This is a genomic window from Pseudomonas sp. GW460-12-10-14-TSB1 (assembly GCF_017349775.1).
GTDB lineage: Bacteria > Pseudomonadota > Gammaproteobacteria > Pseudomonadales > Pseudomonadaceae > Aquipseudomonas > Aquipseudomonas piscium.
The window spans coordinates 1-53,658 of the sequence record NZ_JACNAC010000046.1 but is presented as its reverse complement, the minus strand read 5'-3'; the positions used below and the strand labels follow the sequence as shown (position 1 = coordinate 53,658).

The 53,658-nt window shown below is 60.6% G+C and carries 66 protein-coding genes (1 of these 66 only partly in view); 20 read left to right on the top strand and 46 right to left on the bottom strand.

The annotated features are described in order from the left end of the window. From J4D52_RS22810 to J4D52_RS22785, 6 genes are all read right to left on the bottom strand, one after another. Positions 1–1,874, bottom strand: partial view of an LTA synthase family protein gene (locus J4D52_RS22810; protein WP_371860317.1) — the 5' portion only. 334 nt of this gene lie to the left of the window's left edge; only the first 1,874 of its 2,208 coding nucleotides appear in the window; its start codon is at positions 1,872–1,874; its stop codon lies off the left edge, out of view. A 330-nt stretch (positions 1,875–2,204) separates the two neighbouring features. After that, entirely contained in the window at positions 2,205–2,642 is a 438-nt protein-coding gene (locus tag J4D52_RS22805) for a phage tail assembly chaperone (RefSeq protein ID WP_158246975.1), read from the bottom strand. Between the two features lie 8 nt (positions 2,643–2,650). Continuing rightward, complete coding sequence (locus J4D52_RS22800; RefSeq protein WP_158246974.1) at positions 2,651–3,955, bottom strand: hypothetical protein; 1,305 nt, start codon at positions 3,953–3,955, stop codon at positions 2,651–2,653. Then, positions 3,955–4,536: a phage tail protein gene (locus J4D52_RS22795; RefSeq protein WP_102677720.1), complete on the bottom strand. Its 582-nt coding sequence runs from the start codon at positions 4,534–4,536 to the stop codon at positions 3,955–3,957. Before J4D52_RS22795 ends, J4D52_RS22800 begins: the two co-directional genes overlap by 1 nt. Beyond that, complete coding sequence (locus J4D52_RS22790; RefSeq protein WP_102677719.1) at positions 4,529–5,650, bottom strand: baseplate J/gp47 family protein; 1,122 nt, start codon at positions 5,648–5,650, stop codon at positions 4,529–4,531. The genes J4D52_RS22795 and J4D52_RS22790 overlap by 8 nt, the downstream gene beginning before the upstream one ends. Further along, on the bottom strand, positions 5,634–6,011 hold the full coding sequence (locus J4D52_RS22785) for a GPW/gp25 family protein (protein WP_102677718.1): 378 nt from the start codon (positions 6,009–6,011) through the stop codon (positions 5,634–5,636). Before J4D52_RS22785 ends, J4D52_RS22790 begins: the two co-directional genes overlap by 17 nt. Before the next feature lie 116 nt (positions 6,012–6,127). On the opposite strand from J4D52_RS22785, the gene J4D52_RS22780 reads away from it, so the two are divergent. Then, a complete protein-coding gene (locus J4D52_RS22780; protein ID WP_102677717.1) occupies positions 6,128–6,760 on the top strand; it encodes a hypothetical protein in 633 nt (210 codons plus the stop codon). 11 nt (positions 6,761–6,771) lie between these two features. On the opposite strand, the gene J4D52_RS22775 is transcribed toward J4D52_RS22780, so the two are convergent. From J4D52_RS22775 to J4D52_RS22635, 29 genes are all read right to left on the bottom strand, one after another. After that, complete coding sequence (locus tag J4D52_RS22775) at positions 6,772–7,305, bottom strand: phage baseplate assembly protein V (protein WP_102677716.1); 534 nt, start codon at positions 7,303–7,305, stop codon at positions 6,772–6,774. After that, the gene (locus J4D52_RS22770; RefSeq protein ID WP_102677715.1) at positions 7,305–8,420 is read right to left on the bottom strand and encodes a phage late control D family protein; all 1,116 of its coding nucleotides are present in this window, start codon (positions 8,418–8,420) and stop codon (positions 7,305–7,307) included. The genes J4D52_RS22775 and J4D52_RS22770 overlap by 1 nt, the downstream gene beginning before the upstream one ends. Next, positions 8,408–8,614 (bottom strand): tail protein X, encoded by a 207-nt coding sequence (locus tag J4D52_RS22765; protein ID WP_102677714.1) that lies wholly within the window; start codon positions 8,612–8,614, stop codon positions 8,408–8,410. The genes J4D52_RS22770 and J4D52_RS22765 overlap by 13 nt, the downstream gene beginning before the upstream one ends. Continuing rightward, entirely contained in the window at positions 8,614–9,495 is an 882-nt protein-coding gene (locus tag J4D52_RS22760; RefSeq protein ID WP_102677713.1) for a phage tail protein, read from the bottom strand. Before J4D52_RS22760 ends, J4D52_RS22765 begins: the two co-directional genes overlap by 1 nt. Next, positions 9,495–12,032 carry a phage tail tape measure protein gene (locus tag J4D52_RS22755; RefSeq protein ID WP_256581572.1) on the bottom strand — a complete coding sequence of 846 codons (2,538 nt, stop codon included), beginning with the start codon at positions 12,030–12,032 and terminating at the stop codon, positions 9,495–9,497. Before J4D52_RS22755 ends, J4D52_RS22760 begins: the two co-directional genes overlap by 1 nt. A gap of 238 nt (positions 12,033–12,270) precedes the next feature. Then, positions 12,271–12,585 carry a phage tail assembly protein gene (locus J4D52_RS22750; protein WP_102677711.1) on the bottom strand — a complete coding sequence of 105 codons (315 nt, stop codon included), beginning with the start codon at positions 12,583–12,585 and terminating at the stop codon, positions 12,271–12,273. Positions 12,586–12,748: 163 nt separating this feature from the next. Then, a complete protein-coding gene (locus tag J4D52_RS22745) occupies positions 12,749–13,273 on the bottom strand; it encodes a phage major tail tube protein (protein WP_102677710.1) in 525 nt (174 codons plus the stop codon). Beyond that, entirely contained in the window at positions 13,274–14,698 is a 1,425-nt protein-coding gene (locus J4D52_RS22740; protein WP_102677709.1) for a phage tail sheath subtilisin-like domain-containing protein, read from the bottom strand. A 5-nt stretch (positions 14,699–14,703) separates the two neighbouring features. After that, positions 14,704–14,937 (bottom strand): hypothetical protein, encoded by a 234-nt coding sequence (locus tag J4D52_RS22735; RefSeq protein WP_102677708.1) that lies wholly within the window; start codon positions 14,935–14,937, stop codon positions 14,704–14,706. Next, entirely contained in the window at positions 14,934–15,416 is a 483-nt protein-coding gene (locus tag J4D52_RS22730) for a Gp37 family protein (protein WP_102677707.1), read from the bottom strand. The genes J4D52_RS22735 and J4D52_RS22730 overlap by 4 nt, the downstream gene beginning before the upstream one ends. After that, positions 15,413–15,847, bottom strand: a complete 435-nt coding sequence (locus J4D52_RS22725; RefSeq protein ID WP_102677706.1) for a gp436 family protein — start codon at positions 15,845–15,847, stop codon at positions 15,413–15,415. The genes J4D52_RS22730 and J4D52_RS22725 overlap by 4 nt, the downstream gene beginning before the upstream one ends. A gap of 8 nt (positions 15,848–15,855) precedes the next feature. Further along, a complete protein-coding gene (locus J4D52_RS22720; protein ID WP_102677705.1) occupies positions 15,856–16,188 on the bottom strand; it encodes a capsid cement protein in 333 nt (110 codons plus the stop codon). Further along, on the bottom strand, positions 16,185–16,649 hold the full coding sequence (locus tag J4D52_RS22715) for a hypothetical protein (protein ID WP_146018010.1): 465 nt from the start codon (positions 16,647–16,649) through the stop codon (positions 16,185–16,187). The genes J4D52_RS22720 and J4D52_RS22715 overlap by 4 nt, the downstream gene beginning before the upstream one ends. Positions 16,650–16,656: 7 nt before the next feature. Beyond that, entirely contained in the window at positions 16,657–17,580 is a 924-nt protein-coding gene (locus J4D52_RS22710; RefSeq protein WP_102677704.1) for a hypothetical protein, read from the bottom strand. Positions 17,581–17,592: 12 nt separating this feature from the next. Continuing rightward, complete coding sequence (locus J4D52_RS22705) at positions 17,593–18,705, bottom strand: peptidase (RefSeq protein ID WP_102677703.1); 1,113 nt, start codon at positions 18,703–18,705, stop codon at positions 17,593–17,595. 235 nt (positions 18,706–18,940) lie between these two features. Then, positions 18,941–19,417 (bottom strand): phage virion morphogenesis protein, encoded by a 477-nt coding sequence (locus tag J4D52_RS22700; RefSeq protein WP_102677702.1) that lies wholly within the window; start codon positions 19,415–19,417, stop codon positions 18,941–18,943. 1 nt (position 19,418) lies between these two features. Further along, complete coding sequence (locus tag J4D52_RS22695) at positions 19,419–20,258, bottom strand: phage minor head protein (RefSeq protein WP_102677701.1); 840 nt, start codon at positions 20,256–20,258, stop codon at positions 19,419–19,421. Beyond that, positions 20,258–21,751 carry a DUF935 family protein gene (locus tag J4D52_RS22690; RefSeq protein ID WP_102677700.1) on the bottom strand — a complete coding sequence of 498 codons (1,494 nt, stop codon included), beginning with the start codon at positions 21,749–21,751 and terminating at the stop codon, positions 20,258–20,260. Before J4D52_RS22690 ends, J4D52_RS22695 begins: the two co-directional genes overlap by 1 nt. Continuing rightward, entirely contained in the window at positions 21,748–23,367 is a 1,620-nt protein-coding gene (locus J4D52_RS22685; protein WP_102677699.1) for a hypothetical protein, read from the bottom strand. The genes J4D52_RS22690 and J4D52_RS22685 overlap by 4 nt, the downstream gene beginning before the upstream one ends. Further along, positions 23,364–23,912, bottom strand: coding sequence for a phage protein Gp27 family protein (locus tag J4D52_RS22680; RefSeq protein WP_102677698.1), 549 nt, complete (start codon positions 23,910–23,912; stop codon positions 23,364–23,366). Before J4D52_RS22680 ends, J4D52_RS22685 begins: the two co-directional genes overlap by 4 nt. 1 nt (position 23,913) lies before the next feature. Next, positions 23,914–24,207 (bottom strand): hypothetical protein, encoded by a 294-nt coding sequence (locus tag J4D52_RS22675; protein ID WP_028684132.1) that lies wholly within the window; start codon positions 24,205–24,207, stop codon positions 23,914–23,916. Further along, the gene (locus J4D52_RS22670) at positions 24,204–24,509 is read right to left on the bottom strand and encodes a DUF2730 family protein (RefSeq protein ID WP_044463286.1); all 306 of its coding nucleotides are present in this window, start codon (positions 24,507–24,509) and stop codon (positions 24,204–24,206) included. Before J4D52_RS22670 ends, J4D52_RS22675 begins: the two co-directional genes overlap by 4 nt. Then, positions 24,506–24,724 (bottom strand): TraR/DksA C4-type zinc finger protein, encoded by a 219-nt coding sequence (locus tag J4D52_RS22665; RefSeq protein ID WP_102677697.1) that lies wholly within the window; start codon positions 24,722–24,724, stop codon positions 24,506–24,508. The genes J4D52_RS22670 and J4D52_RS22665 overlap by 4 nt, the downstream gene beginning before the upstream one ends. Before the next feature lie 6 nt (positions 24,725–24,730). Next, a complete protein-coding gene (locus J4D52_RS22660; protein ID WP_102677696.1) occupies positions 24,731–25,330 on the bottom strand; it encodes a lysis protein in 600 nt (199 codons plus the stop codon). A 186-nt stretch (positions 25,331–25,516) separates the two neighbouring features. Then, complete coding sequence (locus tag J4D52_RS22655) at positions 25,517–25,756, bottom strand: hypothetical protein (protein WP_102677695.1); 240 nt, start codon at positions 25,754–25,756, stop codon at positions 25,517–25,519. Beyond that, on the bottom strand, positions 25,753–26,220 hold the full coding sequence (locus J4D52_RS22650) for a structural protein (RefSeq protein ID WP_102677694.1): 468 nt from the start codon (positions 26,218–26,220) through the stop codon (positions 25,753–25,755). The genes J4D52_RS22655 and J4D52_RS22650 overlap by 4 nt, the downstream gene beginning before the upstream one ends. A gap of 133 nt (positions 26,221–26,353) precedes the next feature. Further along, the gene (locus tag J4D52_RS22645; protein ID WP_146018009.1) at positions 26,354–26,770 is read right to left on the bottom strand and encodes a hypothetical protein; all 417 of its coding nucleotides are present in this window, start codon (positions 26,768–26,770) and stop codon (positions 26,354–26,356) included. A 59-nt stretch (positions 26,771–26,829) separates the two neighbouring features. Further along, complete coding sequence (locus tag J4D52_RS22640) at positions 26,830–27,420, bottom strand: hypothetical protein (RefSeq protein WP_102677692.1); 591 nt, start codon at positions 27,418–27,420, stop codon at positions 26,830–26,832. A 3-nt stretch (positions 27,421–27,423) separates the two neighbouring features. Further along, the gene (locus J4D52_RS22635; RefSeq protein WP_028684124.1) at positions 27,424–27,840 is read right to left on the bottom strand and encodes a transcriptional regulator; all 417 of its coding nucleotides are present in this window, start codon (positions 27,838–27,840) and stop codon (positions 27,424–27,426) included. Positions 27,841–27,925: 85 nt separating this feature from the next. Between J4D52_RS22635 and J4D52_RS22630 the strand changes: the two genes are divergently transcribed. The 13 genes from J4D52_RS22630 (at position 27,926) to J4D52_RS22570 (ending at position 36,092) form a co-directional block, all read left to right on the top strand. After that, positions 27,926–28,138: a DNA-binding protein gene (locus J4D52_RS22630; protein WP_028684123.1), complete on the top strand. Its 213-nt coding sequence runs from the start codon at positions 27,926–27,928 to the stop codon at positions 28,136–28,138. A 388-nt stretch (positions 28,139–28,526) separates the two neighbouring features. After that, entirely contained in the window at positions 28,527–29,006 is a 480-nt protein-coding gene (locus J4D52_RS22625) for a hypothetical protein (RefSeq protein ID WP_038632456.1), read from the top strand. Next, entirely contained in the window at positions 29,003–29,305 is a 303-nt protein-coding gene (locus J4D52_RS22620) for a helix-turn-helix domain-containing protein (protein WP_102677690.1), read from the top strand. The genes J4D52_RS22625 and J4D52_RS22620 overlap by 4 nt, the downstream gene beginning before the upstream one ends. A gap of 10 nt (positions 29,306–29,315) precedes the next feature. Further along, positions 29,316–30,251, top strand: coding sequence for a hypothetical protein (locus tag J4D52_RS22615; RefSeq protein ID WP_102677689.1), 936 nt, complete (start codon positions 29,316–29,318; stop codon positions 30,249–30,251). 3 nt (positions 30,252–30,254) lie between these two features. After that, positions 30,255–32,030 carry a DDE-type integrase/transposase/recombinase gene (locus J4D52_RS22610; protein ID WP_102677688.1) on the top strand — a complete coding sequence of 592 codons (1,776 nt, stop codon included), beginning with the start codon at positions 30,255–30,257 and terminating at the stop codon, positions 32,028–32,030. After that, complete coding sequence (locus tag J4D52_RS22605; RefSeq protein ID WP_102677687.1) at positions 32,030–33,211, top strand: ExeA family protein; 1,182 nt, start codon at positions 32,030–32,032, stop codon at positions 33,209–33,211. Before J4D52_RS22610 ends, J4D52_RS22605 begins: the two co-directional genes overlap by 1 nt. Position 33,212: 1 nt before the next feature. Next, a complete protein-coding gene (locus J4D52_RS22600; RefSeq protein ID WP_102677686.1) occupies positions 33,213–33,530 on the top strand; it encodes a hypothetical protein in 318 nt (105 codons plus the stop codon). Continuing rightward, positions 33,527–33,733, top strand: coding sequence for a hypothetical protein (locus tag J4D52_RS22595; protein WP_102677685.1), 207 nt, complete (start codon positions 33,527–33,529; stop codon positions 33,731–33,733). Before J4D52_RS22600 ends, J4D52_RS22595 begins: the two co-directional genes overlap by 4 nt. Next, positions 33,726–34,343, top strand: coding sequence for a DUF3164 family protein (locus J4D52_RS22590; protein ID WP_102677684.1), 618 nt, complete (start codon positions 33,726–33,728; stop codon positions 34,341–34,343). The genes J4D52_RS22595 and J4D52_RS22590 overlap by 8 nt, the downstream gene beginning before the upstream one ends. A gap of 1 nt (position 34,344) precedes the next feature. Then, positions 34,345–35,040: a DUF2786 domain-containing protein gene (locus tag J4D52_RS22585; RefSeq protein ID WP_102677683.1), complete on the top strand. Its 696-nt coding sequence runs from the start codon at positions 34,345–34,347 to the stop codon at positions 35,038–35,040. A 1-nt stretch (position 35,041) separates the two neighbouring features. Continuing rightward, the gene (locus J4D52_RS22580; RefSeq protein WP_102677682.1) at positions 35,042–35,260 is read left to right on the top strand and encodes a hypothetical protein; all 219 of its coding nucleotides are present in this window, start codon (positions 35,042–35,044) and stop codon (positions 35,258–35,260) included. Continuing rightward, complete coding sequence (locus tag J4D52_RS22575; RefSeq protein WP_256581571.1) at positions 35,251–35,721, top strand: gp16 family protein; 471 nt, start codon at positions 35,251–35,253, stop codon at positions 35,719–35,721. Before J4D52_RS22580 ends, J4D52_RS22575 begins: the two co-directional genes overlap by 10 nt. Continuing rightward, positions 35,718–36,092 carry a Mor transcription activator family protein gene (locus J4D52_RS22570; protein ID WP_102677681.1) on the top strand — a complete coding sequence of 125 codons (375 nt, stop codon included), beginning with the start codon at positions 35,718–35,720 and terminating at the stop codon, positions 36,090–36,092. The genes J4D52_RS22575 and J4D52_RS22570 overlap by 4 nt, the downstream gene beginning before the upstream one ends. Positions 36,093–36,293: 201 nt before the next feature. Here J4D52_RS22570 and J4D52_RS22565 read toward each other — a convergent pair whose 3' ends face one another. Next, positions 36,294–37,370, bottom strand: a complete 1,077-nt coding sequence (locus J4D52_RS22565; protein ID WP_063429611.1) for an AbrB family transcriptional regulator — start codon at positions 37,368–37,370, stop codon at positions 36,294–36,296. Between the two features lie 128 nt (positions 37,371–37,498). Here J4D52_RS22565 and J4D52_RS22560 point away from each other — a divergent pair, with 128 nt between their 5' ends. Then, the gene (locus J4D52_RS22560) at positions 37,499–38,401 is read left to right on the top strand and encodes a LysR family transcriptional regulator (RefSeq protein WP_102677680.1); all 903 of its coding nucleotides are present in this window, start codon (positions 37,499–37,501) and stop codon (positions 38,399–38,401) included. A gap of 113 nt (positions 38,402–38,514) precedes the next feature. Here the strand turns inward: J4D52_RS22560 and J4D52_RS22555 are convergent, their stop codons facing one another. The 10 genes from J4D52_RS22555 to J4D52_RS22510 all read right to left on the bottom strand — a co-directional run bounded on the left by J4D52_RS22555 (position 38,515) and on the right by J4D52_RS22510 (position 47,021). Continuing rightward, on the bottom strand, positions 38,515–38,844 hold the full coding sequence (locus tag J4D52_RS22555; RefSeq protein ID WP_063429614.1) for a type II toxin-antitoxin system RelE/ParE family toxin: 330 nt from the start codon (positions 38,842–38,844) through the stop codon (positions 38,515–38,517). Further along, the gene (locus J4D52_RS22550) at positions 38,841–39,071 is read right to left on the bottom strand and encodes a type II toxin-antitoxin system ParD family antitoxin (RefSeq protein ID WP_025805380.1); all 231 of its coding nucleotides are present in this window, start codon (positions 39,069–39,071) and stop codon (positions 38,841–38,843) included. The genes J4D52_RS22555 and J4D52_RS22550 overlap by 4 nt, the downstream gene beginning before the upstream one ends. 197 nt (positions 39,072–39,268) lie before the next feature. Beyond that, complete coding sequence (locus J4D52_RS22545; protein WP_007930897.1) at positions 39,269–39,709, bottom strand: CBS domain-containing protein; 441 nt, start codon at positions 39,707–39,709, stop codon at positions 39,269–39,271. A gap of 174 nt (positions 39,710–39,883) precedes the next feature. Further along, positions 39,884–41,068: an N-methyl-L-tryptophan oxidase gene (gene solA, locus J4D52_RS22540; protein ID WP_102677679.1), complete on the bottom strand. Its 1,185-nt coding sequence runs from the start codon at positions 41,066–41,068 to the stop codon at positions 39,884–39,886. A 24-nt stretch (positions 41,069–41,092) separates the two neighbouring features. Continuing rightward, positions 41,093–41,617, bottom strand: coding sequence for a DUF2867 domain-containing protein (locus tag J4D52_RS22535; protein ID WP_102677678.1), 525 nt, complete (start codon positions 41,615–41,617; stop codon positions 41,093–41,095). A 243-nt stretch (positions 41,618–41,860) separates the two neighbouring features. Continuing rightward, positions 41,861–42,973, bottom strand: coding sequence for a polyamine ABC transporter substrate-binding protein (locus tag J4D52_RS22530; protein WP_102677677.1), 1,113 nt, complete (start codon positions 42,971–42,973; stop codon positions 41,861–41,863). Positions 42,974–43,080: 107 nt separating this feature from the next. Beyond that, positions 43,081–43,962 carry an ABC transporter permease subunit gene (locus J4D52_RS22525; RefSeq protein WP_102677676.1) on the bottom strand — a complete coding sequence of 294 codons (882 nt, stop codon included), beginning with the start codon at positions 43,960–43,962 and terminating at the stop codon, positions 43,081–43,083. Continuing rightward, positions 43,959–44,840, bottom strand: a complete 882-nt coding sequence (locus J4D52_RS22520) for an ABC transporter permease subunit (RefSeq protein WP_169914430.1) — start codon at positions 44,838–44,840, stop codon at positions 43,959–43,961. The genes J4D52_RS22525 and J4D52_RS22520 overlap by 4 nt, the downstream gene beginning before the upstream one ends. A 41-nt stretch (positions 44,841–44,881) precedes the next feature. Then, positions 44,882–46,024 (bottom strand): ABC transporter ATP-binding protein, encoded by a 1,143-nt coding sequence (locus J4D52_RS22515; protein WP_009048285.1) that lies wholly within the window; start codon positions 46,022–46,024, stop codon positions 44,882–44,884. Positions 46,025–46,259: 235 nt separating this feature from the next. Further along, positions 46,260–47,021: a gamma-glutamyl-gamma-aminobutyrate hydrolase family protein gene (locus tag J4D52_RS22510; RefSeq protein WP_102677674.1), complete on the bottom strand. Its 762-nt coding sequence runs from the start codon at positions 47,019–47,021 to the stop codon at positions 46,260–46,262. A 265-nt stretch (positions 47,022–47,286) separates the two neighbouring features. On the opposite strand from J4D52_RS22510, the gene J4D52_RS22505 reads away from it, so the two are divergent. The 5 genes from J4D52_RS22505 to J4D52_RS30575 all read left to right on the top strand — a co-directional run. Next, a complete protein-coding gene (locus J4D52_RS22505; RefSeq protein WP_063429627.1) occupies positions 47,287–48,663 on the top strand; it encodes a glutamine synthetase family protein in 1,377 nt (458 codons plus the stop codon). Between the two features lie 33 nt (positions 48,664–48,696). After that, positions 48,697–50,187 (top strand): aldehyde dehydrogenase, encoded by a 1,491-nt coding sequence (locus J4D52_RS22500; protein WP_102677673.1) that lies wholly within the window; start codon positions 48,697–48,699, stop codon positions 50,185–50,187. A gap of 52 nt (positions 50,188–50,239) precedes the next feature. Further along, on the top strand, positions 50,240–51,523 hold the full coding sequence (locus tag J4D52_RS22495) for an FAD-binding oxidoreductase (protein WP_102677672.1): 1,284 nt from the start codon (positions 50,240–50,242) through the stop codon (positions 51,521–51,523). Between the two features lie 353 nt (positions 51,524–51,876). Next, a complete protein-coding gene (locus J4D52_RS22490; RefSeq protein ID WP_007922919.1) occupies positions 51,877–52,425 on the top strand; it encodes a cupin domain-containing protein in 549 nt (182 codons plus the stop codon). A gap of 150 nt (positions 52,426–52,575) precedes the next feature. Continuing rightward, positions 52,576–53,658 (top strand): PAAR domain-containing protein (locus tag J4D52_RS30575; protein ID WP_258537821.1); only part of this gene is annotated, 1,083 nt, incomplete at its 3' end.

Here is a 53,658-nt window from a genome sequence, read left to right as displayed (position 1 = left end):
TGCGCGCCGATCAGGTTGTCGGCCCAGTCGTCCTTGATCTGCGCTTGCAGCGGGATGATCGCCGGGCTGCCGAACTGGTAGTGCAGGTTCAGCGGCGATTGCAGCAGGGTGCGGTCCAGGCCTTCGGCGCGGGCGCTGATCTGGCGCGCCCGCAGGCCGCCGTACTGGCCCTTGAAGGTGGCGCTGTCGGCGATGAAGCCGGGGCTGGCGTAGTAGCGGCAGCGCTGCTGGAAATCGCATTCGGTCAGGGTGCCCTGGCCATCGTGATAACGCAGCTTGCCGTTGGTGTAGGACATGATTTCCCGGCCCAGGGCGTAGTCGCGCAATAGCGAGCGACCGCTGAGGCTGTCCGGCACCTGGAAGCCGAAATAGTCGAGCACCGAGGCGCTCAGGTCGACATGGCCGTAGGTCCCGGACTTGAGTTTAGGCAACTGCGCCTGCTCCGGGGCGAGCATCAGGTTGAAGCCCCAGGACGACGCCAGGCGCACGCCATCGATGCCGTGGGACTCGTCCGAGGTGATCACCACCAGGGTGTCCTTCAGCACGCCCTGGCGCTCCAGCTGGTCCATGAACTGGCCGATGGCATCGTCCAGGTAGGCCACCGCGGCCTGCTTGGGTGTGTCGAAGCGGTTGAGGTATTCCTCGGGGGCGGAGTAGGGCTGGTGGGTGCCGACGGTCAGCAGGGTGAGCATCCACGGCTGCTTCTGCTTTTTCAGCTGGCCGACATAGTCCAGCGCGCCTTCGAAGAAGGCCTTGTCGTCCTTGCCCCAGGGGAAGTCCAGGTAGTTGGCGTTGCTGAACCACTCCAGGCCGTGGGTCGAGTCGAAGCCGATGTGCGGCATGATCTTGTCTTTGGCCATGAAGCGCAGGCCGGCGCCTTGCAGGTAATGGGTATTGAAACCCTGCTTGCGCAGCTGGGCCGGCAGGCAGGCCTGGTTGCGCTGGCTTTGGGTCAGCAGCTCGATGCCCTTGGGCGTACCGTTGTCGAGCTTGTCGTAGTCGCCGCAGAGCATGGCGTACAGGCCGCGGATGGTCTGGTGGCTGTGCAGCACGTAGTCCGGGGTGTTCATGCCGCGTTCGGCCCAGGCGCTGAGCTTGGGCATCAGGTTGTCCTGGTAGCGGCTGTGCAGGGCGTCGCGGTTGGTCTTGATATAGGCGCCGGGAATGCCTTCCAGGGCGATCACCAGCACGTTGCGCGCCTGGCCCGGGGCGGCCAGCAGCGGCTCGCCGTCGAGGTCGAGCTGGGTCAGGCCGGCCATCTGCACCGGCAGTTCGGGCACATCGCCTTCCAGCCATTGTTCCAGCTGCACCTGGCCCTGGCCGGCCGCGGCCGCGAGCAACTGGTGCGGCAGGTTGAACAGGCGCCATTGATCGGCTTCGCTGGGGTTCAGGTATTGCACGCCGCCATGGGCCAGCCACAGCAGCGCCGGGGCGGTCCAGGCATGGCGTGGCAAGCGCGGGGCGCGGGTGCCGCGGGCCGCCCATTGCACGCCCAGCCACAGCACCAGGCCGGACAGCAGCGCCGCCGCCAGCCAGGGATGGGCCAGGCCGCCGCCGGTGGAGTTGCCGACGAACTGCGGGTCGAACAGGTAATGCAGGTCAGAGGCGTTGGGCAGGCGGCCCACGGCGCTGACCAGCTCGGCGCTGGCGATGCTCAGCAGGCTCCACACCAGCAGCACCGGCAAGGCCAGCCACCAGGGGCGGCGGTACAGCAGCAGGGTCAACAGGCCCGCGGTGCCCAGGTCCGAGAGATAGCCCAGGGGATCGGACCAGCCGAGCAGCGCACGCGCCACCAGGGGCACGAGCAGCACCAGGCTCAGCAGTGCGCCGAGGGGCGCCAGGGGATGATGGAAAACACGCCGGATGAAATTCACAAAAAACCTGCCAGTCATTAAATTGTCACGCAAATGTGCGCCATGGTAACAACAGCTGGCGGCAAGACGTTTCTTATTCGAGAAGGAAATAAGCTCCCGGGCCGCTGGCGAAACGGCCCGGGGGGCTACAGGACGGTGGCTTGAAGCCCGTATTCAGGCACTTGGCGGCGGGGCCAGGGAAGGAGGGGATGGCGCTTGGATTTACTATTTCAGAGTGATGCCGGGCGCGAAAAATCCGCGCCCTGAATTGAGATAAATGGCACTTGTATCTTTTGCATCCAGTGCAAAGGAATATCAAAACAGCCCGCCGCGTTGAAGGCCAGCACTTCGTTATTCGCTCTCTTGCTCTGCAATCCACCCTGGTTCCGTAGGTCGGTATTTCTGGCTAGGGAAATTGGGTGACTGTGGCCAGTCTCGTAGCAGTTGCACATATGCAAGCAACTCGCTGTATTGAGCAGCGGTCAGACTGGTTTGGATGGTCAGCTCAAGCTCGTCACGGTGCCGCTCCCGCAACCACTTCACGCTGTCGAGTTCCGCGTCTCGCCAGAAACGCTCTTGGTTCGCTATCGCCTCGGGATCAGGTGTTGGTTCGACCAGTACTGGCCGTCCCTGATCGTTGAGCACAATGGATTGGCCGCTCGCTTCCCCGGCCAAAAGCATTACCCGTTCCTCTTTGGTGATCTCAATGGCATCAGACGGGATGCTCTTGGCCGCATAGGTAGCAGTGTCCAAGAAGCTGCGAGACGCAAAGTGATAATAGATAGCCATGAAGCCTCCTAGCAGCCAACCGCGAACCAGGCGATATCGCCGGCCGATGCTGTGTAATTGTTCTGAACTCGAATCTGCGACGAAGAAAGGAAGATCGCACCTGGTGCAAACGCAGCGGGTGTGGTCATTGTTGAAAAATGCATCGAAGCCAGAATGCGAAGCGGGTTCGTCGGGAATGCGATAGGCAGCGAGATGTCTCGCGTCGGTCCCTGAGATCCGGCTGTTGCTGTCGCTTGGGGAACTCCCGTGGCAATTCCCCACTGGAAAATTAAGCCGCCCAGCCATACCGGAAGCGCGATGTACCCGGTCGAACCGAGTAACATCGAGACCCCCATGCGCAGCTTTTTGGGGGTTACGATAGTCGTGTCATCGGTACCAGCATTGACCAGCGTCTGTGTAGCGATACGCGCAATGCCCAGCACGCTCTCAGTCGCCTGAATGACTTTGGCGGCAATAGCCTGGAACACGCGTAACGCGTTCATGGGCTTGTTGGTATCGGCACCAGTTTCAGCCTCCGACTGACTGGCGAAGCTGACCCCATACCCACCAAGGCTGTTTGGCGTGCCGACCACACTGCCCCAAGGCACGTTGGTCAACCCGCCACCGTTGGCGGTCAGCGGACCAGAAATGTAGACACCATCAGCCTGGACACGCACGCCGTAGCCAAAATTCCAAGGGGCGCTGCTGAGCCCCATATAAAGGCAGTTCACGGAGTCATTGTTACCCCAGGCGCCAAACCCGCCGAGAATATCAGCGCCCGAAAGTGTACGGACGTGTAATCCGCCAGCCCATGATGTTGTGGCTGATGCCATCACGTCCACGCTTCTGGCACCGACCATTCTGACGTTTTCGGTAAAAGAACCACCTGTGATGCCATAGCCTTCCAGTGTGGTTGGCTTGCCGCTGGTGATCTTGGACCAATCGAGGTCCGGTATATCCAAGGCGTTGAGAGCCGCACCGCCCGTTACTAGGCCTTTTGCGTTGACCTGGACTTTCGGATACGTGCCGGCAGAGACGCCACTGTTGGCCAGCGTCACGACAATGTTGGCATTTGCGGTGCCGTCAAAAGCCGCGCTGCCAGTGACTGCTCCCGAGAGCGTGAATGTTCGCGCCGTTGCCAACTGTATGGCCTTGCCAATGGTGGTCGCGCCATTGATGACCTTCTCGATCTGATCCTTGAGCCACTGTGTACGGCTCGCCAGTTGCTTGGCCTGCAGGTTGTCGATGCCCTCGGGGCCACCGAGGACAGGATCAGAGGTTTCAAGCTGGTAAATTCCGGACGTCCATTCAATCGGTTCTGGTAGATCGGCCATTAGCTGCTCCCACGGTTGTATTGACCGTCACGACGTGCAACGCCGTTGTGCCGGATCGCGACTTCCTGATAGTCGAGAGACACCAGGCGGCAGCGTGCAGGGGCGACGGAAAGAAGAAGGCGGCGCACCAGCGCAGCCTGGTCATTGGTGATGACGCGTTTTAGAAAGACGCGGTAAAGCGCCCAGGCAGATGGGTCGCCGTGGACGTGGTTGCCGTTGCGAGTGATTGAGCCGTTGCGAATCTGGTTGTTCAGCCCCTCCTGGATCGTCACCTCACCAAAGCCCAGCAAGCGGATAACTTCGCGGATGGCCCAGGGTGTGCCCTTGTATCGATGCAGCTCGGCCGAACTCTTGATCAGGTTGCGCTTGGCATCCTCGGACTCGGCCAGCAGCCATGCTGCCTCGTCGATGAGCGAGAACTGATCGGCCAAGACAGGCAGCAGTTGCGGTTTCACCAGGTCGACCAGGTACACCAACATCGCGTTGATATCGAGACTGTCAAACGTCTCGTTGAGCAGCTCGCAGAGCAACTCGAAGCGCTCATCACCAGCCAGGGCTGGTGGTAGCTGTTGCTCAGCCATATGCCACCCCTGCATCCTCCAGCAGGATCGATGTGCAGTTCGCCCACTCATTACTCAGCAGCTCGCGCCAGGCGCTGGGTAACTCCAGTTCGGCGCGATAAACGCCATTCACCTGCAGCAGTGCGGTGATTTGTTCCTGGACAAGATCACGGCCGAGCCCCGCACGGCGCTCAATCGCATACGCATCGGCGGCAGCCCTGGCCGTCTTCATCGCTTCGGCTCGATCTGCTGTCGCGTAAAAGGTCAGGCGCGCCTTGATGGAGTAGGTCACCTCGGTAGGTGCAAGGGCGTGCACGGTGTCGCATAGCGGACGCAGCTTTTCACCCGTGACCTGGCTTTTGATCTGCTGCAGCAGATCGTCCGTAGGCAGGCCGGTGTTGGTAAGCGGGAACAGAGCTACATGGCCATCTAGCTGGCCGTCATCCGGCCCATGTACAGCGACATCGATTATCGACTGATGTACAGCCAAGGCATGGTAGCGATAGGCGCCACGACTGCCGGCGTTGCTGAAAGCTTCGGGGGCAAGAATGATCCGCTCGCGGTAGCGGTCATCATCTTCATCCTCGGCACCATCGGCGGTGACACTGGTATTAGTCGCGGTCAGACCTGCTGCAGGTGAGTTACCAATGCTGCTGATCTGACCAACGGCCCAACCGTTGCCAACCATCCCGGCCGCAAGACAGGTTGCTGTGGTGCCTACCTGTGTCTGGCCAGCGAGGATGGTTGCATCCTGGTCAGTCAAGAAAGTGATCTTTGCGTCTTGGGTGCTGACCCGAGTGCCGGCAGGAATCAGCAGCGACTGCTGAACGGCAGCCGGCATGGTGAAGCGGATTGGGCACCGCGCTGGGGCGGCCAACAGCCTGGGAGTTGCAACCAGTTCGCCCAGGTAATCAAGAATGGGGGCCTCTGCGAAACGCACCAGAGACTGCTCGCCGGCATTCTGAATGGCCATATCCGAGAGCGTTTTGGTGTAGGCAATCAAGTCGATAAAAAGCCGCTCGACCTGGGCGGGATACAGGGTTTTCCCCGACTTGGCCTCATAGCGGGCAATCAGGGCAGCTTCGGTCGCGGCCGGATCGATATCGACAAAGACGGGCTTAGGCAGCTCGCGCATAGGGCACCTCCGTCAACTGGGTGACACCATCCGCAACACGCCACTGTACCCGCACCCTGATCTGCGACTCTTCAATCTGCACCTCTACCTGCACGACCGAGATGCGGGTTTCCCAACGACGAAGAGCGTCGACCGTTTCCCGCACCAGGTGCGGCGTCACTCGGTTGACAGGCCAGTCGATATACAAATGCAGGTTGCTGCCGAAGTCCGGCCGATGAGCGTCTGCACCTTTGGGCGTGGTGAGGATGATGCGAATGGACTGGTCGATATCGCGCAGACCCTCGACAACCTCCCCGGATGTACCGAGGGCGGGCTGCCAGTGGGCGGCGGTGATGCTGGTATAAGGAGTGGGCGTCGTCATGCACCCATAATGCAAAAGCCTGCTGACGCAGGCTTTTAATCGAGTTTAAAGAGACTCGTGCGGACCCGTTGTATCATTGCCTACGCCGTCTTGGCATGTCGCAGCCTGGGAGTTATATGGAACTACTTAAGACTATCAAGGGTGAATGGGCAGTGATCTCTACAGCTCCATTCACCTTCCTGATCCTAGCGGCTCTTATGTCCGCCGCAGCCTATTTCGTTGCTCGCTGGCGTTATACGGCGATTATTGATGAAGCGAAAGCCAAGCAGGAAACGCTTACAGAACGCCTTCATTTGAGGTCAGAGCAGGTAGAGTCATATCGAGAGAAGGCATCTAAATATGATCAAATGCTAACTGAGGTTGTGGACTCTGGAACCACCGAGTTAAGGGATAAAGCATTAAGGTTGGTCGCTGATATCAGGGAGTTTGTTGGGCGCTTTAAGCGCCTGGAAAGGTCAGATCTTGAGGATAGATTTTTCGAAACAACACACATCGGCACAGATTTTAAAAGCGATCTGCAATGGGAGCGCCAGACTCAGGCACTGATCAACAATACACTCGAACGTAACGGTGAGTACGACCGACGTTTTAAAATCGAAGCAATCATATTGCGAGATGAGTTGCGTAGCCGATTGCCGGATTACAAACCAGATGGTGTCCGTCCGCTTTTGTATGAAAAACCGACTAACGCTATTGGTTTCAGCTCTGTTGCTGATGATCTTGAAAAGATGGCCAAACTGCTGAAATAGGTGGCTTCCATTCAATGGCTATGGTGGTTCGAGTTGCCACCGACATCCAAGATAGTCCCGGTCGCATTCACGTCGCCATTCACCTGCAGGTTGCCATTCAGGGTGACCTGCGGGATGTCCAGAGTCGCTGAGGGCGCCTTCACCACCACTGGCTCACCGGCTTCAACCGTGATGTTCCGGCCGCACTTCACCAGCAACGCCCCCACGCAATCCAACGTCATCACCCCGGCCGCACGGTCGTAAGTGGAGACTGTCCCGTCACTGAACCGCACATAGTCGGTGTCCTCGTCGACCACAGGCGGCGGCTCGGCTGTCGAATAGACCCCGCCCAGGTAAACACCACCTACACCGTCAGAGTCCAGCAGCACCGCACCCTGTTCCTTCAGCTCTGGCATCAGTGGCCGGCGCTGAGTGCCCTGGGTGTTGCGCTGGGGGACGTTGAGCCAATAGCTCTCAACGCCGTCACGGTCATCCAGTCGCACCCGGACACGACATGTCATGTAGTCCACGGCGCTGATTTCGCCGTACTCCAGTTGAACGCCCATCAGACGACCACCTCTTGTTGAAGGCCGTAGGTCGACAGCGCCAGGTCGGGCTTGGTGCTGTCCTGGGTCATCGAGATCGAGGGCGCCGAGACACGACAAGACTCAAGATCGACGGTGTATCCACCGCTACGGGTCATTTCATGTCGCGCTGACGTGATCAGGTAGTTGCCACCGAGCATGCCTGCGGCTGCCAGCGTGACGATGTTGCCACTGAGCAGGTTGGGTCGGCCCATGGCTGTCCAGGCGCCTGTTGTGCGCTCCCGGTTGGCCTTGGCCAGCTCGGCCTTGGCTTTCGCCTTGGCCTCTTCGGCCGAGGCACTGCGCTTGCGCTTCTTCTTGGTGTCGCCGCTTGTCGTGGCCTTACTTGAGCTGCTCGGCACCGCGACTGTTTCACGTTTATTGTTGATGGTGTACGAGATCAGCTTTTTGGTCGCCGGCTCCTTGTGCTTGACCTCAACGGCTTTCGGTACTTCCCGGATCTGATCGCGAAGATTGATGTTGCTCAGGTCTCCCAGTACCAGGGACGCCACCGGCACGCCCTTGACCAGTTCGCTGATGGCATGGAACACCATGCGCTTGCCGGTCACCTTGAACGCATAGTCGTACTCGCCCGCCAGGTTGCGCAGGAACACCAGGTCCGACTCCTGTTGTGTCAGCCGGTCGAGCTTGATCGGTTCGATACTGCCGATCAGCTCCAACCCCTGGCGGGTGGCGATCTGCTTGGCTACCGCGTCCAGGGTCGTGTTTTCGTAGGCCTTGTGTTCAGGCGTGCGCAACGGGCTGTTGATGCCTGTGCCCAGGGCGCGGATGGTGACCGTAAACGGCGGGCCTCGCAGTTCGACCCCATCGATCTCAAACCGGCCCACCGTGCGCAGTGGCTGCCCCTCCCAGCCAATAGACAGCGCCAGGCTATCGCCCTGTCCTGGATACCAGGGACCGCGCCATTTGCCTTCGGCGTCTTCCAGCTCGACATCCAGGCTGTCGGCCAAGCCTGACAAGAAGTCCTGGTAGGTCAGTGACAAGAGGTGTTCGCTGACGTTGTGGGTGATATTGCGCTGCTGGTAGGTCAGGACGAAGCGCGCCTCGGGCACCTGCCCGGGAATCATCGCATCCATGGCGGCAGATCCTCGGTTGTCGCTACGGGTTCAAGGACCGGAATGGCCAGAGTCAAACCGGCCGGCAAGGCTCCGGTGATCGGCACATGCATGTTGGCCTGAACGATCGGCAAATACCGATGAGCATCGCCGTAGTAGCGCCAGGCCAACTGGTCCCAGCGTTCACCCTCGGTCGTGATATGGGTCAGAAACATCACGCTTTCCTCGTCAGAACTTCTGCAGCAAGGCCCGCCAAGCGGGTACTGGCACCGTCCATGGTGGTGAGGGCCTGGTCAAGCGACTGACGGGACGCAGTGAACCGGTCAACGATGTTGCCCAGGTCTACCGGGTCGAGCGCTGATCGCGCACCTGTCACGCTGCTCAGGACGTCTTCGCCCAGGCGCGACAGGTCGGCGCCGTCATCGAGCAGGCCCGCGGCTGCAGTCAGTCCCTGCAAAGGCTCAATGGCCCTGGCAGTGACACCCAGCAGTTGGGGCACCTGGCCTAGGATCATCGAGGCGTTGCCACTCTTGACCGTCTCGTACAGGTTCTGGCCAGCCTTCAGCATGTTGCCGGCCGTCTTGGCATGACCGATCACCGCTTGCACGGTGCTGGGGGCAGGCATCAGCCGTGAGATAAGTCCGGGCGATCCTGCAGCAGCAGCTGACGTACCGTTCAACGCCGTATCGAGCAGCCCGGCGCGAGTCACCTTGCGAGTGAAGGCCCCGGTGTACTCCTTCAGGCTCAGTTGCACCACTGCAGACTGAATCTGACCCGTTGCCGTCGCACGGCGGACGGTGTTGCCGATGTTGGTGATGACATAGGCGCCCAGGTACTCGCCGGAGCCCATCACGAACGCCAAGGGCTCGTGCTTGGCCTTGGCCTGGCGCAATGCCCGCAAGCGCGCCTCGGGATCGCCAAGGACAGGATGCAGCTCGATGGTCAGGTTGCATTCGTCCAGCCCTTCGCCGATCCACTCCAACAGGGGCTTGCCCTGGATGCGGGCATGCTCGGCCCAATCGGCCGATCCACTTTGCTCCATGCCGCTGATGCCACCGGCAACGGTGAATTCGATCTCGCCCAGGATGGCAAACATCAGGCTATCCCTCCGTCACCCGAGCCGTAGCTCAGGCGGCGCTTGTCGTGCATGTAGCGCTCCATCATCCGTAGAAACTCGGGATAGCTCGCCTGCAGAGCCTGGCCAACCTGATCGCGCACACCAGGGCCACCTGGCACGGTGATTTGCGGAGAGAAGTTGAAGACGGGTTGACCGCCTGCAGCTGGAGCAGCACCAGGAGCTGTGCCGCCACCATTGCCCATCATGCTTGCCCTGGATACGTCGGCCGGGTTCGGCGGTGCGAGGTCGACACCCGATTGCGCCGCCATGCCAAGCGCGGCCTTACGCACCAATCCGGCCTGTGCACTGATGCCAATCGCGGCACCTTCGCTGATGTTGGCCCCGTAGCCCATGAATACGCGGCTCGGCGACTGTATACCCAGCGTCTCGGTGAACCAGCCTTTTACCGATGAGCCGACACCGACCACGCTTTCTTTCAGCGAGCTGGCCATGTTGCGAATGCCGTTGATCAGGCCAGTGACAATCATGCCGCCGAACTCGCTGAACTTGCCGGGCAGCTCAACGCCGAAGTAGCTCATGACTCCGGCAAAGGCCCTGTAGAAAAGGCCCAGCGGAGAGAAGTTGGCGATCAATCCGACAATGCCACCCAGGCCACCGCTGAAACCGGCCTTGATCTCCCCCCAAAGGCCCACGAAGAACCCTTTGATGGGCTCCCAATAGCGATAGATCAGGTATGCCGATAGAGCGATTCCCGTGATGAGCAAGCCGATGGGATTCATCAGCAGGGCTCGACCAAGCCATAGCACAGTCTGACCAACCAGCTTCAGACCAAACAACAACGTACTGCCCAGGACTTTGCCCAGGGCCAGCGCCCCGCGTGCGGCCAACAACAGCGGTGCACCCAGGGCCATAGTCAGGCCGCGCAAAAAGAGCCCGCTGAATCTGACAACAGTCACCAAGCCGCGACCAACACGGGATAGGCCGGTGATCAATGGTGTGAACTTGCCCATTTGCCACATGGCACGCAGCAAGGTCCACTTCGCAGAGAGGGTTTTGATAGTCGTGGATATAGCCACGAAAGGCGACAGCACCAGGTTGGCCCCATAGGCAACACCGATGAAGGCCAGTTTGCTGAGCAGAAGACCGCCGACCAGGCCAATGACGCCTTTGATGAGTCCAGGGTTCTCACCTGCCCAGGTAGCAAATGACAGCACTACTGGTCTAACTGCCTGGGTAATGTCCACAAGTGCCGGCAACAGAACGTTGCCAATGGTTATTCCAAGGTCCGATAGATTAATAGTCAGCGCCTTTAGCTGCTCTTTCGGACTTTCCATGCGCTTGTTCCAGTCAGCATCAAGCCCGCCTTTATCGGCGGCATCGATACTGCCCTGTTGAATGCCTGCGAGATCCTTCCTGTTGGCCATAGCTGGCCGAACGAATGACAGTACCTGCTGATCGGCAAACAGCTCCCCCAGCTTGTACGCCTCGTTCAAACGACTGAGGGCAATCTGCCGCTCTTTATCATCCTTGATGGCCATTACCTTCTGAAACTTATCAGCCGCCCCTGGCCCCTTACTACCTACATACTGAGTAATGACCTCCAACATTGCTTGGACGGGAGTAAGACCTTTCCCGACCAAGTTCTTCATAGCGTCTGTTAAATCAATTCCGGCACCTTCAAAGGACTTGAGTGTGTCCTTCGCAGTTAACTTAGAAAGGAAGTTCTTGAAGTTGTTCGCGGCTTCGTCGTTGCTACCGGCGCCGCGCCGAGCGATCTGCAGAGACGCACCGATCTCAGCAACTGCACGCTCACCAGTGACGCCCAGGGCGGCAAATTGGGGGGTAAGTTGTGGCAGCCATTTGGCCATGTCCGCCAGCTCAAACTGGCCACTCTTACCGGCAAAGGCGAGCATGTTCATTGAACGCTCCAGCCCTGCAGCACCGATACCGAGGTTGTCGTTGAGCGCGATGGCCACCGACCCCAGGTCATCCATACTGGCCCGAGTGGCTGTCGCGGTTTTGGCCATTACTGGTGCGTAGGCAGCCAGTTCCTTGGCACTGGAGATGCCACCAGCAATTAACACCGCCGTGCCGGTGGCGACTTCGGTCTGTGTCTGATTCCACTTCAGTGCAGAAGCCCGCATCACATTGCTGAGTTCGGCCTCTTCGGTCGCATCAAAGCCACCGGTAATTGCAATGTCATTTGTTCGGTCCTTGAAGTCGATAGCGGTACGCATCGATTGAACAACCGGCGCACCAAGTACAACCCCTGTGCCGACCGTTTCCATCGCCTGGCCACGCAGTTCGCCACGCTTGTTCTTGAGGGTTTCGCCACGGGCGATGCTGGTATTGAGGCGGTCCTGCTTGATCTTGAGTTGATCAATGGTTCTGCCGACCTGGTCATACTGTCGGCGCATGCGCTCGATGCCAATACCACCACGCGCCAGGGACGCGGCCAGCTCGGTCCCAATGAGTTTCTGCTTGGCCGACAGGCCATCGGTCGCACGCCCGAGCTGCTGCACCGTTGACTTGGCAGAACCGAATGCGGCACTCAAGGAGCCCGAAACAGCGGCCCCTATTCGTAATCCGACTAAGACTTCATTCGCCATAGAATACCCGGCAGGCTATTGGTTTGAGGGGGTGCGCCTGAGGCGTAGGCGCACGGCAGGACAAAGGTCTGGAGAGGCTGCCGATCAGCGGTTCATCTGCTCGGCAGCTTCGATGCGGCGGTCAATCTCACGTCGACACACATCGACCCAAAACAAATACCGATCCATGTTCAGCTCGTCGATTTCAGACGGCTGTAGCCTTAGCACCAGCAACAGTGCCTCGTCCCAGGAGTTCAGCCAGGTCTCGTCCATCAGCCATTCCCCGAAACACCTCGCTGACCGCCTTGGAGTCGGCGATATCCAGGTCCATCAGGTCTTCAATGGTCAGGCCGGTCATCTTGGCCAGCAGAAAATCTTCCATGGCGGCCTCGTCCTTGGTGTGGGTCTGTGCAGCGCTGATGTCTTTGCGCTTCAGGCGCTTGATGGTCAGCGTCGAGATCGTATCGCCAGCGGCGTTTTGGAAAGGAAACTTGAGGGTGAAACTGAGTACTTCGGCCATCTTTGTTGCTCCAGGTTGTCGGTTTAATCGACTGCTTTAAGTGAGCCCTGAGCATCGCACCTGGCCGTGGCGATGACTTTTAATCGAGTTTAAAGACGAAGCCCCGCACGATGGCGGGGCTTCGGGTTGCCGTCCTGGCAGCTCCAGTCCGTGGAGGTAGTCCTTAGGCCTGGCCGATGTTCTTCCGGTACTTGGACAACTGGTCTTCACCACCAACCCGGAAGATGTTGGACAGGTAGTCCAGCAGCACCACTTCATCACCGTTGAGTACCTGGCGCACGTAGGTGGCCGAGAACGGCGTTTCATACTTGGCCGGATCGCGCGGTTTATGGCTGCCCAGTTGGTACTCCTTGCCAGTGATGGTCATCATCGTGACCAGCGGGATCTCGTCGACCAGGCCGCCGTTGTTGAACACCTGGACGTTGGAGCGGCACTGCAACTGAATGCTCTTGAAGGGAGTGACCAGCTTCTTTGCTGCTTCAAAGTACAGGCTGTTCCAGGTGATCTTGCCTTCCAGCTTATCAATGCCATCCGGCAGTTCGATCAGGCCAACCATGCCTAGCCCCTGGAAGTCGCTGGTCACAGCCTTGATCGAGCCCAGATCGATCTCTTCGGACTTGCCAAAGAAGCTGGTGCCGTCCAGGTAGATGTTGGCGTTGGAAATACGGTGTGCGCTAAAACCGGCCATTTATGCGGCTCCCAGGTTGACCAGGTATTCCCCGGTGATTTCAGTTTCGAAGGTGCCGCGCTCAAACGGTACAGGCACGCCTAGCTTGTAACTGAACAGGACGTGCCCCAGCTCAAGCTCGGTTTGTGGATTGCGCGCAGGGTCATACCAGCATTCGCCACCGAGTAACGCCTCGTCGCCAACCAACTTACGGATGAACAGGTTGACGCTTTCAGTGACGCTAGTGATCAGCGAGTCAGTAACAGGCTGGTCAATGAACTGCAGCGAGCTGTAGCGAATCGATTCGTCCACCACGTCCTTGGTACGCCGCACGTTTTCAAAGTTGCGTGTGTGGGTCACGGTAGGCCAGGCAGCGGAACGGTTACCCCACAAGCGCAAACCGGTGCCGAAGGAGTTGAAGACGGTGGTGATGCCGTTTTCGTTGAGCAGATTGACCTCACTGTTCGGGTCATCCACCCGAGCCGTCAGTGGTCGCTCCAGGCCAATCACGCCAACCAGTTCCTGGTTGGACATGCTCCACCAGTAGCCCTTGTCGTTGTCGATCTTCGCCCGTAGGCCTGCTGCACGGATCGACAATGGCTGCAGGCGTGAGCCATCGGTTGGCGCGTCGTACACCTTCACATGCGGATAGCACAGACGCACGCGGTCGTTGCTTGTGTTGAAGTTGATGGCCCCGGCCGGACCGCGCCCTGCAATAGCTTGCTGGACCGTGATGCCGATAGGCGCATCGATATAGGCAAACGCCTTGACCTGCACAGCCGAGGCGATCAACTCGACACTCACCGAATTCAAGGTACTGAAGCCCGGTGCGATGAAGATCTTCGGAAAGTACCCGAGCAAGTTGTAGCTGTCCTGGAAAGCCTTCAAGCCAGTACGCCGGCCGGCAATGGTGACCCCGCCGATGATATCGGCCGGAGTGACTTTGCTCGGATCGGCGTAGGTGTAGTCTGCCTTCACCTGGGCGTTGGCAGGAATGGTTCCGGCCGGCAGGCGGGTCACTCGGCCGGTCAACATGTTCACCGTGTAGTCAGTGCCCAGATCGTAGGTGGTGTTGCCATCCGCCGACTTGATCGTCAGCAGCTGCAGCGCGCCGTGCTGCAGCTGTAGCAGCTCGTTATCACCGAACTGCTTTTCCTGGCCCACGAGACTGGTGCGGTGAATTGCTGGGTCGAGAACGTTGACCACCAGCACCGTCCCTGCGCCATAGGCATAGATGCCTTCCAGAGCTTCAGGAATGCTGAAGCCGGTGAGGTGTGAGCCGAACAGAGCCGCATCTACTTCATTCAGCGATTGGGTCAGCTCGTTGACTGGGCCGATAGGCGCCGTGCCGACCAGGGCGATTACCGCCGACTTGACCACTCGAATGGCCCGAGGGCCGCTTTCGACCTCGATGGTTTCGATACCGTGCAAATAGTTAGCTGCCATTGGGCTTACTCCTGTCCAGGTTTCTGAGACACGGCTGCAGCCTTGCCTGCAGGTTTCGCCTCAGGTGGTGCAAGTACCAGGTGCTTGAGTTCCAGCAGCACCAGGGTGTAATCGTGGTCGGCCGGTAGCTCGACGGGTTTTCCCGGCTGCAGCACCACGTCCAGCAGTTCGCGGGCTTCGCCTACCCGCAGAGTGGCGCCGCTCTGCGGGCCGTTATAGATGTAGCGGGTAAGTGTCATTGGTCTTCCTCGAAACGAACTTGTGTAAGCAACGGGCCACTTTCGGGGCCCATGACCTGCAGTTGAGTGGCGCGCAGGGCGAAGTCCTGGCCGTACTGCCAGAGCCCTTGTATCTGGCCGATGTATTGCTCTGCGACTGGACGGCAGGCCTGATCGCAGTGCGGTGCAAACCAGCCAGTCAGGCAATCGCGGATGTGGTCCAGGTAGCTGACCGCTCCGTCTTTGCCGTTGAGCTGACGAAACACCAGGGTCACCCTGATGACGATGTTGCGAGCCTGAAACATCGAGTCCCCGGCCTCGGAGCCGCCGAAGGTCGATTTGCCGTAGGCCAGCAGGAGTGCCCCCCGTGGGTGGTTTAGGCGGTAACGTGCAGGGTCTTCAGGAAACAGCTCGACTGTCAGTAGTTGGCCGAAGGTCTCCTGCAGGCGCCTCTGCATCGCCTCCAGCAGTTGCACTGTTTGGGTTTTGGGCTGGCTCATTTGTAGCGTCCCCAGAGGTCACCGCTGAACTGTTGAGGACGTGCGCGAACCCGGATTTCCCCAGGCTCCGGTGCAGCCTGTCCGCTGGGCATGCCCAGCGTGACCACGCCGTCCCTGATGCTTTCCAGGAGCTTGATGGTGTCCTTGCGGCTGTCCTTCACCGCGTCTGGCAATGCCCCTTCGGGCCGGCGCTGATACAGCCAGTGCCGGGCCAGGTACACCACTGCATCGCGCAACACGGTCGGGACCGGAACGAGCGGCAAGTCGTAGCGGCCGCGAAGGTAGCCGTCGACCAGCTCTTCAGCCTGGCGGACGCCATCCTCAATAACGTCCTCGTTGGGCTCCATCGCGGCGGGGTCGTCGTTGGAGAGCTGAAGCAAGGTCAGCTCAGGAATGGCCTTGCCGATATCGGCGCGAGTGCAGTAGCGCATGGCTGGCCTCAGATTCCCCGGACGATACGGATGACATCACCTGCAGCTGTTGCCGCATCCATGGTGATGCCGTTCGCCTTTCCTGTAGCGAGCGTCACCGCTCGACCCGAGGCGTCGGACTCCACCTCGACACCAGCCGCCACAGCGGCACCGGCAGTGACCAGGCAAATGCCCAGGACACTGACCGGGGCCACGTTGTCCGCTTCGGTGTCAGCTTGAACCGTGCCCAGGGCCTTGGCTCCGACGGCGCACAAGGCTCCGTTGAAGCCAGCGAAGAGGTAACGCGGGAGGTCAACCAGCGCCACGACCGAGGTGATGAGTACAGGTTGTTGAGTCTTCATTTTTTGCTCCTGGAAGGTTCGATAATTCGGCGGTCCAACAGCGGGTCCGCTTCTTCATCGTTCAAGAAAATTTCATCGCCCAGGTGATACCAGGTGCCGTCATGCAGCACGGACGACACATCGGTCACCAGGTAGCCAAGAAGCTCCGGCCCACCCGTGGCGTCGTCTTTCGGACCTGCTGCATCACCAGGGGACGAACCAGAGATAGTCATTGGCGCCCGAAACTCATCAAGCCGATCGTCCAGGTTCAGCTCATCCGAAGCGTTGGGACCATCAGCAGCCGGCGCACCAGGTGCGGGAGTTGCTGGAGCCGCAACCTGATCGCCGGCCTGTTCGTTCGTTGCTGCAGGGCCTGTCTGAGGAAGTGCTGCAGCAGCTGGTGCAGCGGCAGCGGTTTGGCTGACATCACCCTGAGCTGCATCAGCGGCTGAGGGGGTGCCCTTGGTTGGTTTAGCTGCCATGGGAACCTCAGCCGTTGATGTCGGAGATCAGGTAACCGGCATCCGAGCCCACGACCACGGGCTTATAGATGTCGGTGTTGCGGACGAAACGCACCTTGCCGCCCGAACCGTCGTAGGTGTCGATTTCGGGCATGCCCTTGCGTCGCAGGGTGTAGCCGAAGCTCGGCTCTTCATAGTCAGCCTGGTTGTCGGCTCCAGGCTTGGCCACGTAGGCCAGGGTCAGGTTGTCGCTCCAGATATCGGCGGTGTTGGTCGCGCCGGCCAGGGCCTCACCGATGCGAATGTCATCGATACCGAACAGAGCTTTCAGATGTTCCAGGGTGATCAGCTTGCGTTCATTGCTGCCCAGCGCTTCCTGGAGCTTTGGGTGGAACTTCAGGGACTGGTACACCGAGGCGCCCATGGTGATGGTGTTGGGGCGGATGCCGATGCGGCTACGGATCACTTCCTTGCCTTGTTCAACGACCGCGATAGGGTCGCCGCCGCCGTTGCTCCATTGACTGGAGCCGACCAAGGTGACCTTGGAACCGGTTGGAAAGGTGCCAGGGTTCTGTGCCAACTTGGCGCAGGTCACTTCACGGCGCAGGTCGATGGTGTTGACTACGCGGCGAGAGGCGCGAGCTTCAGCGTCGAACATGGATTCGCTCTTCTCGCGGTAGTCCACGGGATAAGCGATGTCATGTTCACGCAGCACAACGTCCAGGCCGTCCAGGTCATCCGGGGTCATGATGTTGGATTGGGCACGGATGGCCCGCTCGGTGTCGTAGACCTCGAAGGCCTCCTTGCCGAACAGCGGGATGGTTCCGGCTTCCTTGTCGATCAAAGCGATGGGGAACAAGCCTTCGCCGATGTACTGGGCGTTGCGATAGCCACGCGCCAGGTTGGTGAGTACCGGGTCAACGACCCGCAATGCCTTCAAACGATCAGCCATGATGACTCCTTGTTACTTGATGAGCTGGCGAACCGCCGACTCGTAGGGGATGTTTTTGCTGGACGCCAAAGCCGTTGCACGGTTGTGCAGACTGAGGCGGTCGGGGTCGGTGTTCTTCTCGGCGAACTCCAGATCGGTCGGTACATGCACATCCCCCGAACGTTCCTTGCTCGCCTGCTCGGCGAAGTCGATCTGTTTTGGCAGGTCGTCGAAGATCGCCTTGAGGCCTTCGATAACCGGCTTGCGCTGATCGCCCTCGCCGAACTCCAGCGGTGCGTCACCGGCTTCGGCGAAGTCCAGGGCAGCAATCAAGGCGGCGGTGTGTTTGGGCAACAGCTTGCCCGCACCGACCAGACCTTCAGCGAAAGCCAGGTTCTGGCCATGACGTTGGTCGGCCTGGGCTTTCTGCTTCTCTTCCTGGTGTGCAGCCACTTGCGATTTGAGGCGTTTGTTTTCCGCCTCCAGGGCGGCCTGTTCCGTTGGACTCACGGTGTGTTCCTCGGTGGTTGGTTTGCTGGGTGGGGTGGGTTCGGTGAATGAGGGGCGGTCGTCTTCGCGGCGGGACTCCGCCAACAGGTTGTCTACGTCCCAACCAGGTACAACGCGGTCAGCGGTTTCCTGGCCGAACTGGTCGATGAACCAGTCACGCAGGCGGCGGAAGATCCCGGCCGAGACGGCATCGCCGAAGTCGCCGAACTCGATTTCCAGCACACCCTCGCCGTCATCGAACTCAATGTCGGACAGACCTTTGATCGCGGGTGGCTGGGCGCCGAGGAAACCGATATGGCGCAGGTAGTAGATGCCAGGCTTGGGGTTGCGTGGGTCAGTGGGTGCGTACCAGGACGCGGAACGCGGATACCAGGTGCCGGCCGCTACGCCTTCGGCGAAGTCGTTGTGAACCTGCTCAGGTACTGCCGTCGCTTCGCCTTTGACGTTGCGGCTGATGGACCGAACCCAGCCATAGGCCGGCCCGTTGTCCTTGGGGTGACCGATGACCAGGGGCGCCCGGTGTAGCGCCGGGTCGTAACCGCTGATGGATGCAGCCAGGTCTTTCTCAGTGAACTCGACGGTTCGGCCCTGGCTATCGACATGCTTACCGGCACGAAAGAAAGGAATGGTTTTCATGGTCTGTGCACTTCAGTTGAAGGTGATGCACACAGACTGAGCCAATGCCCGGCCGAAGACTTTTAATCGAGTTTAAAGAGTGTCGCGGCGGTGTTGATGCGGCCAGGGTGCCATTGGCACCCGCGCAGTGGGATAGGAGTGAGGCAGCAGGGCTTTATAAAGCGTTTACAGCGTGATTCGCCTATGCGGTTCGATGAACCGGAGTCGTATGCACGCTGTGGGGGCTCTGAGGGGCTTACAGGCGAGCGGCCTTTTCGAGGTGATTCATGGCCAGATCCAGGATTGCCTCTTCTGCTTCGGGCTGCAGCTCGCCCTCGGCATCCATAGGCAAGAACTGTCGACCTGGAATGTCACCCCACAGATGAGGGAAGTCTGACTTGGTGCCGCCGAACTGCATCATCGCGGCGTAGGGTTTGTTGCTGCCGACCAGTGCCGAGCTGTCGGTGGCTTGCGTCGTGATCGAGGCGGCCAGGCCTGCGGAACTGACCTGCAGCATCTGCCCAGGCCAGTTGCCGTTTTTCTCCCGGCGTGCTGTTGTGACATCGGACAGGTCCTCCCACTCGGGGCGGCCTTCCTCGCCGAAGTTTTCCTCGGTCTGGCTGGCCAGCTCGGCGGCGATGCCACGCATCAGCGGTGCAAGGTCGCCCACAGCCCATTCAATTTTGCGCAGGGCGGTCTGCAGGCGCTGGTGATCCAGTTCGACGGTGAACATTTCAAACCTCCTGGGCGGCTGCCTGTTTGCGTTTAAGCATGTCAGCCAGGCCAGTACCTGGTGCGTGATTGAATCCGGGGTCGGTGCGGAAGGTGATGGCCTTGCCAGCGGCGTCTGTTGTGCGAATGCCGGTGACGGGTGCGGTGCGGATCTCGCCGGTGCGTTTGTCGGTGCCGGTTTCCACGGTCTCGGTGAACATACGTCCTTCGCTCGACACGACCTTCAGACCTCGGCGTTTCACTGCGGCCTCGCTCAGCGCGACAACACGGCAACGGCAGTTGAACCCGTTCGGTGGGTAGATCGCCGACCAGATCGGGTCATCGTGGCGAAACACCTGGCCATGCAGTGCCCGGTGACTCGGCCGGGTCTTGCCGTCCAGGATGGCCACATACATCCAGTACGGATGGGTCTCGGAGGTCTGTTCCATCTCGGCCTTGCGGCCGGCCATGTAAGCGCTCTGCAGGTTGGTCTGATAGATCGTCTTGAGACGGCGCGGACTGCCCAGCTGGACCAGCTCGCCGACGCCTTCACTGTCGACAATGACTTGCTGTCCCCACCAACCTTGCGACTCCAGGACGGGCTGCAGATCTGCGATGAACTGCTTGAGGGTCTGGCCTTCCTGCAGTGCGGTTTCCAGGGCGCCGCGAATGTCCGACAACAGATCGAGGCGCATAGCCTTGGCCACGGTGAAGGATTGGTCGTGCGCCTGGTCGAGCATTTCCTGCCAGTTCCAGGTGATCGCGTAGCCCTTGGACTTCAGGTAGACCACAGCGTTTTTGGGCTCCATGCCGAAGACGGCCTTGAGGTCGGCCGGGTTCGGGGCCTTCGTGGTGGTCGCCATCAGTCCTCCCGATCCGCATTGGCATTCAGGCGGCCCCACAGGTTGGCCATGAACAACAGGCGTGTGAGGTTCTCCTGCAGCGCCTGGTCATCCATCGTCGGGTAGGCTTCGGCCAACAGGCCAAGCGCCTCGGTATCGTTGCGAGCGCGCAACAGTGTCTCGATCAGAGAGGCAACGGCCTGTTCGCTCTGCTCCTGCAGCAGCTCGGCAGGAAGGCTGTTGATGGCCTGATCAAGCGCTACCTGGTCGAGAATGGGCTTCAGGGTCGACTCGGCAAACTCCGATGATTCAGCCGGCGTCGGGGTCTCGTCCAGGTCGCCCTCCTGCAGGTGGTAGGTACGCATCCAGTATTGCGATGTGAACTTCACCCCGGAGTCGGTCAGCGACTTGTCGCGGTCGGCCTGGGTCTTGTCGATCTCTTCTTGTTCCCACAGCTCGTACAGCGGCGCAGCAACGTTCTCGCCGAAGTTCAGATCGACGACACGGCGAATGACCGCGTTCATAGTCGCGGCAACAATGCCTTTGTCGCCGTCGCGGATGTCCTTGGTGACCTCCAGGCCTGCCGTTGCGCTGGCCCTGTTGCTGTTGGCTTCGGTGGTTTGGTTCTGCCCCAACAGCCCGACGTTGATCTCACTGCGGCAGTAAACCAGCAGCTCGCGGTAAACCTCGGCGCTGCCGGCCTTGCCAGCGGCCTCAATGATCTCGACGCTGGAATCATTCGGGATAGCGGCAACAGCGTCCTGGACCATCGCCTCAAGGCTGTCGAGCAGCAGATCGGTTTCCCCTGTGCTGGCACCGCGGGGGTGCTTGCCAATCACCCAGGGCGAACCGTACTTCTCGGTGAACTGGACCCAGAACTTCAGGCCGCCTTTCATGAAGATCACCGGCCAGAAGCACATGGACAGATCAGCGAAGCCATACGGGTTGTTGTAGGTCGCATCCTGGCGGGCCACGACAAAGCGTTGCGGGTCGCACAGCTCACCAGTCAAGCCGGCATCGCGGGCACGGAAGCGCAGGTTGTTCTCCTGGTCGTAGAGGAACCACTCGGCCGGCTTGCCCAGCAGATCCTCCGGGACGATGTTCAACCCGAGCGGACGCAACATCAGTTCAATGGGTTGGAACCCGTACAACGACGCATCCAGCATCTCGCGAATGATCCGGTCGAGATCGAGGTCGGTCAGCCAATCGCGTATAAAGCGCTCAACCCGCACGGGGGCATTGCCGCGCTTCAAGTCGCGCTCCAGGGCGAGGACTGACGACTTGCGACGGCGGATGTTGCCGCCGACCAGGGCCGAGCTGCGCAGATCCCGATAGACAGTGATGTCCTTGCCCTGGGCCTTGAGGATCGGGTCGGGGTTGGGCAGATACATACCCAGCGCCTGGGCATCGAAGCTGCGCGCACGGCTGGCGATATGCTCGGTCAGCCCCTTGTGCTTAGGCTCGGCGAAGTTGACGAATTCTGTGGGAGTGACCCACACACCTTTCTTGTTCATGCGAACCCCAGAGTCATGCGGGTGCCCTGACGCGGGCGACGAGATTTAACAACGACAGGTCCCGAGACCATATCCAGGGTGGCGAAGTTGGCCAGAACACCGGCCCCCGCAAAGTCGCCATGGCGATATAGGTCCGGGTCTTTAAGGTCTTGCGAGCGGGCCTTCATGACCATTGGAATGCCGTCTACGGTTTCAATGGACCGCACGTCCTGCTGCAGAGAATCATCCTTGGGCATCGTGATAGTGCCGTCTTCATAGAGCTGGATGAACTTGGGCATCCAGGCGCCGTACCAGCCGCGACTGAGTTTTACCTGCTGAATGCGGTCATGACCGAACTCGTCGGCGGTGTCTTCGGCCATGGTCTCGCCATTGCCAGTGGCATCCAGTGCAGCACCGGCAAAGCGTGGCAGTCGGCGCAGGATGTAGAACAGAATCTGCTGCTGTTGCCGGGTTGGCACCTTGTGCATTTCCACTACAAATGGCACGTCGCGATGCCGTGCCTGGTCGACGGACATCGGGCAGATGATTGAGAAGTCACGGTGTCGGGCATAGTCCATGCCCAGGTAGTGCCGCAGCTCAGGCGTCAGATCCTGGACCAACGGTGCGAGATAGCGCTCAATCCAGTCTTCGACATACGCTTCACGGCGGCCTACTGACTGCAGCGTAAAACCATCGTCCAAGGCCAGGCGCAGGACCTCCCGATCTGGACGCATGGCGTCCTCGATCCACACACCAGGAATACACACGCCGTTGCCATCGCGTGGGATCGCGTCCAGCTCTTCGCGCATCTGCGCTCTGCGTGGGCCATAGGCATTGCGAATGCCCTTGTACCAGGCTTCCTTGCCTTCTGGCGTGGCTTCCTCGCCACGCATCATGCAACGCCGCTCATAGAGCCCGTTGGCTACTGCATCATCGAAGGTGGCCTTGTAGACCAAGGCGGCGTCACCGTACCGGCCTTCCTGAATGTCGGCGATCATCTGGTTAAAGGGGTTGGACTTGCCATTGTGGGTACTGATGATGACGATGCGACCGCCCCAGATCAGCAACGCGGTAGCGGCATCGAGCACAGCCGACACATTTCGGTGATAGGCCGCCTCGTCGATGATCACCTTGCCCTGCAGGCCGCGCAGGTTGGCCGGGTTGCTGGACAGTGCGACGATCTTGAAGCCGGAGGCGTAGCGAATGCGGTAGGCGTTGATCTGGCGGGTGTTGCCTGAGTCGTCCTGGTCTTCAAACAGGAACTCTTCGATTTCGCTGACGCCCGAAGCCTGGGCCTCGGCCATCACCCGGCTGAACTTGGCGCAGTAGCCTATGAACTCCAGGCCTTTTTCCTTGGTGTCACCGACATAGAACACGTCCATACCGCCAGCAGCCTTGCGTGACGCGGCAGTGATCACCGAGTCCAGGGCTTCGGCAAACGTGATGCCAGTCCGACGACCTTTTTCACAGAGCTTGATTTGAGCCTGAATGCGCAACCAGTTGACCTGGTGCGCCATGAGGATGCCATCCGCAATCGGGTTGTAGCCGGCGGGGATCTGCTTGACGCTTGGCGGCAACTCGTCCCATTCAACAACGCGCAATGTGCTGGACGAGGGTTTGACCGCTGGTGCGCTCATTTGACCCCCAGGAATTTCTCGCGCCAGAACAGGGCCTGCTCTTCGCTGATACCTCCGGCCTGTACGCTCTTGGCCAACTCCGCGTCTTGTTCCTGGAGCAGACGATCACGCGCAGCTTTCTCGATAGCCTGGCGCTCTTTGATGCTCAGGGTCCGGGCCTGCATAGTGTTCTTCGCCGCCCGCGCCAGCTCGGCTACCTCCTTGGTGGTGACATCATCTTTTTCATGGGCGCCCATCGCGGCCTGGTAAGCCAGGGTCGATATCGCCTCGACCAGCAAAGCGCCGGTCTTGTCGGATGCGTCCTCACCGAAGGCACCCACGAAGGCTTCGGCCTGCTCGCGGTGCTGGCGGGTCTTCTCGGTCAGCAGTTCGAAGCCTTGCTTGAAGCGCCCCAGCGCGCTGCGGCTGGGGGCTTTCTCGTTGGGAAAGCGCGACTGGATGTCGGCAAGCATGTCATCCAGGGTCATGCGGTCTTCACGCAATAGCTTCTGGATGTACGCCTTGACCATCGGCGGCAACCGATTGATGGATGATTTACCGGCCATGTTATGCCCCCGGCCGTTTGATGCCAGGGACGCGGGCGCGGCCTGCAGCGATGTCCTGGCCACGCTCGGTCAGCGTGGCCACCAGTACCGGGCCAACATCAGAAACAGTCACCGCGCCTTGTTCGGCCAGCCAGTGCAGTTCGGTCTTCACCTGGTCGCGGCTGAGGGTGTGGCCGAATCTGTCCAGGGCCATGTTCAGCACCGAGCTGTTGGCACGGTAGCCGGTCGTTTCGGCCAGCAGGCGCAGAATCACCAGGCGATAGTCTTCACGCAGGAAGGAGGCGAATTCGGTCATATCTTTTCTCGCAGCAAATAATCATTGATCCGGTCCAGCGAACGGGCCAAAGGGCCAAGCGCTTCCTTGACCCCCGACAGTTCGGCCCGTACCGCCTTCATGTCGCCCAGCAGATCGGTGACGGCGGTCTGGTCAGGCAGGTGCCGGACGTGTTCTTCCAGGGCGACGATGCGCGTGCGAAGCTCCAGCAGTTCCTGGGCGCTGGCGGCATCTCGTTTGATCATCCAGGTGTAGATACCGAGTACAGCCAGGACCAGCCATTGCACGGTCTGGAAACCGAAGTTGAGTTCGTTCAGATTCATTCAAAACCCCGTGTGGCCAAGTGTTCCAAGGCGTCTATGCAGTCAAAGCAATGTTCGATACCAGGGTTGTCCTGGCGTTGATCTTCAGGAATGGCGTCACCGCATTCCTCGCAACGTGAGGCCGACCGGCCGGAGCCTCGTCGAAGGTCGCTGTTACGCACGCGCAATTGCGCATCGCTGATGTCGTCATCTGTAGCGGGTTCAGCTACATCCATAGGGCGTCAGTCCTTTTCCTGGAGATCAAGCAAGGCATTGAATTGGGCGAGGATGGATCGGGCCCACAGGCCGTAGTCCTGGGCGTGGGCAAGGATGTCGGCGGGAGTGACGCCGCTTTCCAGTAGTTCGGCTTCAGAGCCGGTGGCGGGCCAGGCCGCTTTTTCAGCAGCGGTGACAGTGGCGCCCGGTCCTGGGGCGGGCACACCGAGGGCGGTGTTGAAGTCGCGCAACCAACCAGCAGTGAACACGCAACGAGGGATAGGCTTAGCGACAGCGCCAGGCGCCGGAATGTATTGGGTCGTAACATGTGCGATTCGCTCCTGGAGCTGGCGTTTCTCTTCGGCGTGTCGGTCGAGGGTAGTGAGCAGCAAGGCCTCGGCCTCGTTGGCACGGGTGACCTGCTGCAGCAGCTGCAGACGGTTTTCCTTTTCCGCCGCCCCGGCCTGTACTGCCTGCGTGGCCTTGAATGTCTGCAGGTTGGAATTGCCCAGGGCTTCGGCGTACCGAAAGCCGAAGCCGTAGGCGATTGAGCCGGCAGCCGCTGCGCTGATCACACAGGCCAGGCCGGCGACAAGGAGTCCTGTAGGCAACCGTTCAAGCACCATGGCGCTGCCTCATGCGGTAGCGGGATCGGGACTTACGGGCACGGTTGTCGGTCTTGCCGTGGCGATAGAGGGGCATGACGCTAGACCTGATCCAAGTGCCAGCAGCAGTGCTTGGAGTGGGCCAACGACAAACACCCGCGAGCCCCGCCAGCAGCGCAGCGAAGGCCCGACCAAAGAGGTTCAGTCTCATGAATGAACCTCCTGGTCTGATTGCTCGGCCTGGTCAGGAGGGCCTTGCTTGACCAGGCGAGCAATGAACAGCAGAACAGCCAAGCCGCTGTTGAGGGCCGCATAGGTCGATGAAGAGAGTTGCGCTTGCCACATTGGCAGGATGGTGGCCTGGGCGAGACCGAGCAGCGCAATGACGATGGCCAGCTGGACGCTGTGAAGCTTCCAGCAGCAATGGCAGTTGTCGATCAGCTTCATGCGGGCTCCCCGTGATAGGCGTCGGGGACAATGCCGGCCAGGTGCAAGCCTTCATTGATCAGCGCTTCGCCGTACCAGTTGCCCTCGGGGAGAAGGCCGGCGCCGTTTTCGTGGCGAATGATCGCTTCTGCGAGCGCGCGCATGGTCCGGTAGTCGTACACGTCGATACGCTCTTCAGGTGACACGCCAAGGCGGCCAGCAACCTGACGGATATAGCTCTCGGTGTTGTTCTCGTTCGGTGGTGCCCAGCGCCCGATAATTGCGCGGACAGCGCGCAAGCCATGCTTGTCCTGGTAGGTGATCAGGGTGCGAGCCAGGGCTCGGATGCCCCACTGGGGGCCAATGAACTGGACGAATGCAGTGTCATTCTGGTTCGCCGACATGCCTTGCCAGCGGGTGCCCTTTACATGGCGGATATTGCCGGGGTTGAAGTTGCGGATGCCGCGAGGGGTTTCGGGTCGCATCGGACGCCTCCTGTAATGGCGCCGTACTTTTCGGACGCCAGAAATACACACGCCGCCATGATCGGCGGCGTGGTACAGGAAGGCTTTTAATCGAGTTTAAAGAGATGGCTAATACAGAAACCTCTCTGTGTAATCAGTCAACAACGCCAGTTGCGCGGTAGAGTCCTCGGGCACCGGCAACAGCATCCGAATGTGTACTTCCTTGAATACGATTCACCGCGTACAGAGACAGCAGTTCAGAACAATCCTGCTTGGTCTTGACGCCAAGAAGTACAGCATTGGCTCCTTCGATTACATCAGTAGCCTCTGCGTAACGGCCTTCAGCTCGAATTTTCTTGGTAATGAACCAGGCGATATTGGCGAGTTTCTCCTCATTCTCGACATTGCATACGGTTAGGCCTCTCGTAAGTGCAGCCTGGGTGCGCTCCACCTCTGGAGAGCTGCTTTTAACCGTTTTATCTAGGCTTAGTGTTGTGAGCTTTTCCGCAATAGTCTCCGCGCTTGCCGCCACGGAACACAGTGAAGCGAGAATAAAAAATACAAATTTCAAAGTTAATCTCCCTATTTAATAGCCTGAAGTGATCAAGCAACCGCCACCATATTTCTCAGCTAGAACAGAATCCCACCAATGAGCAGACCTAGGCAAAACAACCCTGCAGCATTCTGCCGGTTCAGCATCAAAAACTCCCGAAATGTCAGCGGGCTAGCATCAGGCACTAGCGGTACGGCTTGTACATCCGGTTTAAAGCTCAGTACAAATTCTAGTGTCTTCTGGAGCTGAGGCTTTTGAAGGTTATTGAGCTGAGTGCGACCAAAGTTCAAATCACAAAAAGTGTTCATCTCGGTCTTGGCATCTTTTTCAGCTACCGCTCGCAGCACCTTGCCGACTAAACGGCGTTTATCTGCCTCTTCTTGCAGGAACTCCAATCTTGCTTGCATTACATTTCGCGCATCCACGAACTGCTCAGCGGTTATCTCGCTAATCGTAGTTACCCCGAGTTGAGCGTGAACTCTACGCCAAACATCACGAGGGTCATCCCCAAGTTCTTCACACTTCGCCCGCAATTCATGCAGTTCTTTACGCTGGGCAAACACCAAAACTCGGGGCTCAGTCTTATCCACGAGGTTGATGCTGACACCGTAGTTGTTGATATCGCCCCCAGCCGCTTGGCCTACTTCACCATGAAAGTCCTGGCTCATGGGTTACTCCTTGGATTTCACATCCCCAACATTGAAGGTAACGCCTGACTTATTGGTGATATTGCCAGCCACAGCCTGGCCCACCGCCCCATGGAACGTTTGTTTTGCTGGGGCAGAGCCCGCAGTGACAGCCGCAATAGCTGCAGCCTTAACAGCCACCGGAGCAGACCTGAATTTCTCAAGCAGCTCTGTTTCATCTGCTGTAAGCGAACCTACAGAGCGTTCGCCTGTAACGATATACAACGTGTCGATACCAACTTTCGCGACCGCAGCAAGGTAATCCGCACCGGGATACCGCTCACCCTGCTCGTACTTGAGCTGAGCAAGCTTCTTGACACCTCCGATAGCCCCAATTGCGGACTGGCTAAAACCCAGCCGCTCACGCTCTTCCCTAAGGCGCTCACCGATATTCAAAAGCATCACTCACCACTTGACAGGTATCTTTTTGCATACCATCATAATTGCCACATAAACCAATTATCTTTGCATCACAGGAGCCACCACCATGGCCACCCATGCCAAAGCCCTCACCGCCGACCAGGTGAAAGAAAACTTCCGCCGCGTCGGCAAAACCTTCACTCAATGGGCTCGTGAAAACGGTTACACCCGCAACGAGGTGTACCGCGTCCTCAATGGCCAGGCCAAAGCCAATTACGGCAAGGCCCATGATATTGCGGTGAAGCTCGGCCTCAAGCCATCCGCAGCGTTGGCAGCGTAATGGCTACCTCACAGCAGTTCCGTACCAACCTTCTGGTGCTTGAGACGCCGCAGATCGTCGTGCGCTCCGTGCTTCGGCCAACTGATCGGTCAGCCATGCCAGCGTCCTGGTTGCCTCAACCTCTATGGGTTGCCCAGGCCACCGAACCGACAGCAGCGCCTGATCTATGCCCTCAGGTGAAACGAGCCCTTGAACTTCAAGAGCGGCAGCAAGGCGTAACCAGCCCTGTGCCAATGCATTCACCTGTGCCTCAAGCCTCTCGATACGGTCGGTCATTTCTCATGTCCATGTTGGGGAATGTACCCGAAAACATTGCACCCAGCGCAATCACTTTGCATAGCTGCAAAAGTTCAGATTGTTTGGAGTGCGTTTCAGAAAGGTCTTTCCAATGAGCCGCCGTCGATGGAAAAGCATTCAACCGACCTCGTTGCGTCATGCGCTGGAGCTGTGCAAGGACTTCGCCAAAGACGCGCACAACAAGGGTGTCGAGCGTATCGCCGATGAGATGGGCGTCGCAGATCACTGGTCTGTTTACAAGTGGCTGCAGACAGGCCGTATGCCGGCCAACCTGATCCGCCCCTATGAGCGGGCTTGCGGTTGCGATTACGTCACCCGCTGGATCGCTGCCAGTGCAGGTCGCTTGACCATTGATGTACCTACCGGCCGGCATTGCACCGCCCAGGATACGCAGGCGCTACAGGAGCTTCTCACCACAGCAGCCGGCAGGTTGCTCGCGTTCTACTCGAAGAGCTGCGAAGCCGAAGAAACCCTTGCAGCCATCCAGGCCGCAATGGAGGGGCTTGCATGGCACCGAGGCAATGTCAGCCAAACCCAGCAACCACAGCTTGAACTGGAGGGACAGCCATGAGCCGCACCGTCTCAGCCGCCGCACGGGTGTTGCGTGTGCTCAAGGCCTTGAAGGGCCACACCGTGACCGGCCTTAGCAACACCGAGCTGGCCCATCTCACCCAGGACAGCCCCAGCAACATCACCCGAGCCATGCAGACCCTGATTGAAGAAGGTCTTGCGGTGAAGCTGGACAACGGCCGCTTCGCTCATTCCGTGGGCGTGCTGCAGATCGCCCAGGCCCATGCCGAGCATATGGCCCGGCTGACCAACCGCATGCAGGAAATCACCCAGCGTATTGCCGCTGGATCGATGAACTAAGGAGAACACTATGGCCCGCACCAAGACCCAACCTGTAGAGACAGTCGAACTGCCCGCGCTGGATAGCGAAATGCTTACAGCGAATCAGAACGCCATGGCGAACATGCAAACCGCGCACAGCGAAGAGCGTGACCTTGTGAACCAGCTTCTCGGCCAAGCACAAATGGCTGACGCGATGGGCAAGTTCACCGCGACGGTCGCGGTTTCAAAGATGGCATATGTGAAGGAAACCAAGCTGTACCGGGGGTTGGCAGGGATGCACGACCGCGACGGTCGCGGTTTGAGCGGTACATGGGAGGAGTTTTGCAGCTTGTTGGGAACCTCTGCACCAAAGGTAAACGAGGACATCAATAACCTTCGCCAGTTTGGCGAAGAAGCCCTAGATTCCATGTCCCGCATGGGCATCGGCTACCGCGAAATGCGCCAATACCGCCGCCTGCCGGAAGACCAAAAAACAGCTCTGATCGAAGTCGCCAAGAGCGGCGACAAGGATGCCTTCGTTGATCTCGCAGAAGAGATCATCGCCAAGCATGCCAAGGAAAAAGAAGAGCTGACCCAGCGTCTCGACGAAACCAACGCCGACTACGAAGCGCAGAGCGAAGTCATGGCGAGGAAAACCACCGAGCTGGATAAGACCAAGCTGGAGCTGGAGAAGACCCGCAAGCGTCTCCAGTCCATGCCTGCGAATGAAGTCGCGAAAGAACTCCGTCAGGAAGTCGCAGCGGTCGCCTATGAGGCGGAAGCGAATATCCTCGGTTCACTGCGCGAAGGCTTCGCCAAGCTGGAAGAGCATGCAGCCGAGAGCGGCGAAGACCACCGTACCTTTAAAGCCGGCTTGATTCGTCAGCTCGAAATCACCCTTGCAGCAGTCCGCAGCGAGTTCCATTTGCCAGAGCAAGCGGATGATGCCGGTGCCCCGGTTTGGCTGAACACGGCCGAGGCGTAATCCATGAACCCGGTACAGATCCAGCAACTAGCCCAGATCGCCCAGCGAGCGGACAACGCCCCGCACGGTCAGCGTACTGCCGTCTACCAGGCGGGCGCGGCAGAGCTGGGTGTTTCCATCCAAACACTTCAGCGCAAGCTGAAGGAGGTCAGAGTGGCAGCTCCACGTAAGCGCCGAAGCGATGCGGGTAACAGCGCTTTACCCCTGGATGAAGCCCGATTGATTTCGGCTGTGTTGCTGGAATCGATCCGTGCCAACAATAAACAGCTGTCCACCATTGAGCGTGCCGTTGAACGTCTGCGCAGCAATGGGCTGATCATGGCAGGTCGGGCTGATGAAGCGACCGGCTTGTTTCGCCCGCTGACCAGCGGGGCAATCAGTCGCGCCCTGAAAGGTTACAAGCTGCATCCTGAGCAGCTGCTGCACGACGCTCCGGCAGTATCGCTTGCCAGCAATCACCCAAACCATGTTTGGCAAATAGACGCATCGATCTCGACGCAGTTCTATCTGGCGGATGACGGGGCGCGGGCAATGAATAAAGCCGAGTTCTATGACGGCAAGCCCGGCAACCTGAAGAAGATCGAGCGCCAACGCCTGTGGCGCTACGTGATCACCGATCACACCAGCGGCACCTTGTACCTGGAGTACGTGCTGGGCGCTGAGTCGGCCGAGAACCTGTGCACCGTGCTAATCAACGCGATGCAGAAACGCCACGAATCAGACCCGTTTCACGGCGTGCCCTGGATGCTGATGACTGACCCTGGCGCGGCGATGACCAGCGGCATCTTCCGCAATCTGTGTCGGGCCATGTCCATCGATTTGATCATTAACCAGGTTGGCAATGCACGGGCCAAGGGCCAGGTCGAACAGGCGCACAACATCGTTGAGCGTGAGTTTGAGAGCGCGCTGAAGTTCCAGGCTGCGAACAGCCTGGAGCAAATCAACGCCTGGGCCGGACAGTGGATGCGTTACTACAACGCGACTGCGATTCACACCCGTACCCGACGTACCCGATACGGCGTGTGGCAGTTGATCAAGCAGGACCAGCTGCGCCTGGCGCCAAGCGTTGAGGTCTGCCGTGAGCTGGCGGTCAGCACACCGGAATACCGCACTGTCAGCAACCTGTTGCGGGTTTCGTTCCGGGGCGCTCAGTTCGATGTCAGCTCTGTACCCGGTGTGATGGTCGCTGAAAAGCTGCTGATCACTCGCAACTGCTGGCGAGACAAGGACACCGCCATCGCTGTGCTGGTCGGTGAGGACGGCCGTGAACAGTTCCACGTAATCGACCGGATCGGAATCGACCAATTCGGGTTCGCGGAGACCTCAGCAACCATTGGCGAGCAGTACAAGCGCCACGCCGAGACACCTGCCCAGGTCTCGCGCAAAGTCCTGGAACAGATCGCTACCGGCACCACCAGCGAAGCCGACGCCGAAGCTGCACGCAAGGCCAAGGCCGTGCCGTTCAGCGGCCTGATCGATCCACATAAACACGTCAGCGACACCGTGTTGCCAACTTACATGCCGCGTCGTGGTACGTCGCTGAACGTCAACGCTCCGACCGTAGAGCATGCACCGCTGACCCACGTCGAGGCCGCGAAACTGTTGCGGCCGCGCTTGGCCAACCTCTGGTCCGCTGAATCCTTCAGCTGGCTGCAGCAGAAATACCCGGAAGGAGTACCACAAGAACAGCTCGATGCCATTGAGGCTGAGCTGAAACGACCTGTTGAGGTCACACGCAAACCGTTCAGCCTGGTCCTGGCTGCGGTTGGAGGTGAGTGATGTTGAAGCTGAAGCAAGTTTTGCAGGGGGTCGGCCGTCCTCAGGCGGCCTTGGCCGAGTCGCTGAGTCTCAGCGAAGCCACAGTTGCCCAACTGCTGAACCACGGTCAATGGCCACGCAGCCTGGACAGCGACGAACTGCAGGGGCGCATTCGTGTGTTCCTGACCGAAGCTGGCGCCAACGATGCCGATATCGCCAACGCCTTTGAAGAAGTGGATCTGCCGTGCGCCAACACGGCAGATCCGGCCCAAGTGAATGAGCCGTCCGGGGAGGACGAACCTATGTTACTGCCAAAACAGACCCTACAGCCAAATACCCGTAAAGCCTTTGGCCTGTTCCGCGATCCCTTTGACGAGTTGCAGAGCGCTCAGGATATGTGGGTGAGCCCTGATATCCGCTATGTTCGCGAGATCATGTATCAGACGGCGCGGCACGGCGGATTCCTCGCTGTCGTTGGTGAGTCAGGTGCAGGTAAAAGCACACTGCGCCGCGACTTGGGGAACCGCATCACCGAGGGCGGCGATCCGGTGATCATCATCGAGCCCTATGTTCTGGCATCCGAAGACAGCGAAACAAAGGGTAAAGCTCTGAAAAGCACCCACATTGCCGAGTCGATGATGTCTGCCGTTGCGCCACTGGCCAAACCCAAGAGCAGCCCAGAAGCGCGCTTCGCCCAATTGCACAAGGCTCTGAAGGAATCGCACGCCGCAGGTTATCGGCATTGCCTGGTTATCGAAGAAGCCCACAGCCTGCCGATCTCGACGCTCAAACACCTCAAACGCATCCTTGAGCTGGAGGTCGGCTTCACCAAGCTCGTCAGCATCATCATGATCGGCCAGCCTGAACTGGATACGAAACTCAGCTCACGCAACGCCGATGTGCGCGAGGTCGTACAGCGTTGCGAGCGGGTCACTCTGGAGCCAATTGAAGGCAAATGTCTGGAAGAGTTCCTGACGTTTCGTTTTGGCCGCGCTGGCAAAGCACTCGGTGAGGTCATTGATGCCAGCGGCATCCAGGCGATTGCTGAACGCCTGTCTCAGCCAAGTCGGCGCGGCGGTCGCGATGAGATGGTTTCGCTGCTGTACCCGTTGGCCATCGGCAACCTGGTGATCGCGGCGATGAATCTGGCCGCCCAACTGGGCGTGCCGATAATCACCGCCGATGTTGTGAAGGGGGTGTGATATGGCCGCTCTGTATCTGGTCGGAGTGCAAGCGGCACTGCCGCCAAGCATCTTGGCTGACGACTTCCCTGCGAAGCTGTCGGCCTTCAACGACCTGACCCGTGATTTCCGGCAGGCCGACATTGAGATCAAGCACCTGGTGCTGGCCGACAACAAGATCTTTATCGAACCGTCCAGCGTCGAGCTGCTTACACGGCGGTTTGGGCACGAGCTGCGGCGCATGCGCAGCTCGTCTAAGGGTCGGTTCACTTGCCACACCGTGACAGTACGCGGCGTTGATGTCGCCTGGTACTCCCTGGTGAAGGAGCAGGGCCAATGAGCGATCAACTCGATCTTCATTGCGACACATGCGGAGTACCACTGACGGTCTCCGCAGAGTCAGCTGCTCATGACTCCAACCTGATTGATGTCGTGGTCGATTGTGAGTCCTGTGGTTACACCCTCAACAGCTTCATCCGTATCGATGAAATGCAGGTACTGAACAAAGGTTCAGCCAGCAGCAAGGAGACCGTTCATGCCTGACATCAACATTCCAGAAGGCTTTGTCCGCAATGCCATCGGCCACCTGGTGCCGGTTGACCAGGTGCGCGAGCAGGACAAGCTACGCGACCAGGTAGCGAGTGAGCTTGCCGAAGCGGCCAAGGTTCTGAACCTGGCGCTGAAGAACTTCAAGAAAAAATCGCTTGGTGACATCGCCGATCTGATCAGCATCGCGGGCGAACGCTACGGCGTCCAGATGGGCGGCAAGAAAGGCAACGTGACCATTGCCACCTATGACGGTAAGTACAAGGTTGTGCGTTCGCACGCAGACCGGCTGACCTTCACCGAGGAAATGGAAGTGGCAAAGGTCATGGTGTACGCCTGCATCAAGACCTGGAGCAAGGGCGCAGACAACCATTTGCTGGCCATCGTAGACCGTACCTTCAGCCCAAACCGTAATGGCCAGATCAAAACCTCTGATGTCCTTGATCTGCTGCGCTTGGAGATCGATGACGACACCTGGAAGGCTGCGATGAAAGCTGTGAAGGACTCGATCCTGGTATCTGGCAGTGCCGTGTACATCCGCGTTTACGAGCGGGTGAACGGTACTGATGAGTACCGGGCTATTCCTCTTGACTTGGCGGTGGTGTGACATGGAAGAGAACCGCACTCTCGACAAGATCAAGAAATGCCTGGAGATGGCGAAGTCCAAAACCAGTAATCCTCATGAGGCCGAGATCGCACTGCGTCAGGCACATAAGCTCATGGAGCTTTACAACCTGGAGATGGGTGACGTACTGGCCAGCATGGCCGGTGAGGTAAAGGTTGCGGCCGGCTCAGAGGGATCACCGCCAACCTGGCGCGTTCGCCTGGCTCATGTCTGCGCTCACGCTTTTGGCACTCGCATGCTTATCACCCACAGTTGGTGCAGCGGCGGCGGTTTCATTTTCGTCGGGTGTGCTGCCGCCCCGGAACTGACTGGCTACGCCTATGAGGTACTGGAGCGACAGCTGCAAAAGGCGCGACGGGACTTTCTGGCCTTACCGCCGCAAAAACGCTGTAAGCGCTCCACCAAGGTGGCAAGGGGGGATCACTTTGCCAACGGCTGGATTGATGCGGTGTATCAGAAGGTGGATGAGTTTGCTGGCGTTGAAGATAACGTCGCCGAGGCAATCGAGGCCTACATGGCCAAGCATCACCCGGATCTGGAGAAAGCGGAACTCAAGCGCCGTAAGCTCAAGGCGAGAGACCAGGGCGCTGCTGATGCGGGCTATGCGGCAGGCAAGTCCGCGCAGCTACACCGGGCAGTGAATCACCAGCCGCTGGCACGTTTGACGATGGGAGGCTGACATGGGCGAGAAAGAGAAATTTGACACCCTCGTTGTAGAGGGCATGGGCAACGATATCCCACGGGAGATTGGCGGACTTCGGGTTGCTGCATGGTCGTCGGGGCACGCTATCAACGATAGGAGTGAGCTGGAGGACTTCATTCGGGAACTGTCCTACGGTGATATTGAAGATCCCCAACAGGCCGCTATCGATCTGATGGAACGCGGGGGATGGGCATGAACGCCGCGCCGCCCAATCCGACCCGCCTGCGTTACATCAAGATGATTCATGTTGCGCGACGTGAGCTGCGCATGGATGACGATACGTATCGCCTGATGCTGGCTGGAATGACGGGGTTGGACGGCGCGACGTCCACCGCTGACTTGAGTGTTCCAAACCTGCTACGGGTTTTGGAACAGCTCAAGCAGAAGGGCTTTAAACCTCGTCCAAACAACGCTGGTAAGCGGCCACAGGCCAACGATGAGCAGTCCAAGAAAATCCGTTCGCTATGGCTGGCGTTGCATGACCTGGGCGAGGTTCGCGATCCGTCCGAGGCAGCCCTGGCCAGCTTCGTGAAAAGCATGACCAAGGTGTCTGCGCTGCAATGGCTCAGCGTCGCCCAGGCAAGTCGAGTGATTGAAAACCTGAAACAGTGGCAACTGCGAGTCGAGGGTAAAAAGTCGCAGTCGGAGGGGGTATGAACTACGCACGGAACAAGGCTCCAGAACTGCTAGCCGATGTAGCAGACTTCATAGGTTTCATCCTTATAGAGCTGGTGGCGATGGAGCCAAAGAAAGCTCAGCACGTTGGCAAAGAGGTCGCTGACCGACTGGCTGCGCATTGGGGAGGGCAGAATCTGTATTTCCCGAAAGGTTCGTCAATCAAGCTGGGTGAGCGTGACCGTCAAATCTATGATGACTTCAACGGCTCCAATCATCATGAGCTGGCGCGCAAGTACGATGTCACTTTGGTATGGCTCTACAAGATCGTAAAGGCGGCGCGGAAAGAGGAAATCTCACGCCGTCAGGGCGATATGTTCGATCAGGCTGATGACGACTTGAATGACGACTAGGCACTCGGCCTTCCCTCATACCGCCCCGGTCACCCACGTTGACCGGGGTCTAATCTAATTGCGCTAGCTGCAACTCAATTACAAACCCTATACCACCCCGTACCATCAAATCCCGGATTGTCTCGGGTTTACCTCACACCTACCCCTATATTTATCTCAGTCCTAAACATCAGAGTGTTTAAAGACGCGCGGCGTCAGGGTTCAGCTGGCCCACTTGATGATCAGCCGGGCGAAAAACGCGCCGCTGACGATCACCGCGAACAGCCGCAGGGTCTGCATGGCCAGCACCAGGCCGACGTCGGCGTGGGTGTCCACCGCGATGATCGTCATGGCGTCCAGGCCGCCGGGGCTGGTGGCGAGGTAGACCGAGAGGAAGTCCTTGTCCAGCCAGTGCGCCAGCAGCCAGGCCGACAGTGCGCAGAGGGCGATCAGCAGCACCGCGCCGAAAATCATCGCCGGCAGGCGGGTCCAGACGTAGCGCAGGGTCGGCCGGTCGAAGCGCAGGCCGATGTAGCAGCCGATGGCGCCGTAGGCCAGGGCCAGCAACCAGCCGGGCAGGGTGATGTGCAGCAGCCCGGAGATCTGCAGCGCGCCGCCGATCAGCAGCGGCACCAGCAGGGCCCCGGCCGGCACCCGCGAGCCGAGCAGCACGCCCAGTACTATGGTGCCCAGGGTCAGGCCGAGGTTGAGCAGGGTGAAGCTCTGCAGGACCACCTCGGTGCTGTGGGCCTGGCTGCCGCCGGCCGGGACGCCGATCCAGTGGCTGGCCAGGGCGCCGATCATCACCACGCAGACCACCCGCACGTACTGCATGGTGGCCACCACCCGCGAGTCGGCGCCGAAATCGTCGGCCATCGCCACCATGGCCGAGGCCGCTCCCGGCGCGGTGCCCCAGGCCGCGGTGCTGGGCGCCAGGCCGCCGAGACGCACCAGCGCCAGGCCGACCAGGGCGCTGAGGCAGACGGTGAGCAGGGTGGCGAACAGCATCACATGCCAGGACTGGGCCATCGAGGCCAGCACGGCCATGGTCATGGAGTGGGCGGCCAGGACCCCGACCGAGCCCTGGCCGAGGCGGAAGGCCTGGCGCGGCACGCGGATGCTGGCGCCGCTGACGCCGAAACCTATGGCCACCAGCATCGGCCCGAGGAACTGTCCGGCGGGAACTTCGAAATGTTTCAGCAACTGCCCGGCGCTGCCGGCGAGGATCAGCAGTGCCAGCCATTGCAGGGCAAGGGGCCAGGCGGACAGGGACAAAGGCGAGGGACGAGGCAAGGGCATTCTCCAGCGCGCTGGCCGTTCCTGTTGCGGGACCGTTGCTACCAGCGCTTCGGAGCAAATTATTGATAGCGCAATTGATCAAGTCCAGTTTCTAATTGTGATCAACCAATAACTCTGGTTTATCGATCATGGACCTGCGCGACCTGACCTATTTCGAAACCATCGCCGAGCTCGGCCACCTCGGGCGCGCGGCGCAGAAGCTCAACCGCAGCCAGCCGGCGCTGACCAAAAGCATCCAGCGCCTGGAGGAGTCCTTCGGCACCAAGCTGTTCGAGCGCGACGGGCGGCGGATCAAGCTGACGGCGGTGGGGGTGTTGCTGCAGCAGCGCGCCCGGCAGTTGCAGCAGAACATCGCCGAGACCCATCGCGAGGTGCGCGATTTTGCCAGCGGCGTGCTCGGCAATATCCGCCTGGGCTGCGCCGCCAGCATGGCCGAGCACCTGCTGCCGCAGATGACCGCGACCTTGCTGGAGCGCGCCCCGGACATCACCCTGAACCTGGTGATCGGCCAGGACGACGTGCTCCGCGAGTCCCTGCGTTCGGGGCGCCTGGACATGGTGATCTGCCCGCTGTTCGAGGGCGACCCGCACCTGAGCCACCACACGCTGTTCGAAGACCAGGCCGTGGTGGTGGCCAGCCGCGACCATCCGGTGTTCGACACGCCGATGCGCCTGCGCGACCTGTGCGACTACCGTTGGGTACTGCCGGGAACCGGGGTTTCGGCCCGACGCTGGATCGACAATGTGTTCCAGAGTCACAAGCTGCCGTTGCCGTCGGTGCAGATCGAGACCAACACCATCTCCCTGCTGCCGCGGCTGATCGCCAAGACCAGGCTGCTGAGCTTCCTGGCCCGGGAAACCCTGGACGACTTCAAGGGCATCGCCCACCTGCGGGAAGTGCCGCTGGCGCAAACCCGCATGCATCGCAGCATCGTGGTGTTGGTACGGACCGAAGGCTACCTGTCGCCGGCGGCCCAGCTGCTGCTGGATCTGCTCAAGCAGGATGGGCGGCAGTTCTTCACCGCGGGTTGATCCGCGCCTGATAACCGGCTGAACGCCGGGGGCCTTTGTGTAGGAGCAGCCGGTCGACGCTCGATTGCTCGCGATAGCCGGCAAAGCCGGCGTAATTGAATACTGCTGGTCGATCAGTGTGCGGGGCTTTCCGTCAGCGAGGCGGGAATGTCCCGCATGGCGTGCAGGACGCGCCACACGTCAATGTGGTCATCGTGCCGGGCGTAGAACACCAGATAGGGATAGCGACTCAGTGGCCAGTAGAGAAGCCCTGGCAAGTCGAGCTCATGGGTGTAGCGGGAAAGGCCTGAGGCCGGAAGCCGGGCGATATGGGCATAGGCGGCTTGCAGATCGTCGATGAAGCCCAAGGCCGCCTGCTCGGCCTGTTGAGCCAGGTAGTAATCGATAGCGTCTTCTACATCCTGATTGGCCAGGGCCCTTGGAATGACCCGTTGTGCCTTCATTCCTTACGGACCCTGGCGCGCAGAGCGTCGAAGTAATGACTGTCCACCGGAGTGCCAGGAGCCGACTCAGCCCCTGCCAGCAGCAGGCCGCGCAGGTGCTGTCGATCCTGATCCTTGCGGATCAGCTCCCGCACATACTCGCTGCTGGTGCTGTAGCCCCTCTGGCTGACCTGATCATCGACGAAGGCCTTGAGGGCCTCTGGCAGGGAAATGTTCATGGTGCTCATGGTTTTGTCCGCTTTTGACAAAATTTGCCAAAGTATACGCCGCTAACCTGGCCTTGCCACAGTCGATGAAGAGGAGTCCCACTGTGCCCGCTTGCGGCGAGCGAGTCGGCGGGATACTTGCGATGCAGGAGCCGGCTTGTGGGCCTCTTCGCCGACAAACCGGCTCCTGCGGGGGATGGTATTGGGGAGGCGAGGGCTTACTCGCCGCGAATGTACTGTTCCAGCTGGCGGATCAGGTCAGCCTGTTCGGCGATGGCTTCCTTGACCAGGTCGCCGATCGACAGCAGGCCCAGCAGTTGGCCGTCTTCCACCACCGGCAGGTGCCGCAGGTGGCTGTCGGTCATGATGCCCATGCAGGTTTCCACGCTCTGGTGCGAGTCCACGGTGATCACCGGCGAACTCATGATCGCGCTGACCGGCGTGCCCACCGAGGAGCGGCCGTGCAGCACCAGTTTGCGCGCGTAGTCGCGTTCGCTGATCACCCCGACCACTTCGCCGTTCTGCATCACGGGCAGGGCGCCGACGTTCTTCTCGGCCATCAGCATCAGTGCCTCGAGCACCATCTGGTGAGGCGCGATGGTGTGCACTTGCTGGTTGTGCTTGGCCTTCAACTTCAGTACTTCAGCGACGCTCTTCATGGGACGCTCCTGTTGTTTTGCCTGGGACGGCCTGGCGCCGCCCCGCGGGGGTCTCTACAGAATCGTAGAGACTGAACGAAGGGGCAAGGTTGAAAGCGGCGCCCACAGAAGGAAAAACGTCACTGAATCGTTTCTTCCCGGAAAACTCCCCGTCCAGGGGCGCTCAGGCGCCTCTCAATGGCCGAAGCGCGCCAGGGAAAACGCGCTCAAATCGATTTTGCTGCGCCCGTCCACCAGCCGCTGGGCCAGGGCTTCGCCAATTGCCGCCGAGTGCTTGAAGCCGTGGCCCGAGCAGGCGCTGACCACAGTGACATTGGCCAGGCGTGGATGCTCGTCGATGATGAAGTGCGAGTCCGGGGTCAGGGTGTAGGCGCAGACGGCGGACTTCACCAACTGCGGCGTGACCCCGGCGATATTGGCCAACACCAAATCGCGATACATCGCCTCGCTCTGCGCCGCGCTGACCTGACGGTCCAGGCTGTCCGGCGTCGAGGTCTCGCTGTACTGCTCGGTGGCGATCTTCATGCTGCCTTCGCCGGGTATCGGTGGGAAGCCGTAGCAGGTCTGCTCGTCGCTGGCGCCGTGGACGATAAAGCTCGGCGACCGCTCGGGGAAGATCAGCGGTTCAGCCAGCTGGTACCAGTACAAGGTCTGCCGGCACACCCGCAGCAGCTTGTCGAAGGGAGCTCCGAGCAATTGGCTGGACCACATGCCGGCACAGACCACCACCTTGGCTGCAGTGATGCGCCGGTTCTGGCAGGTGACCTGTACCCGGCCCGGGTCGCTGTCGATACCCAGTACCGTCTCGCCGGTGATCAGGGTCGCGCCCAGCTGGCGGGCCAGGGTCAGTTGCGCATCGATGCAGCGCTCCGGTCGCACATAACCGCCGCCGGGTTCGAAATACCCCAGGGCGCTGTCGTGGATCGGCGCGAACTGCGGGAAGCGCTGGCGGATCTGCGTGGCGTCCAGCACTTCATGCTCGATGCCGAACTGGCGGGCCAGGGCCAGGGTGTTTTCGGTGAAGTCCGGCGTGCCGTCCTGGCCGGTCGGGGTGGCGCTGGAGGTCATCACCAGCACGCCGCACTGCTCGAACAACGGCTGCTCTGTCGGCACATCCAGCTCGGCTTCCAGCTCGCGCCAGATCTGCTGCGCGCGGATCGCCAGCGGCACATAGGCGACGCCTTCGCCCACCGCCTGGCGGGTGATGCGGGTGTCGCCATGGCTCGAACCCTGGTCGTGGGGTGGGGCAAAACGGTCGATACCGGCCACCTTCAGCCCACGCTTGGCCAAATGGTACAGGGTCGCGGCGCCCATGGCGCCCAGGCCTACTACAACAACGTCGAACTCGGGTGTCTGCATGGCAGTGTCCTTGAAAGTGGCGGCTCAGCGGCGATTGATGTTGGCCAGGGTCATGGGCGCGATGAGCCGGTGGAACGGCGCCACCGGCAGCATGTACAGGCGTCCCAACAGGTTATGCGGATGGACCACGGTGGACAGCACTACCGGGCGTTGGCCCTCGGCGGTCAGCGGCAGGCGATTGAGGGACAGGTACACATCCAGGTGCTTGTCGCGGTCCACCACCAGCACCTCGTCGGGAACCTGGGCAACCAGGGTGAAGATGCCGACCCGGTCGTCCGGCCGGTAATCCTCGTCCGCCCTGGCCAGGTCGATGCGGGTCAGACGTCCCAGGTCCTTGAGGCCGAACAGCTGCACCACGCGGTTGCGCAGGCCCATCATCCGGTCGATCCAGGCCGGGGTCTGGCTCATCAGGTTGAGCAGGTGGCGCATGGCCGTGCGGTCGGGGTCGTTGGCCAGCACCTGGCGGCAATCGATGAAGGAAGCTCCCGGCGCCAGGCGGGCGATGGCGACGTCCGGCGGCAGCGGGCAGGCGGTAACGCGAGTGGGCATGAACCTATCCTTGGCAAGCGAGCGCAAGCGCGGTGCTGCACTTTACTGCCTGCGCGGGGCGCTCTGGAAGGGGGATCGCCACGGGTGGGCAGAAGCAAAAAAGGCGCCCGAGGAGGGCGCCAAGGAGTCACCTGAACCGAGGGAGCCAGGCGAGCCCGTTCGCAGGAGTGTCGCGGTGGTAAGGCGCGACTGAACGGAAGAGGACAGCAGCGCCCGCCGTGATGGTCGGGCGGGCGCGATGTGTCATTTGCCGAGCTTGATCCGCGTCCAGCCGCGGTTCATCACGCGCTGGATGGCGATCGGCTGGTCGGGCACCGCGTACAGGGTGGCGAGCACCGCTTGCGGCGGGTACGAGGCCGGGTCGTTGCGGATGGCTTCGTCCACCAGCGGCGTGGCGGCGGCGTTGGCGTTGCTGTAGCCGAGGCTGTTGGTGACCTCGGCGATGATGTCCGGGCGCATCAGGAAGTTCATGAACAGGTAGGCGTTGTCGACGTTGGCCGCGTCCTTGGGCATGGCCATCATGTCGTAGAAGCTGCCGGCGCCTTCCTTGGGAATGCTGAAGGCGACCTTTTCCTTGTTGCCGGCCTCTTCGGCGCGCGAGCGGGCCTGCAGCACGTCGCCGGAGTAACCCACGGCCACACAGATGTTGCCGTTGGCCAGGTCGGAGATGTACTTGGAGGAATGGAAGTAGGTCACCGAAGGACGGATTTTCATGAACAGCGCCTCGGCCTCGAGGATCTGCGCCTTGTCCTTGCTGGTCACCGGGTAGCCCAGGTAGTGCAGGGCGGCGGGGAGCATTTCCGTCGGCGAGTCGAGGAAGCTGATGCCACAGGCCTTGAGCTTCTCGGCGTTCTCCGGCTTGAACAGCAGGTCCCAGGAGTTGGTCGGCGCATCGCTACCCAGCACCGCTTTGACCTTGTCCGGGTTGTAGCCGATGCCGATCGAACCCCACATGTAAGGGAAGGCGTGGGCGTTGCCCGGGTCGCTGGCGGCGGCGTTCTGCAGCAGCACCGGGTTGAGGTTCTTCCAGTTCGGCAGCCGCGACTTGTCCAGTTCCTGGTAGACCCCGGCCTTGATCTGCTTGGCCAAAAAGCTGTTGGACGGGACCACTATGTCATAGCCGGACTTGCCGGTGAGCAGGCGCGCTTCCAGGGTTTCGTTGCTGTCGAAGACATCGTAGGTGACGTGGATGCCAGTCTCGGCCTCGAACTTTTTCAGGGTGTCCGGGGCGATATAGTCCGACCAGTTGTAGACACGCAGCTCCTTGTCGCTGGCTTGAGCGCCGGTCACCATCGCGCCCATCAAGGACAGGGTCAGCATGGTTTTGGCGAACAGTATCCTGCCAAGCATTTTCATCGGTACAACTCCATTTCTTATTGTGCAGATGGCTGCATTCGCAACGCGGTGTATCAGGTTGCACGCCTTCGCCAGCCGGTTGGCTGGCGAAGCTGGTTAATGAGGATTCAGGCCGTCGCTTGCATCCGTGGGTTTGCCGGTTGATAGGCTTCGTTGGCGGTGTATTCCATGGCTTCCTGGATCGCCCGCTTGCGGGCCGCTTCGGCGCGCCGACCGAAGTACCAGACCAGGAAGGTCACCAGCGACACCGCCAGCAGGATCAGGCTGGCCACCGCGTTGATCTCTGGTTTCACGCCGAGGCGCACCGCCGAGAACACTTCCATCGGCAAGGTGGTGGAACCCGGGCCGGAGACGAAGCTCGCCAGCACCAGATCGTCCAGGGACAGGGCGAAGGACATCATGCCACCGGCCGCCAGCGACGGAGCGATCATCGGGATGGTGATCAGGAAGAACACCTTCCACGGCCGCGCACCGAGGTCCATGGCCGCCTCTTCGATGGACAGGTCCAGCTCACGCAAGCGCGCGGAGACTACCACGGCCACATAGGCCGCGCAGAACGTGGTGTGAGCAATCCAGATGGTGACGATGCCACGCTCCTGCGGCCAGCCGATCATCTGCGCCATGGCCACGAACAGCAGCAACAGTGAGAGGCCGGTGATTACCTCCGGCATCACCAGCGGCGCGGTGACCAGGCCACCGAACAGGGTGCGGCCCTTGAAACGGGTGACCCGGGTCAGCACAAAGGCCGCCAGGGTGCCCAGGGCCACCGCGGCAATCGCGGTGTAGCAGGCGATCTCCAGGGAACGCACCACCGAGCCCATCAACTGCTGGTTGTCCAGCAGGCCGACGTACCACTTCACCGACCAGCCGCCCCAGACTGTCACCAGCTTGGAGGCGTTGAACGAGTAGATCACCAGGATCAGCATCGGCAGGTAAATGAACGCCAGGCCGAGCACCAGCATCAGGCTGGAAAATCCGAAACGTTTCATGCCCGTCCCTCCATCTCTTTGGCCTGGCTGCGGTTGAACAGCAGGATCGGAATAATCAGGATCGCCAGCATCACCACCGCCAGCGCGGAGGCCACCGGCCAGTCACGGTTGTTGAAGAACTCCTGCCACAGCACGCGGCCGATCATCAGGGTCTCGGGGCCGCCCAGCAGTTCGGGAATCACGAACTCGCCGACCACCGGGATGAACACCAGCATGCAACCGGCAATGATGCCGTTCTTGGCCAGGGGCACGGTGATTTTCCAGAAGTTGTTGAAGTTGCTCGAACCCAGGTCCGAGGCGGCTTCCAGCAGGCTCTGGTCGTGCTTGACCAGGTTGGCATACAGCGGCAGCACCATGAACGGCAAGTACGCGTACACCACCCCTATGTAGACCGCGGTGTTGGTGTTGAGGATTTCGATCGGCGCCGAGGTCAGGCCGCTCCACATCAGGAAGCCGTTGAGCAAACCGTTGTTGCTGAGGATGCCCATCCAGGCATAGACGCGGATCAGGATCGCGGTCCAGGTCGGCATCATGATCAGCAGCAGCAAGACGTTCTGCGTTTCCTTGCTGGCCTTGGTGATCGCGTAGGCCATGGGGAAACCGATCACCAGACACATCAGGGTGCTGAGCAGGGCGACTTTCAGCGAGCCGAGGTAGGCCGAGATATACAGCTCGTCACCCACCAGCAACGCGTAGTTGCCGACGTTGAGCAGCAGCTGGAATTTCTGTTCGGCGAAGCTGTAGATCTCCGAGTAGGGGGGAATGGCCAGGGCCGCTTCCGAGAAGCTGATCTTCATCACCAGGAAAAACGGCAGCATGAAGAACAGGAACAGCCAGAGGAAGGGAATGCCGATCACCAGCTGGCGACCGCTGGGCAGCACACGGGTCAAACGCTGATTGAGAGTCATGGTGGAAGTGCTCATGTGCGCAGTACCACGCCGCTGTCGTCTTCCCACCACACGTACACCTGGTCGTCCCAGGTCGGCCGTGCGCCGCGGCGTTCGGCGTTGGCCATGAACGACTGGACGATCTTGCCGCCAGGCAGTTCGACGTAGAACACCGAATGCCCGCCGAGGTAGGCGATGTCATGCACCTTGCCCTGGGACCAGTTGTAGCGGTGCTCGGGCCGGGTGGTGCTGACCAGCATCTTTTCCGGGCGGATGGCGTAGGTCACCGACTTGTCCTGCACCGAGGTGCTGACGCCGTGGCCGACGTAGATCTTCTGTTCCAGCTCCGGGCAATGAATCACCGCGTGGCCTTCCAGGTCTTCGATGACGGTGCCGTCGAAGGCGTTCACGTTGCCGATGAATTCGCAGACCATGCGGCTGACCGGGGCCTCGTAGATGTCCACCGGGCTGCCGATCTGGGCGATCCAGCCCAGGTGCATGATGGCGATGCGCTGGGCCATGGTCATGGCCTCTTCCTGGTCGTGGGTCACCATCACGCAGGTCACGCCGACCCGTTCGATGATCTCCACCAGTTCCAGCTGCATCTGCGAGCGCAGCTTTTTATCCAGGGCGCCCATGGGTTCGTCGAGCAGCAGCAGCTTCGGCCGCTTGGCCAGGGAGCGGGCCAGGGCCACGCGCTGGCGCTGGCCGCCGGACAGCTGGTGCGGCTTGCGCTTGGCGTACTGGGTCATGTGCACCAGCTTGAGCATCTCGGCCACGCGGGCATCGATCTCGGCCTTGGGAATCTTGTCCTGCTGCAGGCCGAAGGCAATGTTCTGGGCCACGGTCATGTGCGGGAACAGCGCGTAGGACTGGAACATCATGTTGATCGGCCGCTCGTAGGGCGGCATGTCGGTGATGTCCACGCCGTCCAGGTAGATACGCCCCTCCGTTGGTCGCTCGAAGCCCGCCAGCATGCGCAGCAGGGTGGACTTGCCGGAACCCGAGCCACCGAGCAGGGCGAAGATCTCGCCCTGGTGAATGTCCAGGGACACATCGTCCACGGCCACGGTTTCATCGAACTTCTTGGTCACGCGGTCGACTCTCACCAGCACCTTCTGCGGTTGCGGGTGACCTTCCAGAGCCTTTCTGTACGTGCTGGAGGCGTTTGCCATGTGGAACTCCCAACAGATGTCAGTCGTCGGGCCAAAACGGCCCGGCTTAATAGATGGATGACAAACCCGCGGTGGCGGGTTTATTCGGCGCTGCCGTCCTGGCGGCCTGACGCTGGTTCTTGTTCTCGTATTGCTGGGTGTGGCTTGAACCGCCCCACGGGCCAAGGCGGACGCACAAGGGCGCACCGCCGCCGGCCGGGGGCGTGGCAGTCAATTTCGCGGGTGAAGCTTTTAGTCAGTGGCCGTTGCGCTGCGCCGCCCGTTGCCGGCAGGCATCGCCGAAGGCCTGGAAGATCCGCAGGTAGACCGGGTTCGACAGCACCTGCCATTCCGGATGCCACTGCACGCCCAGGGCAAAGGCCGGGCTGTGTTCTACCGACACCGCCTCGATCAGGCCGTCCGGCGCCAGGGCCTCGGCGCGCAGGCCGGGGGCCAGGCGATCGATGCCCTGGCTGTGGATCGAGTTGACCTGGAATTCCTGGGGCAGATCCAGGGCCTGGAACACGCCGCCCGGTTGCACCCTGACGGCATGGGCGGGGGCGTATTGCACGGCCAGGTCCGGGTGGTCGGCTTCGCGGTGATCGAGGTAGCCCGGCAACTCATGCACCTTCTGGTGCAGGCTGCCGCCGAAGGCCACGTTCATCTCCTGGAAGCCGCGGCAGATGCCCAGCACCGGCACGCCGGCGGCAATCGCCGTGCGCAGCAGGGGCAGGGTGGTGGCATCGCGCTGGGGATCGTGGGCGGTGCCCGGTTCGCTGGCCGGGCCCTGATAGTGGAAGGGCTCCACATTCGATGGCGAGCCGGTGAACAGCAGGCCGTCCAGGTTCTGCAGCAGAGCCTCGGTATCGATGAGGTCCGCCAGGGAAGGAATGATCAGGGGCAGGCCCTCGGCCGCGCTGCTGACAGCACGCAAGTACTTGTCGCCGCTGACGTGGTAGGGGTGCAGCCCGATCTCTTTGACGCACGCAGTAACGCCGATCAATGGCTTGAATGCCATTTTTATCACCTCGAAATTCACGCTGGAACGAGTTTTTCGAGAGCTTATCCTCGTTGATTTTAATTAACAACTTCCGTGTAAAAAATTCTAAACGTTTTTCGTCTGAAACCCGTGAGCGGCACGGGTTACGAGGTAAATAAAGATCTTGAGGCGCAAAATAATTGACGATCGGCGGCCATTTCTGGTGCTTGACTTCACTTTTCCTTTCGGATTGACTGCTGCAACGAAACCGCTTTGAACATAATAATTAACACATAGGTGCATCATGTCGGTCCCACTGCGTGCCGTTCAGCTCAACGAAGCCAACGCCTTCCTGAAGAACCATCCCGAGATCCTCTACGTCGACCTGCTGATTGCAGACATGAACGGCGTGGTGCGCGGCAAGCGCATCGAACGCACCGCCCTGCACAAGGTGTACGAGAAGGGCATCAACCTGCCGGCCTCGCTGTTCGCCCTGGACATCAACGGCTCCACCGTGGAAAGCACCGGCCTGGGCCTGGACATCGGCGACGCCGACCGCATCTGCTACCCGATCCCCGGCACCCTGAGCGTCGAGCCCTGGCAGAAGCGCCCGACCGCGCAACTGCTGATGACCATGCACGAGATCGAAGGCGAGCCGTTCTTCGCCGACCCTCGTGAAGTGCTGCGTCAGGTCGTCAGCAAATTCGACGAGTTGGGCCTGACCATCTGCGCGGCCTTCGAGCTGGAGTTCTACCTGATCGACCAGGACAACGTGAACGGTCGTCCGCAGTCGCCTCGTTCGCCGATTTCCGGTAAGCGTCCGCAGTCGACCCAGGTCTACCTGATCGACGACCTGGACGAATACGTCGACTGCCTGCAAGACATCCTGGAAGGCGCGAAAGAGCAGGGCATCCCCGCCGACGCCATCGTCAAGGAAAGCGCCCCGGCGCAGTTCGAGGTCAACCTGCACCACGTCTCCGACCCGATCAAGGCCTGCGACTACGCGGTGCTGCTCAAGCGCCTAGTGAAGAACATCGCCTACGACCATGAGATGGACACCACCTTCATGGCCAAGCCGTACCCGGGCCAGGCCGGTAACGGCCTGCATGTGCACATCTCGATTCTCGACAAGCAAGGCAACAACATCTTCGCCAGCGACGACCCGGAAACCAACGACGCCCTGCGCCATGCCATCGGTGGCGTGCTGGAAACCCTGCCGGCGCAGATGGCCTTCCTCTGCCCGAACGTCAACTCCTACCGCCGTTTCGGCGCGCAGTTCTACGTGCCGAACTCGCCGAGCTGGGGCATCGACAACCGCACCGTGGCCGTGCGCGTGCCGACCGGTTCGGCGGATGCGGTGCGCATCGAACACCGCGTGGCCGGCGCCGACGCCAACCCTTACCTGCTGATGGCTTCGGTACTGGCCGGTATTCACCACGGCCTGACCAACAAGATCGAGCCCGGCGCGCCGGTGGAAGGCAACTCCTACGAGCAGAACGAACAGAGCCTGCCGAGCAACCTGCGCGACGCCCTGCGGGTGCTGGACGACAGCGAGGTGATGGCCAAGTACATCGACCCGATGTACATCGACGTGTTCGTCGCCTGTAAGGAAAGCGAGTTGGCCGAGTTCGAAAACTCGATCTCCGACCTCGAATACAACTGGTACCTGCACACGGTCTGACGGCCGTTCCTTTTCCTGCGTTGAGTATTTGCCATGACTAAATCCCGCAGCGACTGGGAGCAGCGCTTCCAGTCCTTGACCCTCGAAGGTCGCGCCTTTATCGACGGCCAGTATTGCCACGCCGTCAGCGCGGCCACCTTCGAGTGCATCAGCCCGGTGGACGGGCGTTTCCTGGCCAACGTCGCCAGCACCGACGAGGCCGACGCCAACCGGGCGGTGCAGGTGGCGCGCCAGGCGTTCGAGTCCGGTGTCTGGTCGCACAAGGCCCCGGCCGAGCGCAAGCGCGTGCTGATTCGCTTCGCCGATTTGATCCTCGAGCACCAGGAAGAACTGGCGCTCCTGGAAACCCTGGACATGGGCAAGCCCATCGGCGATTCCCTGAACATCGACGTGCCGGCCACCGCCAACGCGATCCGCTGGAGTGCCGAGGCCGTCGACAAAATCTACGACGAAGTGGCGGCCACGCCCCACGACCAACTGGGCCTGGTGACTCGCGAGGCCTCGGGCGTGGTGGCGGCCATCGTGCCGTGGAACTTCCCGCTGATCATGGCCAGCTGGAAATTCGCCCCGGCCCTGGCGGCGGGCAACTCCTTCATCCTCAAGCCTTCGGAAAAGTCGCCGTTGACCGCGATCCGCATCGCCCAGCTGGCGCTGGATGCCGGCATCCCCAAAGGCGTGTTCAACGTGCTGCCGGGCTACGGCCACACCGTGGGCAAGGCCCTGGCCCTGCATATGGACGTGGACGTGCTGGCCTTCACCGGCTCCACCGCGGTGGGCAAGCAACTGCTGGTGTATTCCGGGCAGAGCAACATGAAGCGCGTATGGTTGGAGGCGGGCGGCAAGAGCCCCAACGTGGTGTTCGCCGACGCGCCGGACCTGCGCGCGGCAGCAGAAGCGGCGGCCAGCGCCATCGCCTTCAACCAGGGCGAAGTCTGCACCGCCGGCTCGCGCCTGCTGGTGGAGCGCTCGATCCGCGACCAGTTCATTCCGCTGCTGGTGGACGCCATCAAGGCCTGGAAACCCGGGCATGCCCTCGACCCGGATACCCGCGTTGGCGCGCTGGTGGATCAGCGCCAGCTGGACAACGTGCTGCGTTACATCGGCATCGGCAAGGAGCAAGGCGGCCAACTGCTGGCCGGCGGCGCGCGGACCCTGGAAAGCACCGGCGGGCTGTATGTCGAACCGACGATTTTCGACGGCGTGACCAACGCCATGACCATCGCCCGCGAAGAGATCTTCGGCCCGGTGCTGTCGGTGATCAGCTTCGACACCGAAGAAGAGGCGCTGACGATCGCCAACGACAGCATCTTCGGCCTCGCTGCCGGGGTCTGGACCAGCAACCTCAGCCGCGCCCACCGCTTCGCCCGTGGCCTGCGCGCCGGTAGCGTGTGGGTCAACCAGTACGACGGCGGCGACATGACCGCGCCGTTCGGCGGCTTCAAACAGTCGGGCAATGGTCGCGACAAGTCGCTGCATGCCTTCGACAAGTACACCGAGCTGAAAGCGACCTGGATCAAGCTCTGACTCTTATAACAACGGCGGGGCGGGCGACGACCCGCACCTGCTGGGGAACTTCATGATGCAAACCTACGTAAACAGCTACTACGCCGCGACCCGCAACCAGACCGCCGACTTTCCGGTGCTTGAGGAGCTGGTGGAATGCGACGTCTGTGTGATCGGCGCCGGCTACACCGGCCTGTCCTCGGCACTGTTCCTCGCCGAGGCGGGCTACAGCGTCACCGTGCTCGAAGCGGCCAAGGTCGGCTTCGGCGCCAGCGGGCGCAACGGCGGGCAACTGGTCAACTCCTACAGCCGCGACGTCGACGTGATCGAGTCGCGCTACGGCGAAAAAAGCGCCGAAGTGCTGGGCAGCATGATCTTCGAAGGCGCCGACATCATTCGCCAGCGCATCCAGCACTACGACATCCAGTGCGACTACCGCCCGGGTGGCATCTTCGCCGCCATGAACAAGAAGCAGCTCAAGGGCCTGGCCGAACAGAAGGCCAGTTGGGAGCGCTACGGCAACAAGAACCTGAAGTTGCTGGACCAGGCGCAGATCGCCCAGGAAGTCGGCTCCGACGCCTACGTCGGCGGCCTGCTGGACATGCAGGGCGGGCACATCCACCCGCTGAACCTGGCCCTGGGCGAAGCCAGCGCGATCATCGGCCTGGGCGGCAAGATCTTCGAGCAGTCGGCGGCGGTGGAAATCACCTACGGCGAACCGAACATCGTGCGCACCGCCAAGGGCGTGGTCCGCGCCAAGTACCTGCTGATCGCCGGCAACGCCTATCTGCAGCAGGACCTCGACCCGCGGGTGACGCGCAAGAGCATGCCGTGCGGCTCGCAGATCGTGGTCACCGAACCGCTGTCGGAAAAAATGGCCCGTAGCCTGATCCGCAACCACTACTGCGTCGAAGACTGCAACTACCTGCTGGACTACTACCGCCTCACCGCCGACAACCGCCTGCTGTACGGCGGCGGCGTGGTCTACGGCGCCCGTGAGCCGAACGACATCGAGCAACTGATCCGGCCGAAGATCCTCAAGACCTTCCCCCAGCTCAAGGACGTGAAGATCGACTACCGCTGGACCGGCAACTTCCTGCTGACCATGTCGCGCATGCCGCAATTCGGCCGCATCGAAAAGAATGCCTACTACATGCAGGGCTACAGCGGCCACGGCGTCACCTGCTCGCACCTGGCCGGCAAACTGATCGCCGAAATGATCCGCGGCGACGCCGAACGCTTCGACGCCTTCGCCTCGCTACCGCACATGCCGATGTTCGGCGGCCGCACCTTCCAGGCCCCGCTGACCGCCATGGGCGCAGCGTACTACGCGCTGCGCGATCGCTTCGGCATCTGATCCCGATACGCTTCCTGCGTTTGCCCGCGCTTGCGCGGGCTTTTTTCGGCCCGGAAACCCGCATCCGAACCCGTAAACCTGTAGCCGCTGCCGCAGGCTGCGATGAGGGCCGCGGGCCCTCCCGAGGTCCGAAAGAACACCGCCGGTTTTCAACGCCTGGCACACCCTGCGGCAAGGCCAATCACCACCGTCGGCCACCGCTACAGCTCCACCCACAAACGTGATTTAATAGCCGCCTTTCAGGTTCCGGGGCCACTGGATCGGCGAACTTCGCAACTAAACTTCGCAACTAAAAGTCACCGGCCGCACTCCAACTTGCAACACCCCCCACGTACACCTCACACAAGGCTGCTATGGACACGGGCACTCGACTCAAACTCGTTCGCGAAAGCTACAAACTGTCCCAGCGCGAGCTGGCCCGGCGCAGCGGCGTGACCAACGCCACCATCTCCCTGATCGAACAGAACCGCGTCAGCCCCTCGGTCAGCTCCCTGAAAAAACTCCTCGAAGGCATCCCCATGTCCCTGGCGGACTTCTTCACCTTCGACCAGCCCCCGCGCGAACACCAATACGTCTTCCGCGCCAACGAACAACCCGACCTCGGCCGCGACGGCGCCCGCCTGCTGCTGATCGGCGCCGCCCTGCCAACCCGCCAGATGCGCTTTCTGCGCGAACAATACGCCCCCGGCGCCAGCTCCGGCGACGAGCCGATCGTGCATGCGGAAGGGGAGGAGTGCGGCCTCGTCACCCGTGGCACCGTGGAATTGACGGTGGACGGGCAGGTGAGCGTGTTGAACCCGGGGGATGGATATTATTTTCCGACCACCTTGCCGCATAAGTTTCGCAATATTGGGCAGGATGAGGCGGAGATTATTAGTGCCAACACGCCGGCGAACTTCTGAACCGGGATCGTCTTCCCCGATCACGAGCGGCCCTCCACAGCCGCTCACCTGTTTTTAAGAATCGCCTTAAAGTCTACGTCCCCGGTCCTGCGCTAGCGTCCCCTGTCTTCCAGACGGGAGGCACTTTCACCCTTAGCGCAAGGACACGCCATGATTTCCTCAGCTCGCCTCGGCGATAGCCATGTCTGCCCGATACCGGGCCACGGCACCACCCCCATCGTTTCCGCGGCCATGGACGTCAGCATCAACGGCATGGGCTCCGCCCGGGTTGGTGACACCTGTGGCTGCGGTGCTGTCATCACCACCGGCTTCCCCTCGATTTTGATCAACGGTCGGCCCATGGCCCATCTTGGCAGCCCCACCAGCCATGGTGGCACCATCACCACTGGCTCCAGCGACACCTTCGGTGGCTTCACCTTCACTCCTGTGCCTGGAGCGGCCATCGTCAACTTCGCCACTCTGGGCGCCATCCGCGCCGATGGCACGGTAGACGAACAACGCATGACCTCCTTGCTGGCCGACCCAGCGCTCATCGAAAAAGCCGAGGCCGCCAACGCCCTGGTCAACTCACCGGCCGCGCCCGCTGTGCCCATGGCCAGCCTGCAAGAAGGGATCGAGCCGGGATTTCATATCGTCGAACAACCCATGTCCCGCTCGGCACTGGAGTCCTTACTCTTCGCCGAACCCAATAGCGCAGTACTAGAGAAATTCCGTACCCTCAACCCACAGCTCACTAATTACGCCAAGCCAGGCCAACTGATCGTCCTCAGCGACCCGGCCAACTTCCAATGCACCCGTGAGGAAGCCTGGCTGATGGAAGCGGCGGCAAAGGTCAATGCGGCACTGGAACCGATGAGCGATGAGGAGGCCAGCTTTTTGGCGCGCAATCGTTATCTGCTGGAATCCTTTGCTTCCCAGGGCTCGACCGCGATGGGCGTTGGCACCGCGATTTTCGCCAAGCATCTGGAGGATGTGAAAGCTTCGCTGCGGGATATCGAAAGCCTGCATAAGCGTAGTTTTCAGCAACATGGGCACCTGCGTTCCGCCGAGTTTTTTGCCGAGCGCAAGCGGCTGCTGGCTCAGTTGGATACTCGACTGACTACCTTTACTCGAGCGGGGATTGGTTTTCCTGAGCATCCGAAGTTGAAAACGGCTTTGGGAATTTCCAGTCGCAGCCTTGTGCATCACTGGACGTTAGCCGGGGCGCCAGGGCAGATACCGGGGTATGCGACG

Coding starts and splice junctions, on each gene's coding strand:
- J4D52_RS22805 (WP_158246975.1), bottom strand. CDS start 2,642: ATGGCTATCTATTATCACTTTGCGTCTCGCAGCTTCTTGGACACTGCT.
- J4D52_RS22800 (WP_158246974.1), bottom strand. CDS start 3,955: ATGGCCGATCTACCAGAACCGATTGAATGGACGTCCGGAATTTACCAG.
- J4D52_RS22795 (WP_102677720.1), bottom strand. CDS start 4,536: ATGGCTGAGCAACAGCTACCACCAGCCCTGGCTGGTGATGAGCGCTTC.
- J4D52_RS22790 (WP_102677719.1), bottom strand. CDS start 5,650: ATGCGCGAGCTGCCTAAGCCCGTCTTTGTCGATATCGATCCGGCCGCG.
- J4D52_RS22785 (WP_102677718.1), bottom strand. CDS start 6,011: ATGACGACGCCCACTCCTTATACCAGCATCACCGCCGCCCACTGGCAG.
- J4D52_RS22780 (WP_102677717.1), top strand. CDS start 6,128: ATGGAACTACTTAAGACTATCAAGGGTGAATGGGCAGTGATCTCTACA.
- J4D52_RS22775 (WP_102677716.1), bottom strand. CDS start 7,305: ATGGGCGTTCAACTGGAGTACGGCGAAATCAGCGCCGTGGACTACATG.
- J4D52_RS22770 (WP_102677715.1), bottom strand. CDS start 8,420: ATGGATGCGATGATTCCCGGGCAGGTGCCCGAGGCGCGCTTCGTCCTG.
- J4D52_RS22765 (WP_102677714.1), bottom strand. CDS start 8,614: ATGTTTCTGACCCATATCACGACCGAGGGTGAACGCTGGGACCAGTTG.
- J4D52_RS22760 (WP_102677713.1), bottom strand. CDS start 9,495: ATGTTTGCCATCCTGGGCGAGATCGAATTCACCGTTGCCGGTGGCATC.
- J4D52_RS22750 (WP_102677711.1), bottom strand. CDS start 12,585: ATGGCCGAAGTACTCAGTTTCACCCTCAAGTTTCCTTTCCAAAACGCC.
- J4D52_RS22745 (WP_102677710.1), bottom strand. CDS start 13,273: ATGGCCGGTTTTAGCGCACACCGTATTTCCAACGCCAACATCTACCTG.
- J4D52_RS22740 (WP_102677709.1), bottom strand. CDS start 14,698: ATGGCAGCTAACTATTTGCACGGTATCGAAACCATCGAGGTCGAAAGC.
- J4D52_RS22735 (WP_102677708.1), bottom strand. CDS start 14,937: ATGACACTTACCCGCTACATCTATAACGGCCCGCAGAGCGGCGCCACT.
- J4D52_RS22730 (WP_102677707.1), bottom strand. CDS start 15,416: ATGAGCCAGCCCAAAACCCAAACAGTGCAACTGCTGGAGGCGATGCAG.
- J4D52_RS22725 (WP_102677706.1), bottom strand. CDS start 15,847: ATGCGCTACTGCACTCGCGCCGATATCGGCAAGGCCATTCCTGAGCTG.
- J4D52_RS22720 (WP_102677705.1), bottom strand. CDS start 16,188: ATGAAGACTCAACAACCTGTACTCATCACCTCGGTCGTGGCGCTGGTT.
- J4D52_RS22715 (WP_146018010.1), bottom strand. CDS start 16,649: ATGGCAGCTAAACCAACCAAGGGCACCCCCTCAGCCGCTGATGCAGCT.
- J4D52_RS22710 (WP_102677704.1), bottom strand. CDS start 17,580: ATGGCTGATCGTTTGAAGGCATTGCGGGTCGTTGACCCGGTACTCACC.
- J4D52_RS22705 (WP_102677703.1), bottom strand. CDS start 18,705: ATGAAAACCATTCCTTTCTTTCGTGCCGGTAAGCATGTCGATAGCCAG.
- J4D52_RS22700 (WP_102677702.1), bottom strand. CDS start 19,417: ATGTTCACCGTCGAACTGGATCACCAGCGCCTGCAGACCGCCCTGCGC.
- J4D52_RS22695 (WP_102677701.1), bottom strand. CDS start 20,258: ATGGCGACCACCACGAAGGCCCCGAACCCGGCCGACCTCAAGGCCGTC.
- J4D52_RS22690 (WP_102677700.1), bottom strand. CDS start 21,751: ATGAACAAGAAAGGTGTGTGGGTCACTCCCACAGAATTCGTCAACTTC.
- J4D52_RS22685 (WP_102677699.1), bottom strand. CDS start 23,367: ATGAGCGCACCAGCGGTCAAACCCTCGTCCAGCACATTGCGCGTTGTT.
- J4D52_RS22680 (WP_102677698.1), bottom strand. CDS start 23,912: ATGGCCGGTAAATCATCCATCAATCGGTTGCCGCCGATGGTCAAGGCG.
- J4D52_RS22675 (WP_028684132.1), bottom strand. CDS start 24,207: ATGACCGAATTCGCCTCCTTCCTGCGTGAAGACTATCGCCTGGTGATT.
- J4D52_RS22670 (WP_044463286.1), bottom strand. CDS start 24,509: ATGAATCTGAACGAACTCAACTTCGGTTTCCAGACCGTGCAATGGCTG.
- J4D52_RS22665 (WP_102677697.1), bottom strand. CDS start 24,724: ATGGATGTAGCTGAACCCGCTACAGATGACGACATCAGCGATGCGCAA.
- J4D52_RS22660 (WP_102677696.1), bottom strand. CDS start 25,330: ATGGTGCTTGAACGGTTGCCTACAGGACTCCTTGTCGCCGGCCTGGCC.
- J4D52_RS22655 (WP_102677695.1), bottom strand. CDS start 25,756: ATGAAGCTGATCGACAACTGCCATTGCTGCTGGAAGCTTCACAGCGTC.
- J4D52_RS22650 (WP_102677694.1), bottom strand. CDS start 26,220: ATGCGACCCGAAACCCCTCGCGGCATCCGCAACTTCAACCCCGGCAAT.
- J4D52_RS22640 (WP_102677692.1), bottom strand. CDS start 27,420: ATGAGCCAGGACTTTCATGGTGAAGTAGGCCAAGCGGCTGGGGGCGAT.
- J4D52_RS22635 (WP_028684124.1), bottom strand. CDS start 27,840: ATGCTTTTGAATATCGGTGAGCGCCTTAGGGAAGAGCGTGAGCGGCTG.
- J4D52_RS22630 (WP_028684123.1), top strand. CDS start 27,926: ATGGCCACCCATGCCAAAGCCCTCACCGCCGACCAGGTGAAAGAAAAC.
- J4D52_RS22625 (WP_038632456.1), top strand. CDS start 28,527: ATGAGCCGCCGTCGATGGAAAAGCATTCAACCGACCTCGTTGCGTCAT.
- J4D52_RS22620 (WP_102677690.1), top strand. CDS start 29,003: ATGAGCCGCACCGTCTCAGCCGCCGCACGGGTGTTGCGTGTGCTCAAG.
- J4D52_RS22615 (WP_102677689.1), top strand. CDS start 29,316: ATGGCCCGCACCAAGACCCAACCTGTAGAGACAGTCGAACTGCCCGCG.
- J4D52_RS22610 (WP_102677688.1), top strand. CDS start 30,255: ATGAACCCGGTACAGATCCAGCAACTAGCCCAGATCGCCCAGCGAGCG.
- J4D52_RS22605 (WP_102677687.1), top strand. CDS start 32,030: ATGTTGAAGCTGAAGCAAGTTTTGCAGGGGGTCGGCCGTCCTCAGGCG.
- J4D52_RS22600 (WP_102677686.1), top strand. CDS start 33,213: ATGGCCGCTCTGTATCTGGTCGGAGTGCAAGCGGCACTGCCGCCAAGC.
- J4D52_RS22595 (WP_102677685.1), top strand. CDS start 33,527: ATGAGCGATCAACTCGATCTTCATTGCGACACATGCGGAGTACCACTG.
- J4D52_RS22590 (WP_102677684.1), top strand. CDS start 33,726: ATGCCTGACATCAACATTCCAGAAGGCTTTGTCCGCAATGCCATCGGC.
- J4D52_RS22585 (WP_102677683.1), top strand. CDS start 34,345: ATGGAAGAGAACCGCACTCTCGACAAGATCAAGAAATGCCTGGAGATG.
- J4D52_RS22580 (WP_102677682.1), top strand. CDS start 35,042: ATGGGCGAGAAAGAGAAATTTGACACCCTCGTTGTAGAGGGCATGGGC.
- J4D52_RS22575 (WP_256581571.1), top strand. CDS start 35,251: ATGGGCATGAACGCCGCGCCGCCCAATCCGACCCGCCTGCGTTACATC.
- J4D52_RS22570 (WP_102677681.1), top strand. CDS start 35,718: ATGAACTACGCACGGAACAAGGCTCCAGAACTGCTAGCCGATGTAGCA.
- J4D52_RS22565 (WP_063429611.1), bottom strand. CDS start 37,370: ATGCCCTTGCCTCGTCCCTCGCCTTTGTCCCTGTCCGCCTGGCCCCTT.
- J4D52_RS22560 (WP_102677680.1), top strand. CDS start 37,499: ATGGACCTGCGCGACCTGACCTATTTCGAAACCATCGCCGAGCTCGGC.
- J4D52_RS22555 (WP_063429614.1), bottom strand. CDS start 38,844: ATGAAGGCACAACGGGTCATTCCAAGGGCCCTGGCCAATCAGGATGTA.
- J4D52_RS22550 (WP_025805380.1), bottom strand. CDS start 39,071: ATGAGCACCATGAACATTTCCCTGCCAGAGGCCCTCAAGGCCTTCGTC.
- J4D52_RS22545 (WP_007930897.1), bottom strand. CDS start 39,709: ATGAAGAGCGTCGCTGAAGTACTGAAGTTGAAGGCCAAGCACAACCAG.
- solA (WP_102677679.1), bottom strand. CDS start 41,068: ATGCAGACACCCGAGTTCGACGTTGTTGTAGTAGGCCTGGGCGCCATG.
- J4D52_RS22535 (WP_102677678.1), bottom strand. CDS start 41,617: ATGCCCACTCGCGTTACCGCCTGCCCGCTGCCGCCGGACGTCGCCATC.
- J4D52_RS22530 (WP_102677677.1), bottom strand. CDS start 42,973: ATGAAAATGCTTGGCAGGATACTGTTCGCCAAAACCATGCTGACCCTG.
- J4D52_RS22525 (WP_102677676.1), bottom strand. CDS start 43,962: ATGAAACGTTTCGGATTTTCCAGCCTGATGCTGGTGCTCGGCCTGGCG.
- J4D52_RS22515 (WP_009048285.1), bottom strand. CDS start 46,024: ATGGCAAACGCCTCCAGCACGTACAGAAAGGCTCTGGAAGGTCACCCG.
- J4D52_RS22510 (WP_102677674.1), bottom strand. CDS start 47,021: ATGGCATTCAAGCCATTGATCGGCGTTACTGCGTGCGTCAAAGAGATC.
- J4D52_RS22505 (WP_063429627.1), top strand. CDS start 47,287: ATGTCGGTCCCACTGCGTGCCGTTCAGCTCAACGAAGCCAACGCCTTC.
- J4D52_RS22500 (WP_102677673.1), top strand. CDS start 48,697: ATGACTAAATCCCGCAGCGACTGGGAGCAGCGCTTCCAGTCCTTGACC.
- J4D52_RS22495 (WP_102677672.1), top strand. CDS start 50,240: ATGATGCAAACCTACGTAAACAGCTACTACGCCGCGACCCGCAACCAG.
- J4D52_RS22490 (WP_007922919.1), top strand. CDS start 51,877: ATGGACACGGGCACTCGACTCAAACTCGTTCGCGAAAGCTACAAACTG.